The following is a 56,708-nucleotide window of genomic DNA, read 5'->3' as shown; positions in this document are numbered from 1 at the left end:
CCGGGCCAACTTCACCACCGCGCCCCACGACGAACGCCACCGCTTCCGCTTCCACGCGCACGGCAACGCTGGCGTCGGGAAGACCTTCCTGCTGCGGGAGTTGGAGCAGACCGCCCGCGAACAGGGCGCGCTGACGGCCTACGTAGACGACAGCGCGGGCAGCGTCCCTGAGGTGCTGGCGGAGATCAGCCGCCAGTTCGCCGCCCAGGGAACGCGGTTGAAGGAGCTGGACCGCCTCCTCGCCGCCCACCGGGAACGCCGGCACGAGGCCGAACTGGCCGCACTGGCCGTCCTGGGCACCGGGCCGGAGGAGACCGGCCCGTCCACCGGCGGCCGGATGGCGGCACGGGCCGGGGTGGTCGCCGCCGGGATGGTGCCGGTGGTCGGACCCCTGGCCGGGATGCTCGACGCGGAGCAACTCGCCGGTGCCGCCGACCGGTTGCGTGCGAGCCTCATCGCCCGCTTCCGCAACCACGACGACCTCCGGCTGGTCCTCACCCCCGAGCAGGTGCTCACTCCGGTGCTCCTGCGCGAACTGTCGGACACGGACGCGCCCTGGATCGCCCTCTTCCTGGACACCTACGAGCGGACAGGCCAGTACCTGGACCCGTGGCTGCACGAGACGATGACGACCGACCGCCACGGCGCGATGCCCGCCACGACGGTCGTGGTCTCGGCGGGCCGCGCCCCCCTGGACCCGGCCCGCTGGGGCGGCCTCGCGGACTTCGTGGCCGACTTCCCGCTGGCCCCCTTCACGGAGCCGGAGGCGCGCGGCCTGCTGGCCGCCAAGGGCGTCACGGCCGAACCGGTCGTCGAGGAGGTGCTGCGCCTCACCGGCGGCCTGCCCGTCCTGGTCTCCACCCTGGCCGAGTCGCGCCCCACCGACCCGGACGACGTGGGCGACCCGAGCGCGACGGCCGTGGACCGCTTTCTGAAATGGGAGGACGACCCGGTCCACCGGTCCGCCGCCCTGGCCTGCGCGCTGCCGAGGTGGCTGGACGAGGACGTGTTCCGGGCGGCGGTCGACTGCCCCGCGGAGCAACAGGAGCCCCTCTACACGTGGTTGCGGGGGATGCCGTTCGTGAGCGAGCGCGGCGGGGGCCGGCTGCGCTACCACGACGTCGTACGGGCGCCGATGCTGCGCGCCGAACGCCGCAGGTCGCCCCGGGGGTGGGCACAGCGGCACCGGCACCTGGCGGGCACGTTCCGGCAGTGGCGGGAGGAGGCCGGGCGGGGCCTGGCCGACCCCTGGGCCGACGACACCTGGCGTGACCTGCGGCAGGCCGAGTCCTACCACCTGCTCTGCGCCGGTGAACGGGAGGCGCTGCACGCGGCGTTGGGGGACTTCGTCCCCGCCTGCGGCGCCGGTGAGGTCATGGCCGTGCGGTGGGCGCGCGTCCTGGTGGACGCCGGGCAGGACGCGGACCTCCCGGCCGTGGCCGCGTGGGGAACCGACCTGACGACCGCCCTCCACACCGAGGGCGTCGCCGCGGCGCTCGGGCTGCTCCTGCGCCGTGCCGTCCTCGACGCTCCCACCCAGGCCCGGGCCCGCCTCGTCCGGGGCGACGAACTGCGCGGCGAGGGCGCGTACCCGCAGGCCCTGGCCGAGTACGACCAGGCCGTCGCGCTCGATCCGGACCTGGCCCTCGCCTACCGGCACCGCTCCGGCATCCGGGGCGACCTCGGCGACCACGACGGGGCCATCGCCGACCTGGACCGTGCCGTCGCTCTCGACCCGGACAACGCCTGGTACCGCGCACTGCGCGGGGAGCACCACCGCATCGCCGGCCGCGACGCCGAGGCGATCCGGGACCTGACCGAAGCGGTACGGCTCGACCCCGCCTCCGCGTTCGCCCGGGCCTCCCGGGGCGCCACGTACGAACGCGCTGGGGACCTGGACGCCGCCCTGGCCGACCTGGAACGGGCGCTGGGCCTCGACCCCGACTACGCCTGGGCGCTCGCCCGCCGCGCCCGGGTGTGGCGCGCGCAGGGTGACTCCCGGCGCCAACTGGACGACCTCAGCCGGGCGTTGGAGCAGAACCCGGACTGGCCGTGGGCCCGCTGCGAACGCGGCGACGCGCTGCGCGCCGCCGGCCGCGACGAGGAGGCGGTCGCCGACCTGGACATCGCGCTGGCCCTGGATCCCGCGTACACGTCGGCCTACGCGAGCCGGGGCGAGTCCCTGGCCCGCCTGGGCCGCCACGCGGAGGCCCTGGCCGATCTGAACCGGGCGGTGGAGATGCGCCCGGGCTACGTCTGGGCCCTGTGCCGCCGGGCCGTGCTGCATACGGCCATGGGACACCCGGAGGAGGCCAGGGCGGACATGGCACGCGTCCGGGAACTCGATCCCGGGGCGCTGGAGAGGTTCGCGGACGTCAGCGTTCTGCCGTGAACCCCAGGAACTCGGCCCAGGCGCCGCCGGTGAACGACAGCCGGGCGCCGTCCTCGTTCTTGGAGTCGCGGATGTGGACGGAGGGCGAGGATATGGCGACCTCGACGCAGTCGGGACCGTCATTGCTGCTGTAGCTGCTCTTGAACCAGGCGAGTTCAGTGGTCACGTCTCGTCTCCCAGAACTTTCTCAATGAAGGCCAGGGACTCTCGGGGTGAGAGGGCCTGCGCCCGGATCATTCCATAGCGCATGTCGAGGATCTGGGCGTCCTTGGGATCGCTGATCACACGGTTGTGCAGCTGGGCTTCGCAGTGCCCCAGCGTCTTGCCGTCCTGGAACTTCAGGAGCCGGAACGGACCCGCCATCCCCGCGTGGTCCTCCCGGTTGATCGGCATGACCTGGATCGACACGTGCCGCAACGCGGCGACTTCGAGGAGGTGTTCGAGCTGGCGGTGCAGCACCATTTTGCCCCCGATGGGCCGCCGAAGCGTCGACTCTTCCTGGACAAAGGTGATGAGCGGTCGCGGCAGCCGGTCGAAGACGGACTTGCGTGCCATGCGGGCGGCGACATGACGCTCGATCTCGTCCTCCGTGTAGGCGGGACTGCGCATGGCGTACAACGCGTGGGCGTACTCCGGTGTCTGGAGCATCCCGTTGATCTGGTGGGTGTCGTAAGCCCCGAGTTCGAGGGCATCGTCCTCCAGCTTGGCGAGGTCCCGGACGGTCTTGGGATACCGAGCCCTCTCCACATCCTCCTTCATCGCGGAGAGCTTGCCGCCCGCGCCCAGCACCTCATCCGCCTTGTCGAGAAAGTCCGGCTTGGGGATGCGCCGGGCCCGTTCGACGGACGAGACCATCTCCTCCCCGTACCCGATGGCCGAGCCCAGCTCCGTCTGCTTGAGCCCGGCGGCCTCGCGCCACATCTTGATCTGCCGCCCGACCGTCCGCAGCACGGCCGCGGCTTCCTCGTCCTCCACGCGTTCCCCTCCTGACGTACGAGCCGTACGACCCCGCAACGCGTCCGGACAGTCACGCTCCGTACCGAGGTCGTCGCTGTTCAGGGTAGGGACGGACGAGCACGCTGGGTGACATGAGTCAGAAATCCCCCACGCGAACCGTGCTGCCCACCCGGCATTTCGCCGTGCAGCTGTCCAGCACTCGAAGAGGTGCCCGACTGGCCCGTCTGCTCACCGAACGCCAGCTCGACGAGTGGGGTGAGCCGCATGAGTCCGCCGCGCAGGTGGTCGCGGAGCTGGCGTCCAACGCCGTCCGGCACGGACGTGTCCCGGGCAGGGACTTCCGGCTGCGGCTGAAGCTGGGCGCGGACCGCACGCTGCGTATCGAGGTCACCGATGCCCGGGGTGACCGGCTCCCGCGCGTCCCGGACCCGGGGGAGGGGGACGCGGAGGGCGGCAGGGGCCTGCGGATCGTCGAGGCGTACGCGGACCGCTGGGGGGTGGGGGACGCGCCGGCCGGGGCGAAGACGGTGTGGGCGGAGCTGGTGCCGTAGGGGCCGGTCCTCGACGGGGTCCACCGGCCCCGTTCGATTACAGTGCTGGGCGTCGTACGTGTGGACGGTCCCAGGGAGGTCGAGGTGGGTGCGACTGCCGGCGCCGTCTGGGGCCGTACGGAGCAGCAGGACTTCCGCAGCCGGGTGCGGGGGACCCTGCTCGGCGTGGCCGTGGGGGACGCCCTCGGGACGCCGGTCGACGGGCTGACCATGCAGGGGATTCGGGAGGCGCACGGGGCGGAGGGCCTGGTGGACCTGGCCCCCGCCTACGGCAGACGCGGCGCCGTCACGCACCTCACACAGCTCACCCTGTTCTCCGTCGACGGGCTTATCCGGGCCCAGGTCAGACGGGACACCGGCGCCTGGCACCCGCCTACCGACCTGCACCGGGCGTATCTGCGCTGGGCCGCGACCCAGCGCGACTGGGGGCCCGACGAGCGCCGCAAGGAAGACGGCTGGCTGGCGCGGGAGGAATGGCTGTACGCGCGGCGGGACCCGAGCCGCGCCCTGCTGCTGGGACTCGGCGACGAGACCATGGGGACGCCCGAGGCGCCCAAGAACCCGGGCGAGGCCGGGCCCGAACCCGCGGCCCGGTCCGCCCCCTTCGGGCTGCTGGTGGGCTGGGAGCCGCAGCTGGTCGCCCAGCTCGCCGTCGAGTGCGCCGCGCAGACCCACGGCCATCCCACGGCCTCCCTCGCGGCGGGCGCGTACGCCGTGCTCGTGCATGCGCTGGCCCTGGGCGAGAGCATCGACGCCGCCGTGCAGCGGACCCTCGCGCTGCTGGCCGCCCGGCCGGGGCACCAGCCCGTGTCGGACGCGCTGCAGCACGCGCTGGGCGCCGTGCGGCAGGGCATGCCCGGCCCGGAGCGGGTGGCCGAGCTGAGCGGGGCGGGTACGGCCGAGGGGCTCGTCGCCGCCGCCGTGTACTGCGCGCTGGTCGCGGCCGACGTCCGGCACGGACTGTGCCTGGCCGTGAACCAGGACGGCCCGTCCGCCGCCACCGCCGCGCTGACGGGCGGCCTGCTCGGTGCCCTGCACGGCGAGACGGCCCTCCCTCCGGCCTGGCTGGCCGAGCTGGAAGGCCGTCCCACGATGCTGGAGCTGGCCGACGACTTCGCGATGGAGATGACCCAGGGCCCGGCCCTGCACGGCCCGGGCGGATCGTCGCCCGGCTGGCTGGCCCGCTACCCGAGGGCCGTGTAGGGGCGCGCCCCTTCCCATTGCTCACTCCCGTGGCATGGGCACGTCACCATACCGTGGTCGTCCGGTCACTTTCGGTCCACAGGATCTGCACGGCCCGACGCGGGTTCACTTTCCCGCTGCTGCTCCACCGGGCCTCGTCCGTTCATCCCCCTTCGTGGAGGCACTGTGCGCAACCTGCGCGGGACACAGACGGCCGCGATCGCCGCGATCCTGACGGCCATGGCGGTTCTGCCCACCCCGGCCCGGGCCGCCGGCCCCGGACTCCCGGAGGTGACCGCCACCACCGAGACCCCGGCCTTGTACGGCGACGACGCCGGTGGCAACGCCGACGCCGACGACCCGGCGATCTGGCGCAACGCGGCCGACCCCGACGCCAGCCTGGTGATCACCACCGCCAAGGAGGGCGGCCTGCGCGTGTACGACCTGGCCGGCGAGGAGGTGCAGTCGATCCCGGCGCCGTCCGCGCCCACCCCCGACGCCAAGCCTGGCCGCTTCAACAACGTGGACCTGATCTCCGGGTTCCCGTTGCCGACCGGTCGCGCCGACGTCGCCGTCGTCACCGACCGCGGCCGCGACCACCTGCGGATCTACCGCATCACCCCGGGGGCCACCCGGCCGCTGACCGACGTCACCGACCCCGACGCCCCGCTCGTCTTCTCCAAGTCCCAGGACGAGGTGGAGGACCAGGCCACCCCCTACGGCCTGGCCACCTGGAAGGACAAGGCCACCGGCCGCTCCTACGCCGTGGTCAGCCGGCGCAGCCGCACGCGGCTCGCCCTGCTGGAGCTGCGGACCACCGCCGCGGGAGCGGTCACCTACCGGCAGGTGCGCACCTACGACCTGCCCGCCTCCTTCATGCTCCCGAACGGCACGTCCTGGACTCCTTGCGCCGACCCCGGCGATCTCCCGCAGGTCGAGGGCATGGTCGTGGCCCCGGCCGCCAAGGTGCTCTACGCCGGCCAGGAGGACGTCGGCATCTGGCGGCTGCCCGCCGACCTCACCGGCAAGCCGAAGCTGATCGACAAGGTCCGGGAGTACGGCGTCCCCGCCACCTACGACGAGGCGACCGAGGAGTGCGTCGCGGGCGCCGACCCCGGCTACGGCGGCACGCACCTGTCCGCCGACGTCGAGGGCCTCACCATCCTCGACGAGGGCGGCGGTGACGGTTACCTGCTCGCCTCCAGCCAGGGTGACGACACCTTCGCCGCTTACGACCGCGAGGTGTCCGACGACAACGAGTACGAGGGCGGCTTCCGGATCACCGCCGGGGCCGTCGACGGCTCCCAGGAGTGCGATGGCGCCGCGGTTCTGAACGCCCCCCTCGGCTCCCGCTACCCGAACGGCCTGCTCGTCGCGCAGGACGGGCACAACACCCCGGTCGAGACGGACGCGCACGGAGAGGTCCGGGACAACACCGACTTCAAGTTCGTCGACCTGCGCAAGGTCACCGGCGCACTGGACGAGGACGACTGAACAGCCGTACGCCCTAAGCCCGTTCGGGCGGAGGGCGTACGTCGTCGCGGCCGTGCCGCCGCTAGTCCTTCACGGTCGTGCGCACGGCGGTGTCCTCCACACCGCCCGGCGGCGCCGGCACGGCGGCCGCCGCTGTCCCGTCCCCGTCCGTGTTGATCTTCTCGATGAGTGCGAGACGTCCGGGGGTGTCCTCCGGCTTGAGGTAGCCGACCAGGACGTACAGCACCAGCGACACCGCCAGCGGGATCGACACCTGGTACTGGAGCGGCACGCCGCCCTCGACGTTCCAGTTGACCGGGTAGTTCACCAGCCAGAACGCGAGCAGGCCCATCGACCAGCTGACCAGGGCCGCCGTGGGGCCGGAGCGGCGGAACGCGCGCAGCAGGCCCAGCATCATGGGTATCGCCATCGGGCCCATCAGGCCGGCCACCCACTTGATGACCACCGTGATGATGTCCTTGAACGCGGGGGAGTCGACCTGGGTCGCCGCCGCCATGGACAGGCCGAGGAAGACGACCGTGGCGATCCGGGCGACCCGCAGGCCCTGGCTCTGGTTCCACGCCCGGGCCCGCGCCCAGATCACCGGCGCGCAGTCCCGGGTGAAGACGGCCGCGATGGCGTTGGCGTCGGAGGAGCACATGGCCATGGTGTGCGAGAAGAAGCCGACGACGACCAGGCCCAACAGGCCGTGCGGCAGCAGCTGTTCGGTCATCAGGGCGTAGGAGTCCGAGCCGTCCTGCTTCTGCGACTCGACCAGCAGCGGCGACATCCACATGGGGAAGAACAGCACCAGCGGCCAGACCAGCCAGAGGATCGCCGAGAGGCGCGCGGAGCGCTCGGCCTCCTTGGCGTCGGGCGTGGCCATGTAGCGCTGCGCCTGGTTGAGCATGCCGCCGTTGTACTCGAAGAGCTTGATGAAGAGGAACGCCAGCAGGAACACCGTGCCGTACGGTCCGACCAGCGGTTTCTCGTGGCCCTGGAGCTCCGGCGAGTCCCAGACGCCGAAGAAGCCGCCGTGGTCGTCGAGGCGTACGAAGACCGCCACGAACATGGCGACGCCGGCCAGCAACTGGATGATGAACTGGCCGAGTTCGGTCAGCGCGTCCGCCCAGAGTCCGCCGATCGTGCAGTAGACCGCCGTGATGCCGCCGGTGATGAGGATGCCCTGGTTGAGGGAGATGCCGGTGAAGACGGACAGCAGGGTGGCGATGGCCGCCCACTTGGCGCCGACGTCCACGATCTTCAGCAGCATCCCGGACCAGGCCAGTGCCTGCTGCGTCTTCAGGTCGTAGCGGTTCTTCAGGTACTCCAGCGGAGAGGCCACGTGGAGCCGGGAGCGCAGCCGGTTGATGCGCGGCGCGAACAGCTTCGACCCGATGGCGATGCCGAGGGCGATGGGGAAGGACCAGGTGACGAACGACGTGACGCCGTAGGTGTAGGCGATGCCCGCGTACCCGGTGAACATCACCGCGCTGTAGCCCGACATGTGGTGCGAGATGCCGGACAGCCACCACGGCATCTTGCCGCCGGCGGTGAAGAAGTCGCTGACGTTGTCGACGCGCTTGTGCGACCAGACCCCGATCGCGACCATCACGGCGAAGTAGCCGATGAGCACGGCCCAGTCGAGACCGTTCATGTGCGCCCTCCCAGGGGTCGGCCCGGCGCTCATCGTGGGCGCTGCCGCGTGAACACGACAAGTGAGGGTGAGGTCAAAGGGAGGTAAAGATGTTCGATGTGATGGCCTTGGTTCACGCATGTGAACTCAGCGCATCAGCTCCCCGGCGTTGACCAGCAGTGACTGTCCGGTGATCGACCGCGCCCGGTCCGACGCCAGGAACACCGCCGCATCGGCCACGTCCGCGTCCGTGGCCAGCTCCGGCAGCGCCATCCGCTCGGTCAGCCGCTCCAGGACGGCCTCCTCGGGCACGCCCTCCGACTGGGCCGCGAACTGCACATACGCCTGCACCGGCGGCCCCCACATCCAGCCGGGCAGCACCGTGTTCACCCGGATCCGGTGCGGCCCGAGCTCCCGGGCCAGCGAGTACATCGCACTCGTCAGCGCCCCCTTCGACGCCGCGTACGCCGCCTGCCGCACCTGCGAGGGAGCAGCCACCGCCGACTGCGTCCCGATGAACACCACCGACCCGCCGCCCTGCCGGAGCGACGGCAGGCAGGCCCGGGTCATCCGCAGCGTGCCCAGCAGGTTCACGTCCAGCACCTTCCGCCAGGACTCGAAGTCGGCGTCCTCCAGCCCGCCGAAGTAGCCGTCGAGCGCGGCCACGTGGACCACCGCGTCGATCCCCCCGAACCGCTCCCGCGCCAGCCCCGCCAGCGCCTCGCACTGCGCCTCGTCGCGGATGTCCGTGACCCGGTACGCGGTCTGCGTCCCGCCGGGATCGACCTCGACGGCGGTCTTCGCCAGACTCGCCTCCGTACGGGCCCCGAGCACGGCCCGCCCGCCGTCCCGTACGACCGCCGCCGCGACCTGCCGGCCCAGCCCGGCCCCGACCCCCGACACCACGACCGTCTTCCCCGCGAGCAGTGACATGGCAGGACCTCCCCGGACCGGACCCCTGGCGCTCGATCTGACGGAGCGTCAGAGTATGGGTCAGTCACCGACGAAGGGGAAGGGCATGAGCGAGGACACCCGCAGCGAGCTGTACGCCGAACTGGCCGCCGTCGGCCCCTACGGCACCCACCCCGGACACGCCCTCATCACCATGGTCGAGCCGCATCCCGGCCACGAGTACGCGTACAACCGCTGGTACGAGGACGACCACTACTACGCCGGGGCGATGGCCATGCCCTGGATGCAGGCGGGCCGCCGCTGGGTGGCGACGCGGGACCTCCAGCTGCTGCGCTACCCCGAGAAGTCGGCGATCGCCCAGCCCGTCACCGCCGGCTGCTACCTCTCCACCTACTGGATCACCGACGGCCGCTACGACGACCACATGCGCTGGACCGTCGCCGTCAACAAGCGCCTCAACCGGGACGCCCGCGTCTACCACGACCGCACGCACGTCCTGACGGCGTTCCAGGACCACGAGACGACGGTGTACCGCGACGGAGCGGCCGGACCCCGCGACGTCCATGCCCTCGACCACCCTTACGCGGGCCTGGTCCTCCAGGTCGTCGAGGCGGACACCCCCGAGCAACGCGACCCGCTCCTCACGTGGCTGCGCACCCGCCACCTCCCCCGGCGCCTGGCCGGCTCCCCGGCCGCGCTGGTGACGGTCTTCCGCCCCACACCCCTGCCCGGCGACCGCATGACGTACGTCAAACAGGTCGAGGGCGTCGACACCCGCCTGACGCTCCTGTGGTTCCTCCAGACCGACCCGAGGGAGTGCTGGGAGCCCTTCCTCACCGGCCTCGACCGGGCGGTGGCCGAGTCGGGCCTGGGCAGGGTGGAGCTGGTGGCCCCGTTCATCCCGACGGTGCCCGGCACGGACACGTACGTGGACCTGCTGCGCTGAGGCTCAGCGCAGCTCCTCCGGACACGGCGTACCCCGCGGGAGCTGGTACGGCGCCGCCAGCCGGTACGTCCCGGCCTTCGGGGCCAGCAGCTCCGTCCACTTGTCGCCCTGCGCGTCCTCCTCCGTCTCGGCGAGGCAGCCGTTGACGTTCACGTACGTCTTCGGCTCGTCGTCGGGACGGTTCCTGGACTCCTCGGTCTCCTGCGGCGGCTTCAGGCTCTTGCCCTCCGCGTCGACGATGCTCAGCCACGGCGAGTAGGGGATGCGCACCAGGATCCGGCCCGGCTTCTTCACCTGGAGGGTCATTTCCCCCTGCTCGGCCCGGTCGACCACCGCGTTCGGCTCGGCCAGCGGGGTCGGTGCGGTCACCTTGAACAGCTGCCAGGTGGCGTCGCCCCAGATCTGGGTCAGATACGGCAGCCCGCGCCGCACCAGCGCCCGCTCCCGCTGCCCCCCGTCACCGTCCGGCTCGCCCTTCGGCAGCACCACGTAGTGCACCGCCCAGCGCTTCAGCCACTCGTGGTAGTTCGCCGAGTTGAGCGTGTCGTCGTAGAAGAGGGGGTTGCGCTCCATGTCCGCCTGCCGGTTCCAGCCGCGGGCCAGGTTGACGTAGGGGGCGAGCGCGGACGCCTCGCGATGGGAACGCGCCGGGACCACCTCGACCCGGCCCTTCTCGGCGCCGACCTCCTGCAGTTCGTTGACGAGCGGAGCCAGCTCACGCGACCAGGACGCCGCCGGGGCCGTGTGCACGATGTCGTCGACCGTCTTGAAGCCGATCCACACCCCGAAACCGCACAGCGCCACCACGGCCGCGTACCACTTGCGGCTGCGCGGCACCGTGAACGGCAGCGCGGCGACCAGCGCGACCCCGGCGAACAGCATCGCCAGCCGCGTGATGTTCGACCCGATCTGGGAGCTGATCAGCCACACCAGCACGACCCCGAGGCCGTACACCGCGGCCGTGAGCCGGACCGTCTTCCACTCCTGCGGCACCAGCACGTACGCCAGGACGGAGAACGCGAGCGGCAGCAGCACCGAGCCGATCACCATCGGCTGCGTGCCCGAGAACGGGAACAGCCACGCCGACACCGCCACCACGGCGGTCGGTGCGAGACCCAGCGCCCAGGCGCCCGGACGCCGCTTCTGCAGGAACAGCGCCACCGCCACCAGGCCCACGAACAGGCCCGCGACCGGCGACGCCATGGTCGCCAGCGCGGCCAGCGGCGCCGCGCTCAGCGCCTTCGCCCAGCGCTTGTACCGCCACCGGTAGGGCCAGCAGAACACGACGGCGACCGCGCCGAGCGCGAACATCATGCCGAGACCGAACGTCACCCGCCCCGACACCGCGTTGCAGAACAGCCCGAACACGCCCGCCAGCGACGCCCACAGCGGGTTGAGGACCGAGCGGCTGCGCAGCAGGAGCAGGGTCAGCAGACCGGCCGAGACCGTCCCCGCGATCATCATCGTGGTGCGCACGCCGAGCACCGACATCAGATACGGCGACACCACGCTGTACGACACCGGGTGCATCCCGCCGTACCAGGCGAGGTTGTACGCCGAGTCCGGGTGCCGGCCGACGAACTCGGCCCACGCGTCCTGCGCGGCCAGATCGCCACCACTGTTCGCGAACGTGAAGAACCAGAGGATGTGCAGGGCCGCGGCGAGTCCCGTGACGGACAGCACCGGGTGCCGCAGCATGCGCTCGCGCAGCGCCAGCACGGGGGCGGGCCACTCGAACCCGGCCTTGCGCTCCGCGGACGCGCCGCCTTCGGCCGCGCCTGCTTCGGACGGACCTGCTTCGGACGGACCGGCTCCGGGCGGACCGGCTTCGGGTGAGCCGCCCGCGGGTGCGCTGACGTCCCGCGCGGTGGCGTTACGCCCCGCGGCGTTCGACGAGCTGTCGTCCGGTGCTTCGGGCAGGCGTATTCGCGGGCCTGATACCGAGCCCGGTTCGGCGTCGTCTGCGCGTGTCGGCTCCGCAGTGGCCACTCGAAGGCACTCCCCGTGTCCCGTCTTCTGTTCTCGCTTCGCCGCCGTGCCGGCGCGAGCGGCGGCATGTCCCGATTCGGGACGCTAGCACGCACCCCGCCGGACGGCGCCCGGACGGGCCGTCACCGGCGGGGTGCGGTGGTGCGGGTCGTACCCCGGGTCAGCCGATACGGGTGAGCTTGGCTCCGAAGCCCGGCTCCGCCAGGTCCTTCTGGAGGGCCACCGGGACCTTCACGGCACTGGTGGTTCCGTCCCCGACGGTCAGTGTGCCCACCTTGGTACCGGCCTTGGCCGTGTGCGGGAGGTCACCCCCGGCGAACGTCAGCTTGACCGACAGGCCCGCCCAGCCGACGGCCGTGACGTCCTCGGTGACGGCGACCGGCGTGCGGCCGCCGAGACCGTCGTCGGCGTACCCGACGACGTCACCCTTCTTCAGGATCGTCGCCGACTCCAGCGCGCCCTGCGCCGCCCGGATCAGCTTGTCGCCCTCGTGCAGTGCGGCGCCCAGGATCGTGTTGTCCGGACCGCCGGCGGGCTGGCGCACCACCGCGCCGATGATCCGGTGCGTCTCGCCGTCGACGTCCTTCTTGGCCGCGAAGACGAGGTTGCCGAGCGCCGAGGTGGTGGTGCCGGTCTTGATGCCGGTGACGTCGTTGGAGCCGACCAGGCGGTTCCAGTTGTCGTGCTTCGTGCCCTTGTAGTCGACGTACGACATCATCGCCGCGACCTCGCGGAACGCGGGCTGCTGCATGGCGGCCCTGGCGAGCTTCACCTGGTCCACGGCCGTGGAGACGGTCGTGTTGTTCAGGCCCGAGGGGTCGGTGTACGTCGTGTTCTTCATGCCGAGGTCCTCGGCGGCGTCGTTCATCTTCTGCACGAACGCCTTCTCGGAACCGGCGTCCCAGCGGGCGAGCAGCCGCGCGATGTTGTTCGCGGACGCGATCAGGATGCTCTCCAGGGCCTCCCGCTCGGTGATGCTGTCGCCCTTGGTGACGTCGACGGTGGACTCCTGGCCGGCGTCGGACTGGTCCTGGGCGGCCTGGTCGATGCCGATCTTCGGGCCCTTCTCACCGCTCTTGAGCGGGTGCTCGCGCAGGATGAGGTAGGCGGTCATGACCTTGGCGACACTCGCGATCGGGACGGGCTTCTGCTCGCCGGAGGACCCGAACGTGCCGATGCCCTGGACGTCGAGCGCGGCCTGGCCGTCGGCGGGCCAGGGGATGTCGACCTTGCCGCCCTCGAAGGTGTAGCTGTCCTCGGCGGTGAGTTCCAGGGTGGGCGAGGGGAGCGGGCGCACGGCCTGCACGACCGCGATGACGACCACCAGCAGCAGCACCAGCGGCGTCCAGATCTTCACCCGCCGGGCCGCCGTGCGGAGGGGGGTCTCCGGGGGCGGCGGGGTGTTCGTCAGCTCGGCCAGCAGGTCCAGCGGCGGCTTGGGCGGCAGCGGCTGCTGCGTGGTCCGCTCGGGGCCGACGGTGGGGACGGGCGCGGTGGCCTCCGGCGGGGCGGGCGGCTTCCTGGTCGCCGGGTCGTCCGGGTGCTTGAGCGCGACGAACTTGCTGGTCCGCTCGGCGTCCCGCTCCGAAGCGCCGTCCTTGGGGCCGTCCTTCTTCGGAGCGGCTGTCTTCTGCGCGTCCGGCCTCTGGGCGTCGGTCTTCGGGGCGCCGGTCTTTCGGGCGTCCGGCTTCGGGAGGTCCGACTTCGGGAGGTCCTTGGCCGCACCCCCGAGCTTCAGCATGGTGGTGGGCTGATCGACCGGCGGCCGCAGCGCCTTGAAGACGGCGGTGGGCTGGTCGACGGGGGGTTCGGCGGGAACGTCGTCGGCTTTCGCGTCCTTGCCGGAGCCGGACTTGCCCGCAGCAGCGCCGGTGGCCTCGTCGGCCTTCCCGGTCTTGTCCGTGCCCGGCTTGTCCGCAGGGGTGCCGGTGGCCTTGGCGGCCTTGTCCGAGCCGGGCTTGTCCTCGGAGGGTCCGCCGGCCGGGGTGTCGTCCGTGTCGTCCTCGGCGGCGGCCTCGGTCTCGGCGTCGGCGGCCCGGGGCGCGGCCTTGGCGCCGGCGGAGACGCGCGGGTCCGCCGGCGCACTGCCCTTGTCGTCGGCCCGCTCGGCAGCGTTGTCGTCGGCGTCGGCGTCGGCGGCCTTGGGCGCGGTATTGCCGCTCACCCCGGCAGCGGCGGCCTTCGGGGCCTTGTCCGGGCCGGACTCGCTCTTGGGGGTGCCGTCGGCCGGGGTGTCGTCCTCGGCGTCGGCGTCGGCCACCTCGGGCGCCGTCTCGGCGTCGTCGGTCCGCTCGTTCCGCTTCGCGTCGGCGTCCTCGCCGTCACCGTCGGCCGCCGCGGCGGAACGGTCCGCCTCGGCGTCGCCGGCATCGGCCCGGTCCGCTTCGGAGCCCTCGGAAGCCGGCCCTGCGGCTTCCCGGCCGTCCTCGCCGTCCGCGTCCGCTCCGGAGCCCTCGGCCCCGTACTGCCCGTCCCGGGCGCCCGCGTAGGCCTTCCGGGCCTCAGGAGCCTCGTCGTCGGCCTCGGCGGCATCCTTCTGCTCATCGTCCGCCGACGCGACCCACGCGGCCACGGCGTCCCGCAGCCGTCCGTCACCGCCCCCGGCGTCGGGCCCCTTCCCGGAACCCGCGCCGGCTGCCGCGTCCTCGGCCCCCGAGCCGCTCTCGGAGTTCTCGGCGCTCCCGCCGTCCTCGGTGCGCTCCGCGTCCGCGTCGGCCTCCGGCCGTTCGGTGTTCTTCGGCTCCTCCGCCGTCCGGGTGGAAAACACGCGGGTCGCCGTATCGGCACCGCCCCGCGCAGAGGACTTCTCCGCGTCCCGGGCCACCGCGAGCCGCGGGTCGGCGGCTTCGCTCCTGGCTTCCGGAACCGGACTCGCGCTCCCCGACGTCCTTCGTGCCGACGACTCGCGCTGCTTCGACCTGTCGGGGGACTCGCCCGCCACCGATGCCTCCTCCTCGCGCCGCACTCCCCGCGTACGCGTACCGAACCGTGAACCGCCGCCCGTGACACCGCTCCGGCGCTGTCCGAACCATCTACCAGTGTCCTGTGTGCGGGCCAAACCCATCCGGTAGACGAGAACGACATACCTACTGGTTCCACTACGAACCGGTCACGCACCCTCGACAGACCAATGTGAGAGGGGTCACCCTGTCTTTCATCCACGCGGGGAGGCATGGATGGGCAGGAGCCGCAGAACACTTCCGGAGGAGCTTCTGCTGCTGGCGTTGGACCCGACCACGGGTACCACTGCACAGCCGCAGTCGCTCGACCTCGGTCTGGCCGGAGCACAGCTAGTGGAGCTGGCGCTGGCCGGACGGATAGCCCCAGACGGGGATCGTATCGCCGTGGTGGCACCACGGCCGACTGGAGATCCAACGTTGGACTGCGCGTTGGAGTTGCTGCGAAGGCGTGGCGCTCCCGTGCGGGCAGTGAACTGGATTGGCGGGCCGCGACTGGGGCTGCGCCAGACCTACCTCTCGCATCTGGAGCGGTGCGGCATGGTGCACGCCGTGGCCGGCCAGATGTGCGGAGTGCTGCCGACGACTCGCTACCAGGCGACGGACACCGAGATCAGCCGGGAGATCAGGGCCCGGCTGGACTCCGCGATCCGCACCGGCGTCCCGCCGGACCCGCGGACCGCGGCACTCGCCGCCCTCGCGCACGCGGTCGGCCTCGGCAAGCACCTGTACCCGGGCAACGAGGGACGTTCCTCTCGCTCCCGGCTCAGGGACCTGATCAGGCACGACCCCATGGGCGGTCTCGTCGCGCACGCGGTGATGGACGTCCAGAACGGCGTCGCGGCCCAGCCGCGCCGCAGCCCGGCACCGTCCGGCCGTCAGGCCGCCGGCGGAGCCAGGCCCGCAACGGAGCCCGCCCGAGGCGTTCCGATGCAACCGCGCCACGGATCCATGGCGCGCGCCGTGGCCCACTGAGCCGCGCCGCGCCCGCACGGCCTACGACCGGCACACGCACCACGGGACCCACGAACCCGGTCACGGGAGCCGCTGTCCGAGCGGGGCGGAGAGAGCGCACACTCTCTCCGCCCCGCTCGGCGTGCCGTGTCCGAACTGGCGTGTACCGGTCGCATATCCACCGTTTCCCAGCGGTAGTAAGCACCTTGGTGGCAGTCTGCTCAGCAGCAGATACGCAAAGTAGAGGCACGCAGCCGGAGGTGCACGTCCCGTGGCGTCCAATGTCAATCCCACCGTCAGGCGGCGCCGGCTGGGCCAGGAGCTCCGCAGGCTCCGCGAGCTCAAGGGCATGACGGCCGAAGAGGTGGCCGAGCGGCTGCTGGTGTCGCAGTCGAAGATCAGCCGGCTGGAGAACGGCCGGCGCAGCATCAGCCAGCGCGACGTCCGCGACCTGTGCGGGGTCTACGAGGTCGAGGACCAGCGCATCGTCGACTCGCTCATGCAGATGGCCAAGGACTCCCGCCAGCAGGGCTGGTGGCACGCCTTCGGGGACATCCCCTACAGCGTCTACATCGGCCTGGAGACGGACGCCGAGTCGCTCCGGGTCTACGAGCCCCAGATCATCACCGGCCTGCTGCAGACCCGCGCGTACGCCGAGGCCATCATCCGCGGCGGCTCGCCCGAGGCGTCCGAGGCGGACAACGACAAGCGCGTGGAGGTCCGGCTGCGCCGGCAGGGCCGGATCACCGCCGACACCGATCCGCTGCGCCTGTGGGTGGTCCTGGACGAGGCGTCCCTGCACCGGGTCGTCGGCAGCCGGCCGGTGATGCGCGAACAACTGGAGCACCTCATCGAGATGTCGCAGCTGCCGCACATCACCGTGCAGGTGCTGCCGTTCGAGGTCGGCGCGCACGCCGGCATCAACGGCCAGTACTCGATCCTGGAGTTCGCCGACGCGGCCGACTCCAGCGTCGTCTACATCGAAGGCGTCACCAGCGACCTGTACCTGGAGAAGCCGCTGGACGTGCAGAAGTACACGGTGATGTACGAGCACCTGCGCGCCCAGTCCCTGAACGTGGACCAGTCCCGGCAGCTCATCGAGCGCGTGGCGAAGGAGTACGCGCGCTGAGCCGACCACCGGAGGATGACCTTCCGTCGGGCGAGCGCGGGATGCTACCCCCTGACACGCCTGACTGGAAGTCTCCCCTGGAATATGCCATCCGGTCGAGTGAATGACTGCTCCGAACGATGAAGGTGGCGAGTAGCGTCGATCACGCCAACCACCAGCACGGGTTGGCGTAAACGCAACTCGCAACGGAGCGAACATGGCAATTCGTCTGGGCGCCACGCAGACGTGGACGACCTCCTCCTACACCAACAACAACGGCGCGTGCGTGATGGTCAGGTCGACCGTCGCCGAGGCCCTGGAGCTCGGGGACACCAAGATTCCCGAGGGCCCCAAGCTGGCATTTCCCGCCGACGCGTGGAACGCCTTCGTGGCCTCGGTCAAGGCCTGACCCCGCGAGCGCCGGCACCACAAGCACCACCGGCCGAGCCCTCTCGACCAGCATCGCCGTCCTTGCCGAGAGGGCTCCGCTTGTGCCCGGAGGTGCCCGCGCCGGAGATCAGCTCACCGGGAACGCCACATCACACACCGGGTCCCCCGGCCCCGCGGCCTCCCAGTCGGCGAAGTACAGCTCCCGGCACGGCCCGGTCGCCGTCAGCCCCCGGGCCGCCATCCACTCCTCCACCGCCTCGAACGCGGCCAGGATCTGAGGGTGCGCCACCTGCGCCTTGGTGATCCTGGTGTACGCCAGCCGCCGGGCCGGCTCCACCCGTACCGCCGTCTCCCACGCCCTGCCGTGCCGCTCGGCCCAGGCCCGGGCCGCTCCCTCGTCGGCCACCGGCACGCACGCCTCCGCCGGGCCGTCGCTCTCCATCGACACTTCCGCGTGATAGGCGACGTACGGCACCCCGGCCACGCCCCCGCACTCACGGGCCGCCTCCTCCAGCCGGCCCAGCGCCGCCCCGATCCACGCGGGCAGCTCGTCCGCCAGCGTGTGCCGCTTCTCGGAGATCACCACCTGGGCGGGCACCTGAACCGTCCCGACCGTGAACTTCCCGTACATCTCGGAGCTCCTCCCCGACAGTCGTCCACGGAGGTACTCGGCGAGCGTCCGCTGCCCCGCCACCCGCGCCTCGACGTCCGCCCAGTACGCGCCGAGCAGTGCGGCAGCCGCCGCCCCGTCGTCGGCCTCGACCACCTCGGCGATCCGGGCGAGCGGCATGTCCAGCTGCCGCAGCATCGCCACCAGCCGGGCCCGTTCGACCTGACCGGCGCGGTAGTAGCGGTAGCCGGTCGCCCCGTCGACGTGCGCCGGGGCCAGCAGGCCCAGCCGGTCGTACAACCGCAGGGCCTTCGGCGACAGGCGGGCACGAGCGGCGAACGCCCCGATGGTGAGCAGCTCCAGGTTCCGTTCCGGTCCGTCCACCATGGCATCCTCCGTCATCGGGCGGCTCTTCCGCCCGACGACGAGGACACTCGGGCCTGCCCCAGGGGCAAGGTCAACGCCCCGACGGCCCGCCTCAGGACAGCTGGGCCTCGATCGCCGCCACGACCTCCGCCGCGTCCGGCTCGGTCTGCGGCGAGAACCGGGCGACCACCCGGCCGTCCCGGCCGATGAGGAACTTCTCGAAGTTCCAGCGGATGTCCCCGCTGTGCCCCTCGGCGTCCGCGAAGCCCGTCAGACGGTCGTACAGCGGGTGCCGGCCCTCGCCGTTCACCTCGACCTTCTCGGTCATCGGGAAGGTCACGCCGTACGTCGCCGAGCAGAACTCGGCGATCTCGTCGGCGCTGCCGGGCTCCTGGCCCAGGAACTGGTTGCAGGGCACGCCGAGGACGGTGAAGCCGCGCGCCGCGTACTGCTCGTGCAGCTTCTCCAGGCCCGTGTACTGCGGGGTCAGACCGCACTTGGAGGCGACGTTCACCACGAGCACCGCCTTGCCCGCGTACTGGGACAGGTCGGCCGGGCCGCCCTGCAGCGCACCGATCTCGACGTCGAGGGGAGAGGAACCGTTGCTAGTCGTCATGAGCAGACCCTAGCTCCGCCGGGTGACCGGGCCGGTTCCGGGCCTCGGCGGCCTCCACCAGCACCTGCCCCGCCGCCGTCCGCGAGTACAGCACCGACCGGCCCGCCCGCCGCCGCTCCACGAGACCGGCGTCCAGCAGCACCCGCAGATGCCGCCCCACCGACCCGAGTCCCTGCCCGGTCACGGCGACCAGCTGGCTGGTGCTCAGGGGTGAGCCCAGCCGGACCAGCACACCGGCGCGGGCCGTGCCGAGCAGCGCGCCGAGACTCGCCGGCACGGGCCTGCCGCCCGGGTCGGCGAGTGCCCCGGCACAGGGATAGACCAGCGCGTACCGGTCCGTCCCCTCCCACGCCACCCAGCCGATGCGCTGCGTGGTGATCGGCACGAACACCAGCTCCGCGCCGGACAGCTCGCGCGGCGGGTACTCGTGCGCGTTCACCTGGAGCCGGTTCTCGCCGAGCCACTGCGTCCCCGGGCGCAGCGTGTCCAGCGCACTCGCCCAGCCGCCCCGGCTGACCTGCGCGGTCCGGGCGACCACATCGGCCTCCAGGATGCGCCGGCGCCGGGGCCAGGAGGGCAGCACGGCCGTGGTCCAGACGTACGTCAGCAGGTCCGCGGCACGCTCCGGGAGGTCGTCGCGGTGCAGCCGGGCCGGGAGCGGGCCGCGCAGGGAGACGGTGAGGTCGGCGCGGGCCGCGTCCGGTTCGGCCGCCCGCACCCGCGCGACGCCCTGCTCGAAGGTCTCCCCGTCGCGCGGGGCAGGGGAGAGGAAGTCCGCCGTCCACTCCCGCCCGATCCCGGCACTGACCAGCTGCGCGGTCACCGGATCCGCCGCCAGCCGCCGTCGGTAGGCCGGCAGATGCGCGTCGAGCCACCGCCGCTCGCCGGGATGCGCCGCCTCGGCCGCGTGCAGCAGCCGCAGACTCGCGAACGCCTCGGCGAACGGCGAGATCACGAACCGGCTCCCGGCCAGGGTGTCGGCGCTGATCTGCCACCAGCCCATGGGCCGCCCCCCTCCGCGATGTTTCGCGCCTGCGCGAAACAATAACCATGCCACCAAGGGCGTCGAAGACTCCGCGTATGCGCAGTTACCGCGATCTGTTCCGCACCCCCGAGTTCAGCCCGTTCTTCCTGGCCGCGTCGGCGCAGACGGTCGCCCAGACCATGGGCGGACTCGCCCTGGGCACCCTCGTCTACCGGGCGACCGAGTCGCCGCTGCTGTCCGCGGTGAGCATGTTCGGCTCGTCACTGGTGCAGGTGCTGGGCGCGGCCCTCCTGCTCTCCGCCGCCGACCGGCTGCCCCCGCGCGCCGCCCTGACGGCCATGTCCCTGCTCTTCGCCGCGGCCACCGCCGCCCTGGCCCTGCCCGGCCTGTCCCTCTGGGCGCTCTTCGCGATCGTCCTCGCCCAGGGGCTGGTGAAGTCCGTGGGCGGGGGAGTGAGCTGGGGCCTGCTCAACGAGATCCTCTCCAAGGACGGCTATCTGATCGGCCGTTCGGTGTTCAACATGATGAGCGGCCTCATGCAGATCACCGGCTACGCGACCGGCGGCGCGCTGGTGGCCCTGCTGTCCCCGCGACTGTCCCTGCTGGCGTCGGCCGCCCTGTACGTGATGGCCGCCGTCGTCCTCCGCCTCGGGCTGACCCGCCGCCCGCCCCGTACGACGGGCCGCCCCTCGGCGACGGCGACCTGGCGCGCCAACGCACTGCTCTGGTCCTCCCCGCCCCGCCGCCAGGTCTATCTGGCCCTGTGGATCCCCAACGGCCTGGTCGTCGGCTGCGAATCCCTCTACGTCTCCTACGCCCCCGACGCCGCCGGCACCCTGTTCGCCTGCGCCGCGCTGGGCATGACCGCCGGGGACGTCCTGGTGGGCCGCCTGCTCCCCGCGCACCTCCGCCCCCGCCTGGGCTTCCCGCTCCTACTGCTCCTGGCCGTCCCGTACGTGCCGTTCCTGCTGCACCCGGCCCTTCCGCTCGCGGCGGCCGCGGTCACGCTGGCCTCCGTGGGATTCGGCGCGAGCCTCGTGCAGCAGGAGCGACTGGTGGCCCTCACCCCCGACGAGCTCACGGGGCACGCGCTGGGACTGCACTCGGCGGGGATGCTCACGATGCAGGGGGTGGCGGCGGCGCTCGCCGGATCGATGGCCCAACTGGCCTCCCCGGCCGGGGCGATGACGGCGATGGCCGTGGGATCGGTGGGTGTGACGCTGTGGCTGATGGGGGCGGAGAAGCGGGAGGAACTGCGGCCGGTGAGCTGCTGAACGACTCGGGCCGGTGAGGTGGGACCGGCTCGGGCGGATGAAGTGGGACCGGCTCGGGCGGATGAGGTGGGACCGGCTCAGGCCGGTGAGGTGCCGAACACCTCGGGTACGGCGTTGTCCACGACGACCCGTGACAGCAGGACGGCGAGCCGGTCCCGCTCGGCGCCGCTCAGCCCGGACGGCAGGGCCTCCATACGGCGGCAGGTCTCGGCATGGAACTTCCCGGCGAGCACGGCACCTTCGTCCGTCAGCCCCACCCGCACGGCCCGACCGTCACGCGGGTCGGCCTCCCGCCGCACCAGTCCGCGCCGTACCGTCCGGTCCACCAGCCCGGTCAGGCTCGACTTCGCCAGCCCGAGCGTCTCGCCCAACTCGCCCATCCCGCACGGCTGCGGCATCAGCACGCAGAGCAACTGCCCCTGCTGCGGCGTCAGTCCGTAGACCCGGGCGGCCTCCGCGTACACACCGTCGACGAGGAACGCCGTGCGCACCAGCGCGGCGACGACCCCCATCTGCCCGGCTGCCCCGTTCCCCATCGGGTCAGGGTACCGACCGGTCAGTCGCCGTGCGGGGGTGTGGTCACTCCTCGTCCGGGGCCTCGCCCTCGATGAGGCGTTCGGCGATGTCGTCGGCCCATTCCTGGGCCCAGCGGCGCAGCCCGGGGACATCGGCGGCGTCGAGGCCGTGGACGGTGAACGCCCGGTCGTCGAGCCAGTCCGTGCCGGTGAGCCGGGCCTGGAGGTCGGTGAGATCGAAGGTGTCGGGGGCATGGCGGCGGCCGAGCTCCTCGAGTTCTGGATGGCTCCAGCGGGCCGCGGCGGCGTGCACGTCGACCAGGTCGCGCGCGAGGCCCCGGTCGGCCAGGTCCCGCACCCGGGTGCCGATCAGGTCGTCGAGGGCGAGTGCCGGCCCCAGCTCCGTCACCACGGGCGGACGCCACAGCACCTCCTTGCGGAGAGCGACCTCGCACTCCGCGCCGCTCGGCGCGTCGGTCACCAGGAACTGGGCGGACAGCGGCCCGGCCTCCAGGGTCTGCACGAGCCAGCCACGTCCGACCAGCCCGGTCCGCACGGCGTCCGCGACGTCCTCCATCGCCGCCGGATGCCCGGTGGCCACGTCCACGTCCCGCCCGACCCGCTCCACCAGCCCATGGGCCAGCACGGCGTAGCTCCCGGCGAGCAGGAGCGAGTAGTCCTCGCCCACGGCCACGAGCTCCCCGAGCAGCCGGCCGACGGGCTCGGGTACCGGGGAAGGGGCGGACATGCCCTGATTATCGCGTGGGGGAGGGCGACGGCTGAGACGACGGACCCGGACGGGTGACGGACGGCGACAGGTCAGACTTCCGTGGGCCAGGTCTCCCAGACCAGGTCGAGGCGTCGGTACGCGTCGTCGAACCAGGCGTCGACCAGGGGGACGGTGACCGTCACGGTCGTCAGGGACATCGAGTGGTCCTTGAGCGTGACCTCGCACCGGTCGTCGTCCTCGTCGAGGTCGATGAACAGCCACGGAGCGCGTTGCCCCTCACGCCAGGCGATGTCCCGCCCCGCGTCGAGCGAGTCCAGGGCCTGCTGCCACTGCCGCAGGTCCTCGGGAAGGATCGAGGTCTTGAGGGCACCTCGGACAAAAGGCGTATCGACCAGAAACTCCCCGACCAGCACACCGGCCTCGCCGCCCCCCTCCCGCCCCAAAACCCGAAGAACGACGCTGCTGCCCTCCCCCTCCAAACGGATCAGATCGACCGACCCTTCACCCATGACTGCCCTCCCAAGACGCGCCTGCGGCCGAACACTAATAGCGGACGCGAGGACGAGAACGAGGAGGCCGTAGCAAACGGCCCCGGGGGCGCGGGGAACTGCGCGACGACCCCCCACGGCGCCGCACACAAGAACGCCGGGTCCGCACCCCCAAGGGGCGCGGGGAACTGCGCGACGAGCCCCCACGGCGCCGCACACAAGAACGCCGGGTCCGCACCCCCAAGGGGCGCGGGGAACTGCGCGACCAGCCCCCACGGCGCCGCACTCGACGACGGCGGGACGCTACGGCTTACGCCCCACCCCGCAGTACGCATCCACAGCAGCCGCAGAGCCAGCCCCAGCCCCAGCCCCAACCCCCGCCCCCACCACGGCACCCCCACTGTCCCCCTCCGGCCGCCACTCGGGAACCCGAACCACCCCCGGCTCCACCAACTCCAGCCCGTCGAAGAACCCGGCGATCTCGGCCACCGGCCGGACGTAATACGGCACCGCCCCACTCGAGTTGTACGCCTCCGACGCGGCGATCATGCCCTCACTCGTCGCGGTGCTGTCACTGATCACCAGGTAGCTGCCCGACGCAAGCCCGCCCATCAACCGCCGCACCAGCTCACGTGCCCGCGCGTACTCCGCGACATGCCCGAGCGTGTTGAGGATCATCAGCCCGACCGGCCGCGAGAGATCCAATGTGCCGGCGGCAGCCTTCAGCACGGCCTCGGGGTCGTACAGGTCCGCGTCCAGATACGCCGTCCTGCCCTCAGGCGTGCTGCTGAGCAGGGCGTTGGCGTGCGCCAGCACGATGGGGTCGTTGTCGACGTACACGATCCGGGACTCCGGCGCCACGCGCTGCGCGACCTCGTGCGTGTTGTCGGCGGTCGGCAACCCGGTGCCGACGTCCAGGAACTGCCGTACCCCCCGCTCACCGGCCAGATGCGTGACGGCCCGCCCCAGGAAGCGCCGGCTCGTGACCGCCACGTCGACGAGCCCCGGGAAGATCGACTTGATCTGGTCGCCGATCTCGCGGTCGACCTCGTAGTTGTCCTTGCCGCCGACGAAGTAGTTCCAGAAGCGGGCGGAGTGCGGCTTGGACGTGTCGATGCGGTCGCGCAGGCTGTCGTCGGACACGGCGGGTCCTCCTGGGGGGTGGGGAAGGGTGACCGGTCCACCAACCTAGGCGAACCTCCCGACGGGACAACGGCGTTGTCTCGCCCGACACCGGCCCGCCGTGGTGTTTCGGCCACGGCCCGGCCGCTACACCCCGCGGGAGGCGACACCGCCCAGGTCACCGCCACCGAGCCCGCCCTCGGTGCCGTGGCGCTGGGTGACCAGCCAGAAGGCCCATGCCAGGGACCACAGCAGCAGCCCGGCGGCGATCGGCGTACCGAACAGGATCAGCAGCCCGGCCCCGATGTTGGCTCCGATGCCGCCCGCGGTCAGGATCCGCCAGCCCACACCGGCCATGAGCCCGAGCGCCACCAGCGGCCCGAGGACGCCCCACCACCGCTGGTCCATCGCCCCGCGCAGCGAGGCCCGCACGAGCCAGGCCGCGCCGGCCAGCGCCAGTGCCAGCGCGAGCCCGCAGGCGACCGCGGCCACGCCGTCCCCGATGTCCCACGGCTGGAAGGCGTAGTCCAGCTCACTGGCCGGCAGCCCCTGGTAGTTCTGCTGCCCCATCAGACCCCAGGCGGCCACCGGTACACCGCCGACAAGTGCGGCTCCGGCCGCCACGATTCCCCGTTTCCTCATACCCCCAGCATCGGACGCGGCCACGGGCCGGTCATGAGCACGCGTACTCAGATCGCCGACCCGCGTGCGCACTTCCGCAGCCGCCCGTGACCCCTAGGAGACGCTCCGACGGGGGTCGCGGCCAAGGTAACGCAGCAGGACCGCCACGTCGTCGTCGCCCTGTTCGGGCGCCAGGGCTGCGGCGTATGCGCCGTAGGGGCGCAGCGGCTCGACGATCTCCCTGGCGACCTTGAGCAGAGGACGGGCCAGCTCGGGTGTGAGCGGCGACGGCCTGCCCGTGGCCCGGGCGATGTCCCAGGCGTGAACCGCCGCGTCCAGGCCGCACGCCGCCGAGCCCGACCACGGGGACATCTTGTGCGGTGGCACCGGCGTGGGCACCTCGGCGGTGTCCGGGTCGACCCCCGCCCACGCCTTCGCCGCGCGGGCCAGGGCGTCCTCCAGGAACGTCGCCGGGTCCACCCCTTCCATCTCGCCCGACGGGGCGAACGGGTCGAAGTCGGGCCCGGGTTCGCCGGTCAGGGCGGCGGCGTAGCCGATCTGGTCGCCGACGGCGTGCTGGAAGACCTGGGCGACGGTCCACTCCGCGCAGGGTGTCGGCAGGTGCCAGCCGTCGTCGGGCACGGCGCGGACCGCGGTGCGCAGTGCTGCGTGGGAGGCGTCCAGGACGTCCCAGCCGCTGGAGATCACGCGTTCACTCATCGGAGGACTCCTGTTCGCGGTGCCCGCACCGTGATGCATGCCGTAGTCATGCGTCCACTCTCGAGCCGTGACGGCAGGAGAACCAGTGGTTTCCGCGACGGCAGAAAGACCCCGAGGGGCGCGACGGCGGTGGGTGCCGTCGCGCCGCACGGTCAGGAGGGGGCCACCGCCCGGCCCGACCGGGGAGAGATCATGCCTGCGCACAGGCCCCGGGACGCCAGCGTCCGGGCGATCCGGGGGACGGCGGCGAGGGTGTTGGCGGGCCAGTCGTGCATGAGGACGACCTGGCCGTCGGTGAGGCGGGCGACGGACCGGACGATCGCGTCGGTGCTGGCGCCGTTCCAATCCTGCGAGTCGACGTGCCAGATGACCTCGGTGAGGCCGTACCGGGCCGCGACCGACTTCACCGTCGCGTCGCTCTCACCGTACGGCGGGCGGAACAACTTCGGTGTGCCGCCTCCCGCGTTGGCGATGGCCTGCTGCGTGCGGGAGATCTCGGAGTCGATCTGTGCCTGGCTCAGCCGGGTGAGGTGCGGGTGGGTGTAGCTGTGGTTGGCGACCCACATGCCGGCCGCCACCTGGGCCCGCACCAGGGACGGGTTGGCCGCCGCGTTCTGGCCCTGGTTGAACATCGTGGCCCGCAGCCCGTTCTGGCGGAGTGCGTCGAGCAGCTTCGTCGTGTTGCCGGACGGGCCGTCGTCGAAGGTGAGTCCGACGTACCCGCTGCAGGCGGCGGCCCCACCGGGGCAGAGGCCTGTGCCGGGACGGCGGCCCGCGCCGGGGCGGTCGAGCCCGTGACGGTCGTGACGGTGAGAGCCGCGGCCGCCGCTGTCACGAGGACCGCCGGGACACGCCTCGTCCTCACGACCCCACCCGGATGCTGGAGCTGCCGCTGCTCTGGTACCCCTCGGTCGCCATGATCATGTAGTACTTGAAGGTGCCCAGCGGCATCCCGGCCCGGGCCCACGCGTCGAAGTGGTTGCCGGCCGTGATGGTCCCGCCCGTCCGCTTCGACTGCCGCACGCTCCAGTACTGGTCGAAGGTGCGTACGCCCTCCACGGACGGGGCGTTGTACCGCGTCGTCTTGTAGATGTCGTACGTGCCGCCGTCGCTGGTGACGGTGCCCTTGTAGGTGCCGGTGGGCCGGTAGGTGCCCCAGTTGTCGACGATGTAGTACTCGACGAGCGGGTTCGCCGTCCAGCCGTAGAGGGTCAGGTAGGCGTTGCCGGACGGGTTGAACGAACCCGAGTAACTCACGGTGCGGCGGGCGCCGGTGCTCCAGCCCTTGCCCGCGACGAAGTTCCCGGTGTTGCGCCAGGAGGTGCTGTAACTGCCGCCGGACGACAGGGTCATGGAGACCGTGCCGGGCGCGTCGGTCCAGAACGAGTAGTAGTAGCCGTTATCGGTGCCCGTCTTGTTCGAGGTGATGACCGTGTCGGCGTGGGCGGTGCCGGGCATCGTGAGGGCCGCGGCGGCGACCAGCAGCATGGTGCAGGTGCTGCTGATGAGCAGCCGGAAGCGGCCTGGTGACTTCTTCATGGGGGGTGCTTCCTCCTCGTCCTCGTGGGGTGGGTCGACGGGGGAGCTCTGTCACCGACGGAGTGTTGGCCGGACCCTGACAACTGTCAATGGTTTCGGCAACCCTCACGAAATGTTCGGCCTCGTACGGCGGCGAGATCCTCTTGAATTCCGCTGTTCAGCCGGGTGTTGAGGGCTACGGAACGCTGAGCAGTCAGCCCCGAACGACTCCTACCAACCCGGAATGAGGAGCTTCTCCACCCGAATGTTTCGACTGGTTTCCGGACCGGAGAAACACTCACTCCACCCACCGGACCGACGAGAATCGGCCGCCCCGCAGAAAGCGACGAGACCCTCGCACGGGGCCCCTGTACTCTCCGCGAGTGCCGTCGACCTCCGCAGCAACGCCCGCCGCCCCGTCCGCCCAGGACCCCGAGTGCCTGGCGCTCACCCGCATCCTGCGCCGTCGAGGCGTGCTGGTGCTCTCGGTGTTCGCGCTGCTGTGGGCCGTGGCGGCGGCCTCCGGGGCCGGCTCGGCGACGGACGTCGCGCCGCTCGGCATCGAAGGGGCGGCACTGCTGCTCACCGCCGCGGCGATCTACCTGGGCTACCGCGAGAACGCCGCGTCCTCGCCCCGGCTGGTGAACCTGCCGCTCCGATGGGCGCGCGGTGTGGGCATCGTCAACACGATCGAGCTGGTCGCCGTCTTCGTCGTCATCGCCGCGTCCAACGCGGCGGGCCTCCCCCAGGTCGTCCCGGCGGGCATCGCCCTCGTCGTGGGTCTGCACTTCTTCCCGCTCGCCCGCCTGTACGACCAGTGGCAGTACCGGTGGACGGCGTCGCTGCTGACGGCCGTCGCGGTGGCCGGGTTCGTCCTCATCGCGGCAGGTCTCGCGGCCGAGACCGTGCGGATCGTGGTGGGCCTGGGCAGCGCAATGGTGTTGTGGGCCTCGTCGTACCACTTGGCGCTGCGCGGTTAGGTTCCGTCCACGCCGTGGTGGCCGGGCGAGGTCTAGCGCCAGAAACTGCGCCTCCGACTCGGCTCCCTCGGCCACGCAGGCCCTCGTCAGGTGTTCCAGTAGCAGTAGATCATCCAGGGGGCGTCGGCAGTCGGCGTGATCACTTCTCGCAACAGCGGAAGCTGTTCACGGCTGATGGGGTGCTCGACCTGCAAGGTCTCGTTCGCCTTGCTGAGCCTCCCTTGAACCGGACGGTGTTGGGTGCTTCCGAAGGCGTGCGTCGGTCCCCAGGTGCTGTGCCTTGAGGAGGCAGAACGGTCACCCTTTGAGAGGAGGAGGCATGGCAAAGATCTGTGTTGTCGGTGCCGGCGTCGTCGGACAGGCAACAGGAAAAGGGTTCCTCAAGCTCGGCCATGATGTCACATTCGTTGATGTCGATGCCGATACGGTGGAGCGGATTCGCAGCAACGGTTTCAGCGTCATCTTCCCGGAGGAGATGACCCTGGGGGATGTCGAGGCGGTATTCATTTCCGTTTCGACTCCTACAGGGGAGGATGGGATAAATCTGTCTTCTCTCGATCAAGCATGCCGTGATATTGGTTCTGCGCTGACTGTATGCCAAAGCAGGCCAGTCATCGTCTTTCGAAGTACGATACTTCCCGGTACAACCAGAAAACGCCTCATTCCTCTTTTGGAGAAGGCTGCGGGTGATGGCCGGGTGGGTGAGCATGTGTGTTACAACCCTGAGTATCTGAGGGAACGTCACGCTCAGGGAGACTTCGACCGGCCGAGGATCATCACCATTGGACAGGGTGACCGTAGTGAGGACGCAGCTCACAAGCTGACTGGGCTCTATCGTCCTTTTAATGCGGCGGTTTACCGATGCAGCTATGAGGAAGCGGAGTTCCAGAAGTACGTGAACAATCTGTTCAATGCGACCAAAATATCTTTCTTCAATGAGATGCGAGAAATGGCTAAGAGTTTGGGTATAGACCCCACTCGGGCATTCCAGCTGACTGTGCGCAGCGCTCAAGGTATGTGGGATCCGTTGTACGGTACCCATGACAAGGGGTTATATGGGGGAGCCTGCCTCCCAAAAGATACCAATGCCTGGATAAAATACATGGAGGAGTCGGGGTTAAACCCGATCTTCATGCAGGCGGTCCGGGAAATTAATCGAAGCATGGGAGGTGCGTGAATGCCGCAATGGTGCTGGATGCTGGCAACTGATCATTCAGATCAACCTGTCGGACGTGAGCAGGAAAGGTTCAAATAGATCGGCAGACCGCCGTACTGCTGCGTAGGCGAGGTGTCGTCATCGAGGAGCAGGGTCTTCGCCTCTCGGCATTGAGAGCCTGTCCGAACAGACCGCAGTGATGTTCAGGCATTTCATCCTTCCTCAAGGGCGTACTGCGCAAGTCGCTATTCCCATGGTGACGGAATCTGCGTGACTGGCGCCGCTGGAGGAAAAGGTCACATTGTGAGCTCCTCGAGAATCCGGCGCAGCGAGTGATACGACGCGTCGATCGCCGCTGTCACCTCGGCGGTCACCCGGAAGCCTGGAACGCCCGAGAGTCACCCATTCCACGCGGTGGATCGTGCCACACGCAGACGCGCGGCGCGGTGGATCACAACGACATCGACCACCGCCGGCCCGCACGGCCTGGCCGCCATAATTGGCTTGCCGCGAGCGTGAGTTGACGCTGCACTGTGGCCGGGCGCCACGGGGCCGTGGTGCCGGCGTCCCGAGGAGGCAGTGGCAGCGATGCAGATCCGTCCCGCGACGACCGAGAAGGACTTCGACGTCTTCGTCGACACGCTCCACGCCGCGTTCGGCTTGTTCCCCGAAACCCCGGTCGAGAGCGGCGGACTCTGGTGGTCGGCGCTCGAGACGGACCGTTGCCTGCTGGCGGAGACGGAGGACGGTCGGCCCGTCGGCACCGCCGCCACGTACTCCTTCGAGCTCACCCTGCCCGGTCAGACCTTCGTCCCGGCCCCGGGGGTGACCGCCGTCGGTGTCCTGCCCTCGCACCGACGCCAAGGCGTACTCAGCGCGATGATGCGGCACCAGCTCACCGACCTGCTCGCGCAGGGAGAGTTCCTCTCCGTGCTGCTGGCGTCCGAGGCCACGATCTACGGCAGGTTCGGCTACGGGCCGGCGACCTACACGGGACACCTACAGGTGCCACGCCACAGGTCGGCCCTCGCGACTCCCCGGGGGGTACGCGGAGCGCCCGGCACACCAGCGCCCGACTCGGCCGCTGAAACGGCCACCGGCACGAACGGCGGCACGGCCACCGGCACGAACGGCGGCACAGCCACCGGCACGAACAGCGGCACGAACGGCGGCTCCGTCGAGGTGCTGTCCCGGACCGAGTGCGGCGAGATCCTGGAAGAGGTCTACGACGGGTATCGCCGCGCCCAACCCGGCGCGCTCTCCCGGCCGCACCGCTGGTGGGCCCAGCGCGCGGGACAGCCCCCGATCTCACCGGCCCGCGCTACGTCGCCGTGCACCGGAACGCGGAGGGCGCCCCCGACGGGTACGCCAGCTACTCGATCGACTCCGGCACGCTGACGGTCGACGAGACCATCACCACCGACGACGCCGTCTTCACGGCCCTGGCCCGCTTCGCACTCGGACACGACCTGGTCACCAAGGTCGTGTTCAAGCACGTCCCGCCCGAACACCCGCTGCACTGGCAGCTCGTGGACTTCCGCGCCGGAGAGGTGAGCGGCGCCATTGACTGGCTTTGGGTACGGCTGCTGGACGTCCCCCGCGCACTGACCGCGCGAGGCTGGCTCACGGACGGCGATCTCGTCCTGGACGTGGACGACCCGTTCCTCGGCGAACACGACCGCTACCTGCTGACCGTCCGGGACGGCAAGGCCGACTGCGCCCCGACGGACCGGCAGCCCGACCTGTACCTCGACATCAGGGACCTGGGCTCCCTCTACCTCGGCGGGACCACCCCGAGCACGCTCGTGCGCGCCGGACACATCAGGCCCCACCACCCGCAGGCGACGCCTCTCGCCGACACACTCTTCCGCACGGAGCGCCCACCGCACTGCCTGCACTGGTTCTGACGAAGGCCACCGCGCGAGCCGCCCTGGGCCCCGACGTCCCGGCCACGAACAGTCCGTGTCCGGGACGCCGGGGTCACCTACCTCAGACGAAGGTCAACTGCGGCTCATGAGTAGCGAATTCGGCTAGTTCCGATACCGGAACACGATCCGCCCCCGCATGAGGTCGTACGGCGGGAGCTCCACCAGCACCCGGTCCTCCAGCATGATCTTGATGTAGTTCTTGCGGATCTTCCCGCTGATGTGCGCCAGCACCTGATGGCCGTTCTCCAGCTCCACGGTGAACATGGCGCTGCGCAGGCACTCGACGACCCTGCCCTCGACCTCGATGACGTTCTTGTTCCTGCTCATCGCACCAGCTCCAGGTTGCTGCTCATCGGCCGGGCGCCGATGCCCTGGAACAGCGCGGTGGCCGCGTGGTTGGACTCGTGCACCTCGGTCCAGGCCGTGGCGAACCCGGAGCGGTGCGCCGTCACCAGCGCATGGGCCAGCAGGGCCCGCCCGATGCCGCGGCGCTGCTCGCCGGCCCGGACCGCGACCAGCCCGATGCGCGGCCGGATCGGGGTCACCACCCGGATCAGCCCCAGGTAGCGGCCCGCCGCCGAGGCGACCGCGTACTTCGACGGGTCGACGACGGTGTCACCCTCGGTACGGGGAAACACCTCCGCGGGCATCGACTGCCACCACCCGACGGTCGCCTCGACCTCGTCCCGGATCGCGCGGTCCACGTCCCGCAGCAGACCCTCGTCCGCCTGCCCGGCGGGCACGATCGTCACGCCCGAAGGCGGCAGCACCGCTTCCAGCCCCGTGACCCGGGGATCGGTCGGTACGGCGTACTCCCACTCGCGGCGCCCGACAGCGAAACCGGCCCGCCGCCACCGGGCCGTCAGCTCGACGTCCGCTTCATCGACCACCGTGTACAGCGGTGAGGGCAGTTCCGCCACCATCACCCGGGCGAGCCGGTGGAAGACGACGTCGTGCCAGGAGTCGATGCTGAGGAACAGGCGCCCGTCGGGCCGGTACTGCGCATGCCCGCGACCGACCACGAGGTCGTCGTGCAGGGCGTGCCATTGCCTGTCCGCGACACGCGTGATCACCACTGCGTTCTCGCTCAGGCCGGATGCACAAGGCTTTGTGTCCATCGGAGTCTCCCTTCCAGGAGTGCCTCGATCTCAGGCGCTCCTGGCGGACACCGAACGTCAGCCGCCGGACCGTGAGGGGATGAGGGAGCACCCACGGATAACTGCGTGCACGGGGCTCACCTCCTACGACGATGTGACGGTCCACCGGGAAAGTAGCAGCGGCCGTCCGGAGCACACAAAGCCTTTTTCCGACCCGACGGCAGACCCTTGGGCCCCCGAAGTCCCTTGACCTCAACTTTGGTTGAGCTTCTACGGTCGATCACATCGACCGACGGACACGGCGACGGAGGCCCGGACATGGAGTACACGCACAGCGACACAGACCTGATCAAGCAGCCCATCGGTTACTGGAGCTGGGCGGCGTACAAGGCGGTCATCGACCGCACGCGGGCCGCTCTCGCCGGAATCGGCATCACACAACCCCAGTGGTGGGTCCTCGCGCAGGTCGCACGCGCCGACACCGCCAAGACCCGAGAAGAGGTCTCCCACCTCCTCCGCAACTACCTCGACACCGGTCCGGAGGCCATGGAGTCGGAGATCGACACGGCGATCACCCGCGGCTGGATCACCGAGGACCCCGAGGGACGCCTGGGTCTCACACCGGAGGGCAGAGCGTTCTACGGCAAGACAGCGACCCTCCAGGCGAGCCTCTGGACGGAACGCCACGCGGGCATCTCCGACGAGGAGTACCTGACGACCCTCAAGGTGCTGCAGCGCTTCATCCACAACACGGGGGGCCGGGCCTGGCACCACTGAGGAGCTCCGACGCTCGACAGCCACCCTTTCCGCACTGGAAAACCGACACTTGCCACACCGGAAAGCGAGTCCTACGCTTTCCGCTATGGAAACTGGTGCGAGCGCCCCTGACCGCTACCCCCTGCCCACGTCGGACGAGGCACGGGCCACGCTGGCCGAGGCGGCGCGCATCCGGGCATCGGCCACCGCCCTGTCGGCCACGCCATGGCCGACCTGGTTCGCCACCACCCTCACCGCGTACGTGGCGTTCTTCCCGGTCGCGTACGGTGGGTTGTTCGCGGACGACAGGTGGCTGCTGCCGAAGGCGGCCTGGGCGGCAGCGCTGTTGTCCACAACGGCGGCGTACTTGGCGCTGTTCGCACTCGCCGCCCGCTCCTGGAGACAACGCACCGGTGTGGCACTCCGCTTTGACGTGCTGCCCAAGCGGGCGACCGTCCCGCTGGCGATCGGCATGCCGGCGCTGCTGATGGGACCGGCCTGGGCCTTCCGCGCCACGGGCCAGGCAGGTTGGCTCGCCTTCGGGGCAGTGGCCGCGGCGGCGGTGTCTGTGGGCTTCCACCTCACATTCGTGCGGCTGCACCGGAAGACGACCGCATGAGCACCGGGCCCACGGACCCGATGGCCGGCTTCGACCACCTCATCCACGCACCCAACCGGCTGCGCGTCTGCGCACTGCTCGACACCACGGGCGAGGCCGAATTCGCGGTGCTGCAGAAGCAACTGGGCCTGTCTGCCTCCGCCTTGAGCAAGCACGCCGGCGCCCTGATCGAGGCCGGCTACGTCGAACAACGCAAGGCGGTACGCGACACCCGTCAACGCGTCTGGCTACGCCTGACTCCCCAGGGCCACAAGGCCTACCACGGCCACCTGGCGGCACTACGGGCGATCGTCGGCCAGTAGACACCGCAGCACCAGGCCGAACGAGCAGGGCGGTCCGGCTGGTCAACGATGGCCTGGACGACGAATCGCCGAAGTCCGCGCACCATGCCATGAGAGCGCGGGCAGACCACCTACCCCGAAGCCCCTGGGTACGGCACCGTGTCTCCGACTGTCCGCGTGAGTCATGGGGGGATCGACAGTGTGGGAGCAGTTGCCTGCTTTGGCCGGCGTGGCCGTGGGAGCCATAGGTTCCTACGTGGCGACCAGCCTTACGGAACGGAGCCGGTGGCGACGGGCAAGAGCGGAACGCTGGGATCAGAAAAGACTGGACACCTATGCGTCCTACGCCAACAGCTTGAAGCATCAGATCAACATCGCTCAGCGCATAGGGGCGGCGAGAGGCTTCCAGCACGCTGTGGACCCGCTTGATCCGGAGCAGGGCCTGGTACAGCTCAGCGAGGCAGAGGCACGACGTGCGGCCGAGTGGGAGACGGTGCTACTCGTCGGGGATGCCGAGACGATAGCGGCGGCGCGCAAGTGGCATGAAGCCGTATGGAACGTCGAACTCTACGCTCGCGGCCTGAGGGAGGACCCTGCCGGCTGGGAGAGAGCAGTGGGGCAAATGAGCCGAGCACGTGATGACTTCTACGCTCTCGCACGCCGAGACCTGGGCATCGCGGGCCCCCCTCCACCGTCGGGCAACTGGCCGCGCGTCTGGCAGCAGCAAGACGAACCGAACTGAGAACAACCGCGGCGGACGGGGCCACGACGCGTCCCCCGGCTCAGGGATGCGGCATCCACAGGACACCAGCGACAGGCGTGTGACACGACCCCGAAGACGACGAAGGACCACCCTGGGAGGAATCCTTCCCGAGCCGGCCCTTCTCTCTGTGCCCCGGCAGGAACCCGACCCAGGAGGCCGCTCAGTCCAGGAAGTAGGACCAGAAGGGGATCGTGGCGTACTGATGGCCTTCGGGTGTCGGCACCGAGTGACCGAACTCGTGGTGGAAGTAGTCGACCAGATCGGTGCCGTAATAAATGATGTCCGTCTGGTGCATGGACAACACAGGCGTACCGGTGCGATCTGGGTCGGCCAGCAGGTACCGGTGCGAGTAGATCGGCACCATCACAGGGACCTTGGCCAAGTACGTGCGTGCCACTTCCACGGCATCCTGAGTGCCCGCCGGCCGCGGTTCCCAGTCCGGATGCCAGAAAGCGTTGTGCTCCACGTCGAACAGCATTCCGTCCACGGGCCAGGCCAACCGCTCCGCCAGGTCCTCCGGGTCGCCGTCCCGCCAATCGGGCCAACTACGGCTCCCCGTGGGCAGCCCTGCGCTCAGCAGCGTTCGGTGCTCCGGCGCAAAACGGAACCCCCAGCGCTCCTCGACGTGATCAAGTTCCCCCTCGTTCATGCCTCGCTTCACCTCGACGCGGGCAGAGAGCATGGCAAGCAACGCCTGGGCATCCTCGGGGGTCAGGCGGTTCTCGGGGCTGATCGGAGACATGCGTGGACGGTAGACCACCTTGGGGACGGCAGGCAGGGGGGATATTGCCGGGACCTCAGCTTGGGAAGCCGTGAGGACCGGCTTGGGGACATGATCCGCAAAAGCGAATGAAACGCCCGCCCACACGAAGGGGGCACGCCCGGTCTCCGGCGAGACGGTCGGACTTGTAGGGTCCAGCTGAGGGGGAGAGATGGCTGATCGCGGCTGGTACGACGACAGTGACTACCACGAAGCAGTGCAGCGGGCGGAACGAGCGACACGGTTCGGTTGGTCAGCGATCGCCTGCACCACGGGCGCGCTCGGCTGTGTGCTGATCACCGTCGCCGTTCTCTGTGTAGTTGCGGTCGTCGCGTGCCTCTTCGTCGTGGTGTCAAGCCATTACTGAGTGACTGCCAAGCACGGACACGGTGCCATGGTCGAGTGGCGACAGTTGTGGGCGATCAGGACGACGACCCAGGTGCGCACGCGACCACGGCCCGGGACCGCCACGTGCCCGGACATCCGCAAGGGTGAGCACGCCTGGCCGGTGGTGTGCGCCACGAGCGACCGGGGCACTCGCGGGTGCACCCACCGTGCGGGGCGCCCCGCAGGAACCCAGGCCGTCACGGCTCGACGGCTGCGTGGCACCCGGCCGCCCGCATCCCTCCTGCGAGGCCTCCGATGAGCCGTCTCTTCTCGCCGCTCACCCTCCGCGGCACGACCTTCCCAAACCGGGCCTGGGTGGCCCCCATGTGCCAGTACAGCTCGGTCGACGGCTGTCCGCAGGACTGGCATCTGGTCCACCTTGGATCCCTGGCGCTCGGCGGGTCCGGCCTGGTCATGCAGGAGGCCACGGCAGGGAACCTGAGGGCCGGATCACCCCTTCCGACGCCGGCATCTGGGATGACGGGCAGGCCGCCGCGGACATGCCGGGCCGCAAGGCGTCGACGGCACCGCCCTGGGAGGGTGACGTGTACGTCGAACCGGAGGCGGGAGGATGGCAGACGGTCGCACCGTCACCGCTGCCATTCGGCGACTGGCCGGCCCCGCGGGAGCTCGGCGCGGACGACATCCGCGCTCGGGTCCGGGCCTTCGGCGAGGCCGCCGCGCGGGCGCTGTCCGGCGGCTTCGAGGTCCTGGAGATCCACGCCGCGCACGGCTATCTGCCGCACCAGTTCCTGCCACCGCTGTCCAACCAACACAGCTACCAGGTGCCCTTCGCCCGAACCGTCCGCGAGGGCGCGGCCTGCCCGTCTCCGCGGTCGGCCTGATCACCGCACCGGAGCAGGCCGACCAGATCCTCGTGGACCGCTCGGCCGACGCGATCATGCTCGCGGGAACTGCTGCGCAACCCGACCTGGCCGCTCCACGTGGCCCACGTGCTCGGTGACGACGTCCCGTGGCCGAAGCAGTACCAGCGTGGCCGCCCACGTCATCGCTGAAGCCGTCGTCGCCCGCGCACCCGGGAATTCGCCGCAAGACAATGAGGTTTCCTCCGATATGAGCGATGAATCCACCAATGCCAACTTCGCCGCGCCCCAGGGCGAGTCGATGCGCGCGCTGCTCGCGGCCGACCGTGTCGGCACGCTGCACCAAATATCCGCCCTCAGCCGTGAGTACGACGGGATCGTCGAGGCGAACGCACTGGTGGCCATTGACGACGAGCACGACCCGGAGGGCGCGAGCACGGCCTTCGAGCGGGCGCACGTCGCCGCCCTGCTGTCCCAGGCGCGCGAGCATCTGAACGATCTCGATCGCGCCCTGGAACGGTTGGAGAGAGGCGACTACGGGCGCTGTGAGCAATGCGGTGAGCCGATCCCGACGGAGCGCCTCGAAGTTCGCCCGGCGGCGAAAACCTGCGTGCGCTGCGCGTCCGTAGCTCGCTGAAGGGTGCACAGTCGAGGACGCGACATATCGTCCTGACCCAACTCGGCGTGCGGGTAGATGCCGAGTGCCTCCGTCGGCGGCCGTTCATCGTCTGACCTTCACCCGGCCTGATCAGGAGAAGACACGGCCTGGCTCATCGGAGGCGGTGGAGGAGTGCTCCCGGGAGCGTCGGGGGAGACACCCGAACAGCGGTAGCGACAGTAAATGGCCACAACAGCTGATCTGTGAAGGGCCGGGGCGTGCCCTCTCTCGCCCACCCGGCTCGTGAGCTCGGCGTGTACGTCGACTATGAAGGTCATTGCACGTGCGAGCCCAGCTGTCCACGACTGAGTTAGCTGGGCAAAGCGCGAAGGGCATATCCCAGGGTAGGACTCTCACTGGTCACGCTGGGCCTGGACCACACGACGCCGTAGTGTCTTCAGGGATACTTCGTCGCCGCAGACCGGGTCTCTCGTACGCCAGAAGTCCCACCCGTCGGTGGACAAGGTCGACTCCGGGGTATTGCGGCCTCTGACGCGGAGCTTGACCGCTCGCCCGGCAGCCGACAGCGAGGGGTAAACCTTCTCCTGGTAGCGGATCTGGCCAGTGGTCAAGACGGTCGCGGTGTGTCGTTGCCCCATATAGTCACCGTGCAAGGTCGCCCCAGGGGTCACCCTGCCGGCGGCCATCATTTCCTCGAAGCCCACATTCCTCTCATCCTCGCTGACTGCAATCTTTCGCGATCTCGTCAAAGGTGATTGCCTCGACGCTCGGGATTTGGGGATGGAGGATTCGGCAGAGGAGGGTTCGGCTGATCGAGGTGTGGGGACCGGTGCCCCCGGAGGCGTGGAGATCGTTGAAGCGACCCCGGCCGGGGGGAAGTCAAAGGTGGCGCGTACCCGTTGCAGGCTCGCCCGGAGGTCCGCATGGGGCAACTTCGGCACGCGTTTGGCGAGCAGAGCGATGAGTTCTCTGGGCGGTTCACCGGAGGCGAACAAGTTATTGAGGGCGAGGTTGACCTCGCGGTCAACGAAGAAGCTGCGCCACAACTCCTGGATGCGGTTGTCGCGCATGTTGTCCTTGCTGAGCAAGGACAACAGCTCGAAGGCAGCGTCGACGTCGTCAGCGATCCGCACGGTGCGGAAGAGCTTGTGCTCGACCGGAACCGGAGCATGAGCGTTGTACACGCGCCATTCCGCCCCGTTGGTCAGCGCAACCCATTCCACACCTGCGACTGCTGCGTAGCTGATCGTCTGGTTCGCCCAGCGCGGGTCGTCGAGGTTCTCCCCGATCGCCTTCGCTTCGATGAACAGCCGGGGCATGCGCATGAGGATCAGTGCGTAGTCGACGGGGTTGTCGGTCGTCCGCCGTCGGTACTCGCGGTGCACCTCCTCGGGGTCCAGCACGTCCCAGCCCAGGGCGGCGATCACTGGTTCGATGAGGCCGGCTTTCGTGTTCTGCTCACCCACCCGGAGTCCGAGGCTGCGATAACGGACCAGCCGATCAACGCACTGCTTCAGTGTGTCCAATAGGTCGTCCATGCGCTGCTCCCCGTCCTCACGCCCATGCAACACCTTCGGCAGCCTAGTGCCGTGACCGGCAAGGTTCATGGGGGCTGGCGTCGTCACCCGGCCCAGTTTGGCGCGGCAGTGCGCGACCTGAACACGGCAGGAGCGCGCCTTTTGGCTGGTGGGCCCGGCGGTGCGGGGAAAGTGTCGGCGAGCGTCGACCTGAGCGTGACGCCGCCCCATTCGGCGATGCGCCTGTAACCCGTACTGGGCCCGAGCCACGACCCTCCTCACCGTCGTTCCCGTCGGCGGCCAGGCCCATCATCTCCTCACATAGGGAGCTTGGGCGGATCTCGGACCAGTTGACGTAGTCGCACTCAAGTGACAGTGAGGTAGCCGAGCCTCAGCCCTTGTGGTGTCCGTGACGGCACTGTGCCCGGGACAGGACCCACAAGCATCATTTGGCTTGCGGGATTCTTGGGACACGGTGTCAGTGGCCCGTACATCCTTGGGGCATGCAGCAACTAGAGGCGCAGGAAGTCTCCCTGCACAAGGTTTTCAGCAGCGACTACGACTTCCGGATCCCGGACTACCAGCGGCCCTACGCCTGGGACGTCGAGCAGGCCGTTCAGCTGCTCACCGACTTGGAGGAGTCGCTGGACAGGGGGACGGACGAGCCGTACTTCCTCGGCTCCATCGTCCTCGTCAAGGCCAAGGGCAACGCGCCCGCTGAGGTCATTGACGGTCAGCAGCGCCTCACCACCCTGACCATCCTGCTCGCCCTCCTTCGCGACCTGACGGAGGACTCCGACCTCCGCAGCGATCTCGACAGACTGGTCACGGAGCCCGGCAACAAGGTCCGTCGGCTCGATCCCAAGCCCAGGCTCACGCTGCGCTTCCGAGACGCCGGCTTCTTCCAGAAGTACGTTCAGACGAAGGGAGCCACCGAGGCACTGCGGACCCTGAAGGAAGAGACGCTGCCGACGGACGCACAGAAGGCCGTTCTGCGCAACGCCAGGGCGCTGTACGCGATTCTCACCGACTGGTCAGAGGATCGTCGGCTGGATCTCGTGCAGATGCTGGGTGATCGCACCTTCCTGGTCGTCGTCAGCACCCCTGACCTGGACAGCGCGCACCGCATCTTCAGCGTGATGAACTCCCGCGGCATGGACCTCTCGCCCACGGACATCTTCAAGTCGCACATCATCGGTGCTCTGGACGAGAAGGCCTCGGAGGAGTGCGCACGCAAGTGGGAAGACGCCGAGGAGGCTCTGGGGCGAGACGACTTCGCCGACCTCTTCCTTCACCTGCGCATGGTGTTCGCCATGAAGCGGGCGGAGCGGGAACTGCTCAAAGAGTTTCCCGAGCAGGTGCTCAGCCACTATCTGCCCGGCAAAGCCGAGTCGTTCGTCAATGACGTCGTCGTGCCGTACGCGGACGCCTACGTGCAGATCCGTGACGCCAGCTACGCGGCGGTCGCTGGAGCGGAGCAGGTCAACGCCTGGTTCAAACGCCTCCAGCAGATCGACAACAACGACTGGCGCCCCGCGGCCCTGTGGGCGCTGCGCAACCATGGTGACGACCCGGCCTGGCTCGACGCATTCTTCGGCGCACTGGAACGGCTGGCCGCCAGCATGTTCATCCGCCGCGTCTACACCACTCCCCGCGTCACGCGTTACGCGGACCTCTTGCGCGAACTCAATGCCGGCAAGGGCATGGATGCGACGTCCTTCGCCCTGACGGACTCGGAGAAGGCCGAGACTCTCGCGCGCTTGGACGGTGACATATACCTCGTTACCAAGACCCGTAAGTACGTGCTGCTGCGGCTGGACGAGATGCTGGCCGGGAAGCCCGGCGTCTCGTACGACCACACTCTGATCACTGTCGAGCACGTGCTGCCGCAGAACCCGAAGCAGCGATCGCAGTGGCTGCGGCACTTCACCGACGAGCAGCGCAGCCAGTGGACGCACCGGTTGGGCAACCTCGTTCTGCTCAACCGGACGAAAAATGCCTATGCCCAGAACTACGACTTCACCGAGAAGAAGGCCAAGTACTTCACTGGCAGGCACGGCGTCTCCACGTTCGCCCTGACCAGCCAGGTGCTGCAGCATCAGGAGTGGAAGCCGGAACTGCTGCAGAAGCGGCAGCAGCGGCTCCTGGGGCTGCTGGCCGACGAGTGGGATCTGTAGGCAGTCAGCGACGGCAGCCTGCGGGGCTACGTGCCGTGTGGGCTGCAAGCTTGTCCGGAAGCCCGGCTCGGGAGATGGCGGACAAGCCGGCGATGAGCTCTGCGGACCAGTGGGGGTGCGCGTGCAGGTCGTCGGGGAAGTGTATGAACGTCTGGTTGCCTTGGACGAGCAAGCGCCCGGAGAAGCTCGTGGCTGACGCCGCACTTCCCTGAAAGACCGTCAGCTCCCAGTCGATGGGGTCAGGAGTGTCCCCAGCGGTCCTGCACAGGGCAAACTGGGACCCAGGCGTTGCCTTGAAGGCGAAGTATCCATCCTCTGCGGTGGAGCGGAAGAGACTCTCCCGCTTCTGCCGGGGACCAACTCCGCGGATCAGCAGCGGGTGCCAGTCTGCGTCGGCGCCTACCGCGGAGAGGTCTGCGGCCAGGCGCTTGCGAAGCTCCCGGTGGCGGAACGCGATGCCCACCAGTTGTTCGACAGCGTCGTCCGCCACCCGGCGGGCGTACGGCCAACCGCTTTCCCACTGGTCGCGAAGCGCGGCATCGACCCAGGACTGAAGCAGGCCGTCCAGCGGCCCGGCAGGGTGATTGCGTTCCGCTTCCTGCACGGCAAGGCGGACGACACCGGGAACGTTGTCGGCGCGATCCTTCTCCTGCTGCCACTCGAATGCGGACGGATCGTCCACCTCCTGGTGTGCGTTCTCCATCTCCAGCAGCTTGATCAGCAGCTTCCTGCGTCCGCCAGTGCCGACGGACATTCCGCGCAGCGCGTCCACCACCGCGTCGTCAGCGCACCACGCCCCCTCGTCGAGCAGCCACTCCGCCGCTTCGACGCGCACCTCGGCCGGCTGATCCTGGTCGGCGGCGACCCAGCGGGCGGTGCCGTAGGCGTGGTCGTCGTCCACCCCGCAGGCCCCCGTCGCGAGGTTTGCGATGTTGATGTCGGAAGCCAGGCGCTTAACAGCCTCGTAGCCCTTTCGCCCCTCCTTGTTGATCAGCTCACCGATGGCCGGCCAACGGAGGTCGTCCTGCAGGTCTGAGGAGGCAACGAGGTGCTGGAGAGCGGCGACGTATTCATGCTGTTGTTCGTCCTCGGTCAGCTTCGGCTGCGCGGGGCCTGAGTACTGGTCCGACACCCAGTAAACACGCTGCATCTCACGCCAGGGGTTCGAGTTATTGATCACCCACCATGCCGCGGTCGCTGCGCTTCCGCCTCTGCTCAGCAGATGGCCGAGTGCCTCTGCGCGGTACTCGACGTTGTCCACGGTGCCGAGATCAGTGTCTGCGATCAGGGCCAGAAGCGCGGGGATTCCGCGGTCAGGATCCGTGTCAGCCAGTTTTGCCGCCTCCAGGACGCGTTGCGCGTCCTCGCCCTCCTCCTCTTCCTCCCAGTCCCATTCGTCTTCCGCGAGGTCGTCATTTTCGTCGTCGTCTCGTGCGACATCCGACACGGCTGGGTCCTTTCGGCGAAGTGGTGTGTACTGCTCATCGTGGCGGTCGAAGCCCGGTCCGGAGGTTGCCGGCAGCGATGCGGCGCGGCTTCGAACTCGCCGCGCGCAGCATGGGTTCGGTCGATGCTGCTTCTGAAGGACAGGGTCAGGAAGCCGAATCGTCGAGGTCGAGGTGGATCACGGCGAGTGCGTCGGCGATCTCGACGGTCATCTCGTCGTCGGGGCCGAACACCATGCACATGTCCTGGTGGAGCGGTTCGAGGACCTGCCGCGCCTCGGCGGTCCGGCCCTGGGCGAGCAGCAGCATCCCGATGTTGTGCCGCAGTTCCACGGCTTCCTCGCTCACGTCGCTGTCGACGGCCCGCACGACGTTCAGCACACCCTGGAGCGCGGCCAGCGCGTCGGTGACCTGGCCGAGCTCGGCGCGGCACCGGGCCGCCTGGGCGCGGCAGGCGCGGGCCTGCTCGCCAGTGGGCCCGGCGATACGGGCGTAGGCGTCGGCGAGGGCGTCGAACTCGGGCAGGGCGGCCCGGTAGTCGCCGCCGAGGAGGCGGATCGCCGCCCGCTGGCGGCGCAGCGCCAGGACCTGCTTGCTCTCGGAGCCGAGGGCGAGGGCGGCGGGTTCGACGACCTCGCCGAGCACCTCGGCGGCCTGCGCGAACCGCTGCTCCTCCAGCAGGGCGTCGGAATGCGCGTACGCCTCCTTGATGTCCTCACGCAGCCGGGCGGGGACGGGCACCGGCGGGGCCCCCGGGAGGACGGCCGTCGGCGCCGGACCGCCGGGCGCCGGGGCCTGGGCGCGGGCGCGGGGCGCGAACGGGCGACGGAACACGCCCGTGGGGTCGGGCGCGCCGGCCGGCCCCGTATCCGCCGTGCCCGGCTCCTGACCCGGCGGCGGGAGGAACGGCAGCAGCCGCGCGTACACCTCCTGCGTGTCGGCGGGCCGCGCCTCGGGCGCCTTGCGCAGCAGGTGCAGGACCAGCTCCTCCAGCGCCTCGGGGACGTCGGGCCGCAGCTGTCGCAGCGGGGTGGGGGCGGCGTTGACGTGCTGGTACATCAGCAGGTACTCGCTCTCCGCCGCGAACACGAGCCGCCCGCTGAGGAGTTCGTGCAGCACACAGCCGAGCGCATACAGGTCGGTCTGCGGGGTGATGCGTCCGCCACGGACCTGCTCGGGCGACATGTACTGGTGGGTGCCGATGGGGCTGCCGGTGGCGGTCAGCTTGGTCACATCGGTCCGCAGCATCGCCGCGATGCCGAAGTCGAGGACCTTCACGGTGCCGTCGCGGGCGACGAGGATGTTGCCCGGTTTGAGGTCCCGGTGGATCACCGGCACGTCGTGCGCGTACGACAGCACGGTCGCGACCTGCGCGGCGACGGCGGCCGCCCAGCTGACCGGCAGTGGCCGGTCGGGGTCGAGGTAGGCGGACAGCGGTACGCCGTCGACGAGCTCCATCACCAGGAACAGCCGCTCGTACGACGCGTCGAGCACCGCGTCGTACACCTGCGGCACACCGGGGTGCTGGATGCGGGCGGTGATGCGGGCCTCGCGACGGAAGCGCTTGGCGAACTCCTCGGCCAGCTGCGGGGAGGTGACCGAGGCCTGCCGGATGAGCTTCACGGCGACGGGCCGGTCGAGCACGGCGTCGTAGCCGCGCCACACGTCGCCCATGCCGCCGTGGCTGAGCTCCTCCAGGAGTTCGTAACGGTCGGAGATCGCCTCCTGCGGCACCTTGCCCCCGGTGTGCGTGATGAACAGTCACGGTCAGGGGTCAAGTGTGACCGCTGCGTCAGGATGCCGTCCAGGGTTCGCGGTGCGACGTGGACATGGGCCCGGCGGTGGACGACGGGCAGGAGGGGGCGGCGGCCGGCCTCCCGCCGCAGGACCGGCTCGTGCTGCGGTCGGTGGATGGTGGGTGCCCAGGAGGAACCCCGGGCACCCACGGCACCACCGGCCCTGCGGCCGACTTGCCTCTACGCCGTCACTGCCTGTCCGCCGCCATGATGCCCACGCATTCTTCGAGCGCGGCGTGCAACGGCGATACGAAGGCGGCGAGCTCCGCGTCCGACGCCTTCCCCACCTCCAGCACTGCGCCGACGACCGTCACCAGGACAGCGGCGGCCTTCAGCGCGTGCGCGTCGGCCAGCTCCTCAAGACGGCCGCCGGGGTGCGTGACCGCCAGGACCTACTTGCCGGTGTCCGGGTCGAGGCCGAGACTGCGCAGACGCGGCGTACTCGTGCTCATGCGGCGACCTCCCACGGAACCGGAACGTAGTCCTGCCCCAGTGTCGCCAGGACCGCAGCCCGGCGCCGCTCCCGCTGAAGGCGGCGCCGGTCATGTTCGTCCCGCTCGCGTTCCCATTCGACGACGTACGGCCGGACCAGGGGCATGCCGTCGGCGGTGATGAGGTCCGCCGGGTGCGGACACGTGATCACGGGCGGGGATTCCGGAGCGGGCGGACAGGAGATGCGGGGTAGTGGTAGCGGCGCTGCGGCGCGATGGGCACCCAGGGCGGGCAGGAACAGGGCCAGAATCGCGGCCAGTAGGCTGCGCATAGGTCGACTCCCAATCAGTCGGCTGAGGCCCCGGTAGGGAAGTAGCCGCTTCCCGTCGGGGCCGCTCTGTGTTGCGAACTACAATAGCGTGGATAACCGTAGATAACTGCGGATGCGCGGAATGCCGTGGTCACCCACGCTGACGTCATGGACCTTGACCGCACACGCCCCCTGTGGCGGCAGATCGCAGCGGAGATCATCCGGCGCATCAAGGACGGCACGTATCCGCCGGGAAGTCGTGTGCCCTCCACCCTGGAAATCGCCCAAGAGTTCGGCGTGGTGAATGCGACAGCGGCGAAGGCGATGCGGCATGTGCGGGAGCAGGGGTGGACGCGGGGCGAGGTCGGGCTGGGGACTTTCGTAGCAGACCCCCTGCCGCCCTCTCCCGAAACCCCCGCCCCCTCCGCATAGCCGAGCTCGGTCGCGTTCAGCTGCCCGGTGTGCCTTCCGGCGGCCACACGTGGGCGCCGTTCTCCACCTGAGTCGGTGGTCATGGACCTGATGCGGCACTGCTACTTCACATCTTTGGCCAGGACGGCGACGGCAACCCTGCCCACCACCCTCGTCAGTACGTAGTTGGTCGAGCTGCTGAAAGCGACGCCCACGCCGGCCGGAATCGCCTTGGCCATCGCCTTCTGGGTGAAGGTGATGGACACCCGCTTGAACAACTGCTTGATGGTGACCAGGGCGGGCCCTGTGAGGTACTGGTAGACCAGCTTCTGGGCGATCTTCTGTACCGCCGCTTTGCCGCCCTTCGCCGCCATCTGTTCCGCCGAACCCGCCAGGGCGATGGTGAAGGCGAGGTGCTTCTTGTCCTCGGTGCTCAGCTCGGTCTCGAACACCTCGACCAGGCACATGCACATGTCGACCTGCAGCTTGAGCGCCACGGCGACGTCGGTGGCACCACCGCCCAGGATCGCGACCGCGGTCCCGACCCCCGGAACCACGCTAGGGGCGGCGGTGACGGCTCCAGCTGCTGCCGACATCTTGGAGTACCGGCCTATGATCTTGGCCGCGATCCGCCGCTTGTCCTCCAGGCTCTCGGGCTTCCGCTCGTTCTTGTCCTCGAAGGTCGCACGGTAACCGTCCACGACCTTGGCGGCCGCTACGGGTGTCATGACCATCGTCTCGACGGCCTTCTGGAGCCGAGATCCTTCGGGCTCGTCCACTGCGTTGCTCATTTACCCCTCCCCATTTGTTGCACCTCGTGCCGAGGGCAACCCGTACTTCCGGCTGTACTGGCGACGTCCTCGAAGGACGCCCCGGCCGGGGCGTACACGTCAGATGTCGTCGTCCAGCCCCTCCTCGCGGCGGATCATCCTCCAGGCCGCCTTGCGGGCGCTGCGGTCCAGGCTGGACTTGAAGCCCTTGTCGGGGCCGAAGTACTGGCGGCCCATTCCCGCGATGGTGTCGATGTGGTCGGCCATCTTGTCCGCGAAGACGTTGTCGAAGACGAGGCCGAAGTTCTCCTCGTCGTTGACGACTGCCGCCGCCCGCACCTTCGGGTCGGCCTTGGCCTCCTCGAACGGGCGGATGACGTCCTGCTCGGTGAACTCGGTGCCGAACCGTTCGTTGAACTTCTCGATCAACTCGGAGAGCAGCGACTTCTCCGCCTCCTTCGCGCCGCCCGAGCCGTCGCCGAAGCCCGGCATCGTCGCCGGCCCCTCGGGGCTGAGGGAGACGTCGTACTCGCCGGTCTTCTCCACCCGCAGATGGCTGAGGTCGACCTCGCCTATGTCCACGCCGCCATCCGCGCGGCGCGGCAGTCGGTTGAGGAGATAGCGACCGTAGAGGTGCAGCCGTTCCAGCTCGGCGTCCCGGTAGGGGACGATCTGCGCGAGGAAGCCGTACTTCCTGACGTAGTCGTTGAGGTCGGCGCGGAAGCCCTCCGCCGTCTCCTGGTCGTCCTCGTCGTCGCTGTCCTGCAGAGCGGTGAAGCGGGCGACGGCGGGGGAGAGCAGCCGGTACAGCTCGGCGTGCAGCTTCTCCCACTTGGACTGCGAGCCCGCCGCCTTGTCCTTGGCGGCGAAGTACGCGGCGGCGAACTCGTCCATTTCCTGCCCGGACAGGATCGCCGCCTGCATGACCCGGCTCTGTGCGGTGTAGAGCAGGTTGGGGTCGGAGGGGAGGGTGTTCGCCTCCTCGAAGTACGGGCGGAAGGACTCCTGGATGTCCTCGGCGTCGTTGACGAAGTCGAGGACCGCCAGGTCGGCCTGGGTCTTGCGCTCGGCGGTGCGGTTCAGCCGGGACAGCGTCTGCACGGCGGAGATTCCGGTCAGTGACTTGTTGACGTACATCGTCGTGAGGAGCGGCTGGTCGAAGCCGGTCTGGTACTTCTCCGCCACGACCAGGATCTTGTACTCGCGCTGGCCCGCACCGCCGGCCCGGAGGGCCTTGTCGTCGGCACGCGTGTAAGCGAACGCCTTCGGCAGCGCGCTCTCCGACAGCCCGCCGTTCTCCTTCGGCTCGGTGGTCTCTTCGCCGTCGATGGTGAGCGATCCGGAGAAGGCTACGAGGACACCCAGGTCGGGGTACTTGGTGTCGTAGTCCCGGTCCTTGATGTAGCTCTTGATCGCGCGCGCCATCTGCACGGCGGACTGCCGGGAGGCCGTCACCACCATGGACTTGGCCCGCCCGCCGAGACGGCCCCGGCTGTGCGCCACGAAGTGCTCCACGATCACCTGGGCGTGCTGGGCGACCGTCGAGTCATGAGTGAGGGCGTACCGGGCGAGCAGGGAGTTCGCCTTCGACGGGTCGACCTCCCGCTCGTCGGGGTTCTGGTTCACCAGCTTCCAGTACGTGTTGTACGTGACGTAGTTGCGCAGCGGGTCGAGGATGAAGCCCTCCTCGATCGCCTGCCGCATGGAGTACGTGTGGAAGGGCCGGTAGCTTGCCTTGCCGTCGATGTCCTGGAGCGTGCCGAAGAGTTCGAGGGTCTTGGCCTTCGGCGTGGCCGTGAACGCGAAGTAGGAGAGGTTCGCGGCGCGAGAACGCTGCTCGGCCCGCTTCTTGAGCTGCTCGTCGAGGGTGGCGCCTTCGGCCTTGACCGTGGTCGCGCCCGCTTCGTCCGAGTCGGAGTCCAGTCCGAGGTCACGCAGGGCGGACCGTACGGCGGTGGCGGCGTCGCCGGACTGCGAGGAGTGCGCCTCGTCCACGATGATCGCGAAGTGGCCGCCCTGGATCTCGGTGGGGTTGCGCTGGAGGTAGTCGAGCAGCGCCGGGAACGAGTGCAGGGTGACCGTGACGATCTTCCCGGTGTCGCGGGAGAGGGCCTTGGCGAGTTGCTCGCCCTTCGCCCCGTGCTTCTCGTCGATCTTCACGACGAGGCCTGCGGTCTGCTCGAAGTTGCCGACCGTTTCCCGAAGTTGCGCGTCCAGGTTGCGCCGGTCGGTGATGACCATGACCTTGTCGAAGACCGGCACGCCCGGCTTGAGGCCCTTAGCTATGGCCTCGGCGTCGAGTTCTCGGGGGTCGGTGGGGGTGTGCAGGTCGCTGAGGCGGTGCGCGAGCCAGCCGATGGTGTTCGACTTGCCCGAGCCGGCCGAGGCCATGACCAGGTAGTCGTGTCCGGCGCCGTGGGTGGCGGCGTGCGCGGTGAGCTTTTTGACCACGTCCCACTGGTGGAACCTGGGGAAGATCATCGTCTTGGTGGTGCCGCCGCCGGGCGTCTTGCTCTTGTGTAGGTGCACGAAGCGCTGGAGCAGGTCCAGCCAGTTGTCCGGCTGCCAGACCTGCTCCCAGAGGTACGAGGTTGCGTACGTGCCGTAGGCGGTGGGGTTGGGGTTGCCTGCGCCGCCCGGCTGACCCGGGCCGTTGGAGCCGGTGTTGAAGGGCAGGAAGCGGGTGTTCTTGCCCTTGAGCTGGGTGGCGACGAAGACCAGGTCCGGGTCCACGGCGAAGTTCGCGACGACCCGACGCGTGAAGATCAGCTCGGTGGGGTCGCGGTCCGTGCGGTACTGCTCCTTGGCCTGCTCCACCCCCTGCTTGGTCAACGGGTTCTTCAACTCGGCCGTGGCGAACGGGATTCCGTTGAGGAAGAGGGCGAGGTCGAGCCGGTTGCCCCAGTCGGCCTGCTTCGTCGCGTACTCGAGTTCGCGGACGACGGTGAGGCGGTTGGCCCGGTAGCCGTCCAGCACGGAGTCGTGGGCGACGAGGTTCGGCTTGAAGTACGCGACGCGGAGGAGGACGCCCCGGTCCTTGACGCCGTTGCGGAGAACGTCGAGGAGGCCGTTGGTGGCGATGGCCTGGTCGAGCCGACTGGCGAACCCGCGCTGAGCCTCGTTCGGATCTCCGCCGTAGACCGTGAGCAGCTCGCTCCACTCGTCGGGCTGGGTCGCCCCGATGAAGGTGAACAGTTCGTTGGTGTCCAGACCGAGATCGGCCCGGTAGTCCTGCGGGCGAGCTTCGCGCCAGCCCCGCTCGACCATGGCGGCGACGATGGCGTCACCGAAGGCGGACTCCGTGTGGATGGGGCTCATGGCTACGCGGTGACTCCGTCCGTTACGTTGCGCCCGCTGGCCGTCGAGACGTCGAACTGGCCGGTTACGGCGGCGGTGATGAGGGCTTGGCGGCGTTCGGCGAGCAGGTCCACCTGTCGATCGATGGAAGCCTTGATGCGATGCAACGTCTTCTGATGCTGCACCACTCGGTCTGCAATCGTGGTCTGAACGTTCCTTGGCGCGGTCGGCACTCGGACCGCAGCCACCTGGCTCTCGCCGATTGAGGGGACGGGGCCTGGATTGACCAGTTGCCCCATGTCCAAGAGGGACAAAAGAGCTCCCCAGTAATGTGGGGCACCGTCGGTGAAAGTGATCGCACGTACATTGTCATCCACGACCGATGGACGTGTGGTGATCCGGCGGCGATTGAGCAGCAGGGCGGCGCCGACGCGAGCGTACAGGACTGATCCCGGCGGGACGATTCGGGCTCCGAGCTGTCGAGCGGTCTCACGCGAGATCCAGTTCTCGGCTGTGTCGAGATTCCCCACCTCATCAGCGAGCTGGAAGTCTCCTACCTTGATGAAAGGAAAGTCCCCCTCACGCAGTCCCTGATATTCGTGGGGGAAGGTGGTGCCCATGGTGAAGCGCGAAATTCGGCCAATCGTGGGAGCACTCCACCTGCGCGGCACGGGGCCCAGCCAAGTGGTTTCCCGAGTTTCGTTTTCGACCGCCGAACGGTCCATGAATTGCTCGTACAGAAATGCTTCATAACGCGCGCGCCACAGGCGTGATTGCTCGCGTCGGAGTTCAGTCATGCGGTCGATGCGGGCGGTCTCCGTATCGAGGAAGTCGGCGATGCGGCGCTGCTCCTCCAGCGGGGGCAACGGGACTGGCGTGTCGCCGAGCCGATCCCGGTTAAGTTCGATCTGGTTTGTTGCCCCTACTACGAGAGCTGCGTATACGTACTCCTGGAACGGCCTTGACCTGAGCCAGTAATAGGAGAATCGGGCATCCAATTCGTCGGGCTTTGCCCGCGCAATCGTGACATGGCTGTCCGCCATGCATGGGAGCCCGTCCGGCGAATCGGTGAAGTACCCGACGCGGCCCAGAGTGCCTGTGCCCGTTGAGTTGATTAGCACATCGTTCTGGCGCAAGTGGCCCTTGAGATTCTTCGGGTTTCCGCTGAAGTCATGGAAGCGAGTGCGCGACCAGTCGAGACCGCTTGCTTGGTTCGATGCCTGACTGATGGCCCGTACGGGTCCGACATCCACGTAGTCCGGAGCAGACCCGCGATTCAACATTGATGTCACGTGCTTTAGCGGAGCGGCAGACCAAGAGTTGGGAAGGGTAATGCCCAGTACGGTGCTCATTCCGTCACCTCACCCAACAGCGCCTGAATCTCCGCCTCCAGCGACTTCAACTCCGCGTCGATCTCCGACAACGGCCTCGGCGGCTTGTACACGTAGAAATGCCGCGTGAACGGGATCTCGTAGCCGATCTTCGTCTTCGTGTGGTCGATCCACGCGTCCGGCACGTGCGGCAGCACCTCGCGCTTGAGGTACTCCTCGACGTCCACGCCCAGCGGAACGTTCTCGTAGTCCCGCAGATCCGCATCCGGCTCAGCCGCACCCTTGACCTTCTGGACCTCGCCCTCCGGGTCCCGTACCCCGACAGCCTCCCGTACCGCCTTCGCGAACGGCGTCCCCGCCGGCCACGTAAGCCCGGCCGCGACCACCGCGTCCTTGAGCGCGATGAACGCCTCGGACTTCGTCGTCCAAGACGAGCCGAGCAGCGTACGCACCGCCGCGACGAACTCCTCGCTCCACTCCAGCTTCGCCACCGGCTTGGCCTCCGCCAGCGCCGCCAACGTCTCCTCAGTCACCTCGAAGCGCAACTTCAGCGGGCGTTCGACAGTGATGCGCTGGTAGCCGAAGTCCTCGTTGGCGAAGACCTTCACCTTGCCGTGCAGCGGGTGCTCGGGGTCCTTGGCAACCTGGACGGCCTCCGCGTACAGCCGCGTGATGTCCCCGATGTGGTCGGGGCGGCCATTCGTCCCGTCACCCAGCTCCTTGCGCTTGTCGCCGAGCGACTTGCGCATCTTCACCCACTGGTCGCGCGCGTCCAGCAGCACGACCTTGCCCTTGTGGTCCTTGTCCTTGCGGTTCGTCAGGATCCAGAAGTACGTCGAGATGCCCGTGTTGTAGAAGAGCTGGTCCGGGAGGGCGACGATCGCCTCCAGCCAGTCGTTCTCCAGGATCCAGCGGCGGATGTTGGACTCGCCGGACTCGGCCGCGCCCGTGAACAGTGGGGAGCCGTTGAAGACGATGGCGATGCGGGAGCCGCCCCCGCCGTTGATGTCCACCGGCTTCATCTTCGAGATCATGTGCTGGAGGAAGAGCAGCGAGCCGTCGTTGATGCGGGGCAGCCCCGCGCCGAAGCGGCCGGCGTCGCCGAGCGACTTGTGCTCGTACTCGACCTCCTCCTTGACCTTCTTCCACTCCACACCGAACGGCGGGTTGGCGAGGATGTAGTCGAACTTGCGGCGGGCGTGGCCGTCGTCGGAGAAGGAGTTGCCGAAGCGGATGTTCTCCGGGTCCTGGCCCTTGATCATGAGGTCGGACCGGCAGATCGCCCAGGACTCGGGGTTGAGCTCCTGCCCGTACACCTCGACCGTCGCGTCCGGGTTGAGGGCCTTGATGCGGTCGTCGGCGGCGCTGAGCATGCCGCCCGTGCCGCAGGCGGGGTCCATGACCGTGCGGACGACACCCGGCACGGTGAGGGCGTCCGCGTCGGGCGCGACCAGCAGGTTGACCATCAGCTTGATGACCTCGCGCGGGGTGAAGTGCTCACCCGCGGTCTCGTTCGACTGCTCGGCGAAGCGCCGGATCAACTCCTCGAAGATGTAACCCATGTTGTGGTTGGGCACGACGTCGGGATGCAGGTCGAGGTCGGTGAACCTGCCGATGACCCGGTAGAGCAGGTTCGCGCCGTCGAGCTTCCTGACCTGCTGGTTGAACTCGTACTTGTCGAGGACCTCGCGGGCGTTGTCGGAGAAGGCGCCGACGTAGATCTGGAGGTTCTTCGCCGCGTTCTGCGGGTCGGCAGCGATCTTCCGCAGCGTGAGGTCGCTCTTGTTGTAGAAGGAGTGGCCCGAGGCTTTGCGCAGGAAGTGGCCGGCGTCGATGTCCTGGCCCGCGAACCTGGCGACGGTCTCGACGACCTTGTCGCGCGTCGGCTCAAGGACGCACTCCAGGCGGCGCAGCACCGTGAACGGCAGGATGACCTTGCCGTAGTCGGACTGCTTGTAGTCGCCGCGCAGGAGATCGGCGACGGACCAGGCGTGGTTCGCCAACTCCGTGTGCTTACTGCTGTTCAAGAGGTCCCGGCTTCCTTCCGAAGAGCGCCGTCCGGGCGGGGGACGGCAGGGATCCAGTGTGGCCGTACGCGGTGGGACGCGTGGGGCGTTTCAGACAGAACGGCTGTCCGGGCTGCCCGACGTATCCGGGCTGCCCGGGGTGTCCGGTGGCAGGAGGACGCCGGCAGTGAGGCCGGTGGTCAGCATGGCCCCGGTGTCGGCGGCCAGGTCGGCGGTTCGGCGGACGGCCGCGCGCAGCTCGTACACGCGGCGGAACGCCGCCCCGTAGCGCCGCTGTTCCTCCAGCGGCAGTAGCGGTACGCGCAGGCGGCCCGGTGTGACGTGCACGAGGGTGGAGCCGGTGGACGCGGAGGCGATGTTGTCGTCGGCGCCGAGGAACCCGGCCAGGAACCACGGGTCGAGGCGGGCCGGGTCCGGGCGCAGGAGATGGACGTGCTGGCCGAGCAGGGCTCCGGCGTCCCGGTCGTCCGCGACCCGGGTCATCGCGGACTCGTTGCCGCCGCTCGCGACGGCGCGTACCAGGACGTCCCCGGTGGCGACGGGCTGTGCGGCGTCGGCGCGGAGGTCCGCCCCGCCGGACGGGGGGTTTCCTGTGGAGATGTCCTGGGCGGTGAGGACCGGCCGGTCGACGGCGGGGGCGGCGGAGTCCTTGGAGCCGCGGGTGCCGGGCGGCGCCGCCCGCAGCACGGTCAGGGCCCCGCCGCGCGCCAGGTCGGAGACGGTCGCCGTACGCCACTCGCGGGCCGAGGCCCCGGACGGCTGCCAGCGGCCGGACGCGGAGGCGGCTGCCAGGGCGGCGATCTGCTCCGCCAGTTGGTCGTGCAGGTCGTGGACGCGCCGGGCCAGGGCCGCCGGGTCGAGGTCGGCCGCGGTCGCCCGGACATGGCGGGCCGGGGTGACGTCGACGACGTCGTCGAGGAGGTCGACGAGCGGCACCGCGCGGGCGACGCCGGGCTCGTCGGCGTAGGTGTCGGGGGCGGTGGTGAACGCGGCCCACTGGTCGAGGACCCGCTCCGATAGCCGCTCCCAGTCGAAGGTGGCGGCGGAGGCCGAAGAGGCGGAAGCGGAAGGGCCGGACCGGCGGGAGCGCGAGCCGCCGCGGGAGCCGGCACCCGCCGTCGCCGTACCGGTGGCGGACGACGTGCCCGTAGCACCGTCCCGCTGCTCGCCCTCCCCGTCGACGAACAGCACCGTCGTACGGTCCGTGCCGCCCGGATCGGGGCGTTGGAACACCCAGATCTGCAGGCCGATGTGGAGCGGATACGCGGCACGCGCCGGAAGGGAGACGACTGCGCGCAGGGCCCCGCCGCGGATGAGTTCCGCGCGGACGCGGCGGCCGGAGGAGCGGAAGGCCAGCGCGGGCGGCAGGAGCATGACCGCGTGGCCGCCGGGCTCCAGGTGTGAGAGGGCGTGTTGCACCCACGCCAGTTCGGACTCGAAGCGCGGCGGGACCCCGTACGCCCACCTCGGGTCGTAGGCCAGCTCGTCGTGACCCCAGTCGCGGTCGGCGAACGGCGGGTTGCACAGGACGGCGTCCACGGTGACGTCGGGGAAGGCGTCGGCGCGCAGGCTGTCGCCGACGCGGATCGCCGTCTCGGCCTCAGGTGCGGCGATCAGCAGCCGGACCGCGGTGCGTTGACCCTGGACGGGGAGCGAATCCTGCCCGAACAGCTCCCGCGCGCCCTGCCGTGCGGCTGCGGCGAGGAGCGTTCCGCTGCCGCAGGCGGGGTCGAGGACGCGAGACGCGCCGGCGGGCAGGAGTCGTGCCATGAGCCGGGCCAGGCCCTCCGGGGTCTGGTAGACGCCGGAGGCGGCGCCCTCGTCCAGTTCGCGTTCGGCGAGGACGTCGAGGGCGGCATGGGCCCCCGCCTCACGGACGCAGCCCAGCAGCGCGCGGACCGCGCCCGCGTCGTCCGGGCCGTAGTGGACCGGCTCGGCCTCGGGCACGGTGCCCGGGAGCTCGCCCGCGGCCTTCTCCGCTCGGGCGAGCAGTTGGTCGTCGGGCACGGCGGCGAGTTCGGCCAGCTCGTCCGGCGTGCGGCGGGACGCGGCAGCCACTAGGGGGAACAGTCGCGCGGCCACACCCGAGCCGGGTCCCAGCAGTCGTAGCGCCGTACGCAGCTCCTCGGTCGGGGAGGCGGCGGAGGTGTGACCGCGTCCACGCAGCCATGCCTGGACGGCCGACAGGTCGTAGAGCGGGCTGGCCTCCGTGCCTGCGCTGGGGGCCGGGAAGTCGTCGTGGCGGCGGCGCCAGTTGCTGACGGTGGCGCGTGTGACCCCTGCGATGCGAGAGATCTCGGCGGCTGTCACGTGTGCGGAGGGCGCCGGTCGGGCTGGTGGCTGCTGGGGCATGGCGTGGAGTTCCGCACCTCTCGGGCCAGTCGGACAGGGACGGTAACACCCTACAACAGCCGTCAAGTCCGTCAAGTCGATTGACAGCGCTTTCATGGACATGCTTATGTGATCGAGCTTCCGAATGGAAGCACGTGCCAGCCTCCGCAACCGCACCGTGAAGCGTCCTCGCGCCGTACCGGTCCCTTCTCGTCGCAACGCCATACCTCGGGGCCGTCCACTCCGCGTCCATTCCGCACCGCAGTCGCCACCCACCGCACCCACGGGAGGAACCCGCATGACCGTGACGGAACAGCCCCGGCAGAACGCACACCACCCCACCGACCACGCCCGTCCGGCCCCGGCCGACCAGTCCGTGCCCGTGGCCGGTCTGGTGGAGGCCCGCCTGGCGGAGGAGGCGCTCACCGAGCCCGTGAAGGTGCTCCTGAAGGAGGCCCTGGGCGACGGCGAGCCCCGGGGGACCTCCCCTGTCGGCCGGATCTACCTCGAGTCCGTCGCCGTCGCCCGGTTCCGTGGCATCGGACCGCGCGCCTGGCTCAAGCTCAGCCCCAGACCCGGCGTGAACCTGGTCGTGGGTCGCAACGGCTCCGGCAAGTCGAGCATCGCCGAGGCCATCGAGACGGCCTTCACCGGCGTGAACATGCGCTGGCAGGGGCAGCACGCGATACGCAGCAGCAACTGGCGCAACCTCCACGACACCGACGGCAGGCCGGAGATCGAGGTCAAGCTCGCCATCGAGGGCGACACCGGCCGCAGCACCCTCACCCGCACCTGGGAGGGTGACGACTTCGACGCCTCCCGGGCCGAGCTCCGGCGCCCCGGGCACGGCCGCGCCCCCCTCGACCAGGCGGACTGGACGCAGGCCCCGCGGGACTTCCGGTCCTTCCTGTCGTGCGTTGACCTCGACCGCATGATCAGTGGCAAGCCCTCCGAGATGTACGACGCCATCGCCACCATCCTCGGCCTGGGGCAGCTCAGCGCCGTCGACGGCCGGCTCCGCCAGGAGGCCAAGGCGCTCGAAGACGCGGACAAGGCGGCGAAGGCAGAGCTGCCGGTCCTCAAGGAGGCGCTGTACGAGTTGGAGGACGACGAGCGCGCGGTGCAGGCACTCGTCGCCGTCGACACGGCGGGAACGCCCGACTTCGAGACTGTTGAAGCCCTTGTCGCCGGTCTGCCCGCCGACGGGGACGATGGCCTCCTCGCCGGGCTGCGCGCCGAGGCAGAGGTGCAGGGGCCCGAGATGGCGCAGGTCCACGCGGCCCTGGACCGCCTGCGCAATGCTCTCGCCGATGTCGAGGACCTGCGCGGCACCGGCGCCGAGGACGCCCTGCGGCGTGCGGAACTCCTCGAACGGGCTGTGGCGCACCACGACCGTCACCCCGATGCGGCCGCCTGCCCCGTGTGCGGGACCGACGGGATGCTGGACGCGGCATGGGCCACAGACGCCATCGCCCAGATCGCCGCACTGCGACAGGAGGCGGAGGCGGCAGCGGGCGCGCGCAGCGAACTCCGGTCGGCCGCGCGGGCCGTGCAGGACCTCGTCCACACGCCCCGACAGATTCCCGCCGCCCTGGCCGACCCGTGGCGCGCCTGGACCGCCTGCCGGACGATCAGTGATCCCGGCGAGCTCGCCCAGCGCGCCCACGAGGCCGCCGCGACCC

The 56,708-nt window shown here is 69.8% G+C and carries 50 protein-coding genes and 2 pseudogenes (2 of these 52 running past the window's edge); 22 read left to right on the top strand and 30 right to left on the bottom strand.

Going from position 1 to position 56,708, the window contains the following annotated elements:
* Positions 1-2,392 carry the 3' portion of a tetratricopeptide repeat protein gene (locus ACFZDI_RS25745; RefSeq protein WP_391253549.1) on the top strand. Its footprint begins 89 nt before the window's first position, so only the last 2,392 of its 2,481 coding nucleotides appear in the window; its start codon lies off the left edge, out of view; it ends in the stop codon at positions 2,390-2,392.
* On the opposite strand, the gene ACFZDI_RS25740 is transcribed toward ACFZDI_RS25745, so the two are convergent.
* On the bottom strand, positions 2,376-2,558 hold the full coding sequence (locus tag ACFZDI_RS25740; protein ID WP_234847916.1) for a DUF397 domain-containing protein: 183 nt from the start codon (positions 2,556-2,558) through the stop codon (positions 2,376-2,378). The genes ACFZDI_RS25745 and ACFZDI_RS25740 overlap by 17 nt on opposite strands.
* Positions 2,555-3,367 (bottom strand): Scr1 family TA system antitoxin-like transcriptional regulator, encoded by an 813-nt coding sequence (locus ACFZDI_RS25735; protein WP_391253547.1) that lies wholly within the window; start codon positions 3,365-3,367, stop codon positions 2,555-2,557. Before ACFZDI_RS25735 ends, ACFZDI_RS25740 begins: the two co-directional genes overlap by 4 nt.
* A gap of 113 nt (positions 3,368-3,480) precedes the next feature.
* Between ACFZDI_RS25735 and ACFZDI_RS25730 the strand changes: the two genes are divergently transcribed.
* From ACFZDI_RS25730 to ACFZDI_RS25720, 3 genes are all read left to right on the top strand, one after another.
* On the top strand, positions 3,481-3,900 hold the full coding sequence (locus ACFZDI_RS25730) for an ATP-binding protein (protein WP_391253545.1): 420 nt from the start codon (positions 3,481-3,483) through the stop codon (positions 3,898-3,900).
* Between the two features lie 84 nt (positions 3,901-3,984).
* Entirely contained in the window at positions 3,985-5,103 is a 1,119-nt protein-coding gene (locus tag ACFZDI_RS25725; RefSeq protein ID WP_391253543.1) for an ADP-ribosylglycohydrolase family protein, read from the top strand.
* A 174-nt stretch (positions 5,104-5,277) separates the two neighbouring features.
* Complete coding sequence (locus tag ACFZDI_RS25720) at positions 5,278-6,576, top strand: phytase (protein WP_391253895.1); 1,299 nt, start codon at positions 5,278-5,280, stop codon at positions 6,574-6,576.
* Positions 6,577-6,637: 61 nt separating this feature from the next.
* Here the strand turns inward: ACFZDI_RS25720 and ACFZDI_RS25715 are convergent, their stop codons facing one another.
* Together ACFZDI_RS25715 and ACFZDI_RS25710 are read right to left on the bottom strand one after the other, a co-directional pair.
* Complete coding sequence (locus tag ACFZDI_RS25715; RefSeq protein WP_391253541.1) at positions 6,638-8,212, bottom strand: sodium:solute symporter family protein; 1,575 nt, start codon at positions 8,210-8,212, stop codon at positions 6,638-6,640.
* A 126-nt stretch (positions 8,213-8,338) separates the two neighbouring features.
* Positions 8,339-9,124: an SDR family oxidoreductase gene (locus tag ACFZDI_RS25710; protein ID WP_391253539.1), complete on the bottom strand. Its 786-nt coding sequence runs from the start codon at positions 9,122-9,124 to the stop codon at positions 8,339-8,341.
* Between the two features lie 85 nt (positions 9,125-9,209).
* On the opposite strand from ACFZDI_RS25710, the gene ACFZDI_RS25705 reads away from it, so the two are divergent.
* Positions 9,210-10,049 (top strand): hypothetical protein, encoded by an 840-nt coding sequence (locus tag ACFZDI_RS25705; RefSeq protein WP_391253537.1) that lies wholly within the window; start codon positions 9,210-9,212, stop codon positions 10,047-10,049.
* A 3-nt stretch (positions 10,050-10,052) separates the two neighbouring features.
* Here the strand turns inward: ACFZDI_RS25705 and ACFZDI_RS25700 are convergent, their stop codons facing one another.
* Positions 10,053-12,038 (bottom strand): MFS transporter, encoded by a 1,986-nt coding sequence (locus tag ACFZDI_RS25700; protein ID WP_391253535.1) that lies wholly within the window; start codon positions 12,036-12,038, stop codon positions 10,053-10,055.
* A gap of 160 nt (positions 12,039-12,198) precedes the next feature.
* Positions 12,199-14,979 carry a D-alanyl-D-alanine carboxypeptidase gene (locus tag ACFZDI_RS25695; protein WP_391253533.1) on the bottom strand — a complete coding sequence of 927 codons (2,781 nt, stop codon included), beginning with the start codon at positions 14,977-14,979 and terminating at the stop codon, positions 12,199-12,201.
* Positions 14,980-15,214: 235 nt separating this feature from the next.
* Here ACFZDI_RS25695 and ACFZDI_RS25690 point away from each other — a divergent pair, with 235 nt between their 5' ends.
* The 3 genes from ACFZDI_RS25690 to ACFZDI_RS25680 all read left to right on the top strand — a co-directional run bounded on the left by ACFZDI_RS25690 (position 15,215) and on the right by ACFZDI_RS25680 (position 17,466).
* Positions 15,215-15,970, top strand: a complete 756-nt coding sequence (locus ACFZDI_RS25690; RefSeq protein ID WP_234850672.1) for a GPP34 family phosphoprotein — start codon at positions 15,215-15,217, stop codon at positions 15,968-15,970.
* A 250-nt stretch (positions 15,971-16,220) separates the two neighbouring features.
* Positions 16,221-17,078: a helix-turn-helix transcriptional regulator gene (locus ACFZDI_RS25685; protein ID WP_361123017.1), complete on the top strand. Its 858-nt coding sequence runs from the start codon at positions 16,221-16,223 to the stop codon at positions 17,076-17,078.
* A gap of 196 nt (positions 17,079-17,274) precedes the next feature.
* Entirely contained in the window at positions 17,275-17,466 is a 192-nt protein-coding gene (locus ACFZDI_RS25680; RefSeq protein ID WP_234850670.1) for a DUF397 domain-containing protein, read from the top strand.
* Positions 17,467-17,574: 108 nt separating this feature from the next.
* Here ACFZDI_RS25680 and ACFZDI_RS25675 read toward each other — a convergent pair whose 3' ends face one another.
* From ACFZDI_RS25675 to ACFZDI_RS25665, 3 genes are all read right to left on the bottom strand, one after another.
* A complete protein-coding gene (locus tag ACFZDI_RS25675; RefSeq protein ID WP_391253530.1) occupies positions 17,575-18,459 on the bottom strand; it encodes a MerR family transcriptional regulator in 885 nt (294 codons plus the stop codon).
* Positions 18,460-18,535: 76 nt separating this feature from the next.
* The gene (locus ACFZDI_RS25670; protein WP_391253528.1) at positions 18,536-19,039 is read right to left on the bottom strand and encodes a glutathione peroxidase; all 504 of its coding nucleotides are present in this window, start codon (positions 19,037-19,039) and stop codon (positions 18,536-18,538) included.
* Positions 19,029-20,042: an ArsR family transcriptional regulator gene (locus tag ACFZDI_RS25665; protein ID WP_391253526.1), complete on the bottom strand. Its 1,014-nt coding sequence runs from the start codon at positions 20,040-20,042 to the stop codon at positions 19,029-19,031. The genes ACFZDI_RS25670 and ACFZDI_RS25665 overlap by 11 nt, the downstream gene beginning before the upstream one ends.
* 77 nt (positions 20,043-20,119) lie before the next feature.
* Between ACFZDI_RS25665 and ACFZDI_RS25660 the strand changes: the two genes are divergently transcribed.
* Entirely contained in the window at positions 20,120-21,298 is a 1,179-nt protein-coding gene (locus tag ACFZDI_RS25660; protein WP_391253524.1) for an MFS transporter, read from the top strand.
* A gap of 77 nt (positions 21,299-21,375) precedes the next feature.
* Here ACFZDI_RS25660 and ACFZDI_RS25655 read toward each other — a convergent pair whose 3' ends face one another.
* The 8 genes from ACFZDI_RS25655 to ACFZDI_RS25620 all read right to left on the bottom strand — a co-directional run bounded on the left by ACFZDI_RS25655 (position 21,376) and on the right by ACFZDI_RS25620 (position 27,033).
* Positions 21,376-21,810: a MarR family transcriptional regulator gene (locus ACFZDI_RS25655; protein WP_391253893.1), complete on the bottom strand. Its 435-nt coding sequence runs from the start codon at positions 21,808-21,810 to the stop codon at positions 21,376-21,378.
* A gap of 67 nt (positions 21,811-21,877) precedes the next feature.
* Positions 21,878-22,561: a hypothetical protein gene (locus tag ACFZDI_RS25650; RefSeq protein WP_391253522.1), complete on the bottom strand. Its 684-nt coding sequence runs from the start codon at positions 22,559-22,561 to the stop codon at positions 21,878-21,880.
* Positions 22,562-22,632: 71 nt separating this feature from the next.
* Positions 22,633-23,052, bottom strand: coding sequence for a DUF5959 family protein (locus tag ACFZDI_RS25645; protein WP_344368022.1), 420 nt, complete (start codon positions 23,050-23,052; stop codon positions 22,633-22,635).
* Between the two features lie 282 nt (positions 23,053-23,334).
* The gene (locus ACFZDI_RS25640) at positions 23,335-24,174 is read right to left on the bottom strand and encodes an SAM-dependent methyltransferase (RefSeq protein WP_391253520.1); all 840 of its coding nucleotides are present in this window, start codon (positions 24,172-24,174) and stop codon (positions 23,335-23,337) included.
* Positions 24,175-24,300: 126 nt separating this feature from the next.
* On the bottom strand, positions 24,301-24,795 hold the full coding sequence (locus ACFZDI_RS25635) for a hypothetical protein (RefSeq protein WP_391253518.1): 495 nt from the start codon (positions 24,793-24,795) through the stop codon (positions 24,301-24,303).
* Positions 24,796-24,888: 93 nt separating this feature from the next.
* Positions 24,889-25,494 (bottom strand): TIGR03086 family metal-binding protein, encoded by a 606-nt coding sequence (locus tag ACFZDI_RS25630; protein WP_234849140.1) that lies wholly within the window; start codon positions 25,492-25,494, stop codon positions 24,889-24,891.
* 152 nt (positions 25,495-25,646) lie between these two features.
* Positions 25,647-26,165, bottom strand: a complete 519-nt coding sequence (locus ACFZDI_RS25625; RefSeq protein WP_391253891.1) for a polysaccharide deacetylase family protein — start codon at positions 26,163-26,165, stop codon at positions 25,647-25,649.
* 190 nt (positions 26,166-26,355) lie between these two features.
* Positions 26,356-27,033, bottom strand: a complete 678-nt coding sequence (locus tag ACFZDI_RS25620; protein ID WP_361122986.1) for a glycoside hydrolase family 11 protein — start codon at positions 27,031-27,033, stop codon at positions 26,356-26,358.
* Positions 27,034-27,395: 362 nt separating this feature from the next.
* On the opposite strand from ACFZDI_RS25620, the gene ACFZDI_RS25615 reads away from it, so the two are divergent.
* The 3 genes and pseudogenes from ACFZDI_RS25615 (at position 27,396) to ACFZDI_RS25605 (ending at position 31,055) form a co-directional block, all read left to right on the top strand.
* Positions 27,396-27,992: a hypothetical protein gene (locus ACFZDI_RS25615; RefSeq protein WP_391253516.1), complete on the top strand. Its 597-nt coding sequence runs from the start codon at positions 27,396-27,398 to the stop codon at positions 27,990-27,992.
* Positions 27,993-28,311: 319 nt separating this feature from the next.
* Positions 28,312-29,169, top strand: a complete 858-nt coding sequence (locus ACFZDI_RS25610; protein WP_391253514.1) for a 2-dehydropantoate 2-reductase N-terminal domain-containing protein — start codon at positions 28,312-28,314, stop codon at positions 29,167-29,169.
* A gap of 567 nt (positions 29,170-29,736) precedes the next feature.
* Positions 29,737-31,055, top strand: a pseudogene (locus ACFZDI_RS25605) (GNAT family N-acetyltransferase).
* Between the two features lie 123 nt (positions 31,056-31,178).
* Here the strand turns inward: ACFZDI_RS25605 and infA are convergent.
* Positions 31,179-31,403, bottom strand: a complete 225-nt coding sequence (gene infA, locus ACFZDI_RS25600; RefSeq protein ID WP_391253512.1) for a translation initiation factor IF-1 — start codon at positions 31,401-31,403, stop codon at positions 31,179-31,181.
* Complete coding sequence (locus ACFZDI_RS25595; RefSeq protein WP_391253510.1) at positions 31,400-32,194, bottom strand: GNAT family N-acetyltransferase; 795 nt, start codon at positions 32,192-32,194, stop codon at positions 31,400-31,402. Before ACFZDI_RS25595 ends, infA begins: the two co-directional genes overlap by 4 nt.
* A 297-nt stretch (positions 32,195-32,491) precedes the next feature.
* Between ACFZDI_RS25595 and ACFZDI_RS25590 the strand changes: the two genes are divergently transcribed.
* The 4 genes from ACFZDI_RS25590 (at position 32,492) to ACFZDI_RS25575 (ending at position 34,571) form a co-directional block, all read left to right on the top strand.
* Entirely contained in the window at positions 32,492-32,950 is a 459-nt protein-coding gene (locus ACFZDI_RS25590; protein ID WP_391253508.1) for a MarR family winged helix-turn-helix transcriptional regulator, read from the top strand.
* An 85-nt stretch (positions 32,951-33,035) separates the two neighbouring features.
* On the top strand, positions 33,036-33,548 hold the full coding sequence (locus ACFZDI_RS25585) for a hypothetical protein (RefSeq protein ID WP_391253506.1): 513 nt from the start codon (positions 33,036-33,038) through the stop codon (positions 33,546-33,548).
* Entirely contained in the window at positions 33,545-33,850 is a 306-nt protein-coding gene (locus ACFZDI_RS25580; RefSeq protein WP_391253505.1) for a transcriptional regulator, read from the top strand. Before ACFZDI_RS25585 ends, ACFZDI_RS25580 begins: the two co-directional genes overlap by 4 nt.
* A gap of 334 nt (positions 33,851-34,184) precedes the next feature.
* Positions 34,185-34,571 carry a hypothetical protein gene (locus ACFZDI_RS25575; protein ID WP_391253503.1) on the top strand — a complete coding sequence of 129 codons (387 nt, stop codon included), beginning with the start codon at positions 34,185-34,187 and terminating at the stop codon, positions 34,569-34,571.
* 181 nt (positions 34,572-34,752) lie between these two features.
* Here the strand turns inward: ACFZDI_RS25575 and ACFZDI_RS25570 are convergent, their stop codons facing one another.
* Positions 34,753-35,334: a hypothetical protein gene (locus tag ACFZDI_RS25570; RefSeq protein ID WP_391253501.1), complete on the bottom strand. Its 582-nt coding sequence runs from the start codon at positions 35,332-35,334 to the stop codon at positions 34,753-34,755.
* A gap of 190 nt (positions 35,335-35,524) precedes the next feature.
* Here ACFZDI_RS25570 and ACFZDI_RS25565 point away from each other — a divergent pair, with 190 nt between their 5' ends.
* From ACFZDI_RS25565 to ACFZDI_RS25555, 3 genes and pseudogenes are all read left to right on the top strand, one after another.
* Positions 35,525-35,719: a hypothetical protein gene (locus ACFZDI_RS25565; protein ID WP_361122959.1), complete on the top strand. Its 195-nt coding sequence runs from the start codon at positions 35,525-35,527 to the stop codon at positions 35,717-35,719.
* Positions 35,720-35,994: 275 nt separating this feature from the next.
* Positions 35,995-36,755: pseudogene (locus ACFZDI_RS25560) on the top strand (hypothetical protein).
* Positions 36,756-36,813: 58 nt separating this feature from the next.
* A complete protein-coding gene (locus ACFZDI_RS25555; protein ID WP_391253889.1) occupies positions 36,814-37,200 on the top strand; it encodes a TraR/DksA C4-type zinc finger protein in 387 nt (128 codons plus the stop codon).
* Positions 37,201-37,574: 374 nt separating this feature from the next.
* Here the strand turns inward: ACFZDI_RS25555 and ACFZDI_RS25550 are convergent, their stop codons facing one another.
* Positions 37,575-38,807 carry a hypothetical protein gene (locus tag ACFZDI_RS25550; protein WP_391253499.1) on the bottom strand — a complete coding sequence of 411 codons (1,233 nt, stop codon included), beginning with the start codon at positions 38,805-38,807 and terminating at the stop codon, positions 37,575-37,577.
* Positions 38,808-39,202: 395 nt separating this feature from the next.
* On the opposite strand from ACFZDI_RS25550, the gene ACFZDI_RS25545 reads away from it, so the two are divergent.
* A complete protein-coding gene (locus tag ACFZDI_RS25545; RefSeq protein ID WP_391253497.1) occupies positions 39,203-40,876 on the top strand; it encodes a DUF262 domain-containing protein in 1,674 nt (557 codons plus the stop codon).
* A 4-nt stretch (positions 40,877-40,880) separates the two neighbouring features.
* Here ACFZDI_RS25545 and ACFZDI_RS25540 read toward each other — a convergent pair whose 3' ends face one another.
* From ACFZDI_RS25540 to ACFZDI_RS25525, 4 genes are all read right to left on the bottom strand, one after another.
* Complete coding sequence (locus tag ACFZDI_RS25540) at positions 40,881-42,323, bottom strand: hypothetical protein (protein ID WP_391253495.1); 1,443 nt, start codon at positions 42,321-42,323, stop codon at positions 40,881-40,883.
* Positions 42,324-42,468: 145 nt separating this feature from the next.
* Entirely contained in the window at positions 42,469-44,055 is a 1,587-nt protein-coding gene (locus ACFZDI_RS25535; RefSeq protein WP_391253493.1) for a protein kinase, read from the bottom strand.
* 250 nt (positions 44,056-44,305) lie between these two features.
* Positions 44,306-44,431, bottom strand: a complete 126-nt coding sequence (locus tag ACFZDI_RS25530) for a hypothetical protein (RefSeq protein WP_391253491.1) — start codon at positions 44,429-44,431, stop codon at positions 44,306-44,308.
* 134 nt (positions 44,432-44,565) lie between these two features.
* Positions 44,566-44,760, bottom strand: coding sequence for a hypothetical protein (locus ACFZDI_RS25525; protein WP_391253489.1), 195 nt, complete (start codon positions 44,758-44,760; stop codon positions 44,566-44,568).
* A gap of 267 nt (positions 44,761-45,027) precedes the next feature.
* Between ACFZDI_RS25525 and ACFZDI_RS25520 the strand changes: the two genes are divergently transcribed.
* On the top strand, positions 45,028-45,291 hold the full coding sequence (locus tag ACFZDI_RS25520; protein ID WP_391253487.1) for a GntR family transcriptional regulator: 264 nt from the start codon (positions 45,028-45,030) through the stop codon (positions 45,289-45,291).
* 101 nt (positions 45,292-45,392) lie between these two features.
* Here ACFZDI_RS25520 and ACFZDI_RS25515 read toward each other — a convergent pair whose 3' ends face one another.
* The 5 genes from ACFZDI_RS25515 to ACFZDI_RS25495 form a co-directional block, all read right to left on the bottom strand.
* The gene (locus ACFZDI_RS25515) at positions 45,393-46,061 is read right to left on the bottom strand and encodes an EcsC family protein (protein ID WP_391253486.1); all 669 of its coding nucleotides are present in this window, start codon (positions 46,059-46,061) and stop codon (positions 45,393-45,395) included.
* Between the two features lie 99 nt (positions 46,062-46,160).
* Positions 46,161-49,358: a type I restriction endonuclease gene (locus ACFZDI_RS25510; protein ID WP_391253484.1), complete on the bottom strand. Its 3,198-nt coding sequence runs from the start codon at positions 49,356-49,358 to the stop codon at positions 46,161-46,163.
* Positions 49,359-49,360: 2 nt separating this feature from the next.
* Positions 49,361-50,689, bottom strand: coding sequence for a restriction endonuclease subunit S (locus tag ACFZDI_RS25505; RefSeq protein ID WP_391253482.1), 1,329 nt, complete (start codon positions 50,687-50,689; stop codon positions 49,361-49,363).
* The gene (locus tag ACFZDI_RS25500; RefSeq protein ID WP_391253480.1) at positions 50,686-52,695 is read right to left on the bottom strand and encodes an N-6 DNA methylase; all 2,010 of its coding nucleotides are present in this window, start codon (positions 52,693-52,695) and stop codon (positions 50,686-50,688) included. The genes ACFZDI_RS25505 and ACFZDI_RS25500 overlap by 4 nt, the downstream gene beginning before the upstream one ends.
* Positions 52,696-52,785: 90 nt before the next feature.
* Complete coding sequence (locus tag ACFZDI_RS25495) at positions 52,786-55,005, bottom strand: N-6 DNA methylase (RefSeq protein WP_391253478.1); 2,220 nt, start codon at positions 55,003-55,005, stop codon at positions 52,786-52,788.
* Between the two features lie 319 nt (positions 55,006-55,324).
* Here ACFZDI_RS25495 and ACFZDI_RS25490 point away from each other — a divergent pair, with 319 nt between their 5' ends.
* Positions 55,325-56,708 carry the 5' portion of an AAA family ATPase gene (locus ACFZDI_RS25490; protein ID WP_391253476.1) on the top strand. 1,082 nt of this gene lie beyond the right edge of the window, so the window shows 1,384 of its 2,466 coding nt (coding positions 1-1,384); the start codon lies at positions 55,325-55,327; its stop codon lies beyond the right edge, outside the window.

It is taken from the genome of Streptomyces sp. NPDC007907 (assembly GCF_042959365.1).
GTDB classification, from domain to species: Bacteria; Actinomycetota; Actinomycetes; order Streptomycetales; family Streptomycetaceae; genus Streptomyces; species Streptomyces indiaensis.
The sequence above is the reverse complement of the archived record's forward strand: the minus strand, read 5'-3'. Positions and strand labels throughout refer to the sequence as shown.

Coding starts and splice junctions, on each gene's coding strand:
- ACFZDI_RS25705 (WP_391253537.1), top strand. CDS start 9,210: ATGAGCGAGGACACCCGCAGCGAGCTGTACGCCGAACTGGCCGCCGTC.
- ACFZDI_RS25510 (WP_391253484.1), bottom strand. CDS start 49,358: ATGAGCCCCATCCACACGGAGTCCGCCTTCGGTGACGCCATCGTCGCC.
- infA (WP_391253512.1), bottom strand. CDS start 31,403: ATGAGCAGGAACAAGAACGTCATCGAGGTCGAGGGCAGGGTCGTCGAG.
- ACFZDI_RS25710 (WP_391253539.1), bottom strand. CDS start 9,124: ATGTCACTGCTCGCGGGGAAGACGGTCGTGGTGTCGGGGGTCGGGGCC.
- ACFZDI_RS25610 (WP_391253514.1), top strand. CDS start 28,312: ATGGCAAAGATCTGTGTTGTCGGTGCCGGCGTCGTCGGACAGGCAACA.
- ACFZDI_RS25585 (WP_391253506.1), top strand. CDS start 33,036: ATGGAAACTGGTGCGAGCGCCCCTGACCGCTACCCCCTGCCCACGTCG.
- ACFZDI_RS25590 (WP_391253508.1), top strand. CDS start 32,492: ATGGAGTACACGCACAGCGACACAGACCTGATCAAGCAGCCCATCGGT.
- ACFZDI_RS25660 (WP_391253524.1), top strand. CDS start 20,120: ATGCGCAGTTACCGCGATCTGTTCCGCACCCCCGAGTTCAGCCCGTTC.
- ACFZDI_RS25635 (WP_391253518.1), bottom strand. CDS start 24,795: ATGAGGAAACGGGGAATCGTGGCGGCCGGAGCCGCACTTGTCGGCGGT.
- ACFZDI_RS25515 (WP_391253486.1), bottom strand. CDS start 46,061: ATGAGCAACGCAGTGGACGAGCCCGAAGGATCTCGGCTCCAGAAGGCC.
- ACFZDI_RS25630 (WP_234849140.1), bottom strand. CDS start 25,494: ATGAGTGAACGCGTGATCTCCAGCGGCTGGGACGTCCTGGACGCCTCC.
- ACFZDI_RS25730 (WP_391253545.1), top strand. CDS start 3,481: ATGAGTCAGAAATCCCCCACGCGAACCGTGCTGCCCACCCGGCATTTC.
- ACFZDI_RS25570 (WP_391253501.1), bottom strand. CDS start 35,334: ATGTCTCCGATCAGCCCCGAGAACCGCCTGACCCCCGAGGATGCCCAG.
- ACFZDI_RS25620 (WP_361122986.1), bottom strand. CDS start 27,033: ATGAAGAAGTCACCAGGCCGCTTCCGGCTGCTCATCAGCAGCACCTGC.
- ACFZDI_RS25555 (WP_391253889.1), top strand. CDS start 36,814: ATGAGCGATGAATCCACCAATGCCAACTTCGCCGCGCCCCAGGGCGAG.
- ACFZDI_RS25565 (WP_361122959.1), top strand. CDS start 35,525: ATGGCTGATCGCGGCTGGTACGACGACAGTGACTACCACGAAGCAGTG.
- ACFZDI_RS25545 (WP_391253497.1), top strand. CDS start 39,203: ATGCAGCAACTAGAGGCGCAGGAAGTCTCCCTGCACAAGGTTTTCAGC.
- ACFZDI_RS25670 (WP_391253528.1), bottom strand. CDS start 19,039: ATGACGACTAGCAACGGTTCCTCTCCCCTCGACGTCGAGATCGGTGCG.
- ACFZDI_RS25505 (WP_391253482.1), bottom strand. CDS start 50,689: ATGAGCACCGTACTGGGCATTACCCTTCCCAACTCTTGGTCTGCCGCT.
- ACFZDI_RS25665 (WP_391253526.1), bottom strand. CDS start 20,042: ATGGGCTGGTGGCAGATCAGCGCCGACACCCTGGCCGGGAGCCGGTTC.
- ACFZDI_RS25645 (WP_344368022.1), bottom strand. CDS start 23,052: ATGGGTGAAGGGTCGGTCGATCTGATCCGTTTGGAGGGGGAGGGCAGC.
- ACFZDI_RS25595 (WP_391253510.1), bottom strand. CDS start 32,194: ATGGACACAAAGCCTTGTGCATCCGGCCTGAGCGAGAACGCAGTGGTG.
- ACFZDI_RS25680 (WP_234850670.1), top strand. CDS start 17,275: ATGGCAATTCGTCTGGGCGCCACGCAGACGTGGACGACCTCCTCCTAC.
- ACFZDI_RS25690 (WP_234850672.1), top strand. CDS start 15,215: ATGGGCAGGAGCCGCAGAACACTTCCGGAGGAGCTTCTGCTGCTGGCG.
- ACFZDI_RS25650 (WP_391253522.1), bottom strand. CDS start 22,561: ATGTCCGCCCCTTCCCCGGTACCCGAGCCCGTCGGCCGGCTGCTCGGG.
- ACFZDI_RS25715 (WP_391253541.1), bottom strand. CDS start 8,212: ATGAACGGTCTCGACTGGGCCGTGCTCATCGGCTACTTCGCCGTGATG.
- ACFZDI_RS25580 (WP_391253505.1), top strand. CDS start 33,545: ATGAGCACCGGGCCCACGGACCCGATGGCCGGCTTCGACCACCTCATC.
- ACFZDI_RS25655 (WP_391253893.1), bottom strand. CDS start 21,810: ATGGGGGTCGTCGCCGCGCTGGTGCGCACGGCGTTCCTCGTCGACGGT.
- ACFZDI_RS25675 (WP_391253530.1), bottom strand. CDS start 18,459: ATGACGGAGGATGCCATGGTGGACGGACCGGAACGGAACCTGGAGCTG.
- ACFZDI_RS25520 (WP_391253487.1), top strand. CDS start 45,028: ATGGACCTTGACCGCACACGCCCCCTGTGGCGGCAGATCGCAGCGGAG.